This window comes from Ramlibacter sp. AN1133, assembly GCF_037890035.1.
Lineage (GTDB): Bacteria > Pseudomonadota > Gammaproteobacteria > Burkholderiales > Burkholderiaceae_C > Ramlibacter.
Genome location: NZ_JBBKTQ010000010.1, coordinates 1 through 52,504 on the forward strand (window position 1 = coordinate 1; position 52,504 = coordinate 52,504).

The 52,504-nt window shown below is 70.3% G+C and carries 63 protein-coding genes (1 of these 63 cut by a window edge); 31 read left to right on the forward strand and 32 right to left on the reverse strand.

Annotated elements, in window-relative coordinates:
• Positions 1–102: 102 nt before the first annotated feature.
• Positions 103–846, forward strand: a complete 744-nt coding sequence (locus tag WG923_RS15510; RefSeq protein WP_340351871.1) for a TlyA family RNA methyltransferase — start codon at positions 103–105, stop codon at positions 844–846.
• Positions 846–1,676, forward strand: coding sequence for a methylenetetrahydrofolate reductase [NAD(P)H] (metF, locus tag WG923_RS15515; protein WP_340351872.1), 831 nt, complete (start codon positions 846–848; stop codon positions 1,674–1,676). Before WG923_RS15510 ends, metF begins: the two co-directional genes overlap by 1 nt.
• A gap of 68 nt (positions 1,677–1,744) precedes the next feature.
• On the opposite strand, the gene WG923_RS15520 is transcribed toward metF, so the two are convergent.
• Entirely contained in the window at positions 1,745–2,965 is a 1,221-nt protein-coding gene (locus WG923_RS15520; RefSeq protein WP_340351873.1) for a cytochrome c, read from the reverse strand.
• A 174-nt stretch (positions 2,966–3,139) separates the two neighbouring features.
• Entirely contained in the window at positions 3,140–4,027 is an 888-nt protein-coding gene (locus tag WG923_RS15525; RefSeq protein WP_340351874.1) for a fructosamine kinase family protein, read from the reverse strand.
• A 112-nt stretch (positions 4,028–4,139) separates the two neighbouring features.
• Between WG923_RS15525 and WG923_RS15530 the strand changes: the two genes are divergently transcribed.
• Both WG923_RS15530 and WG923_RS15535 read left to right on the forward strand, forming a co-directional pair.
• Entirely contained in the window at positions 4,140–4,730 is a 591-nt protein-coding gene (locus WG923_RS15530; protein WP_340351875.1) for a CAP domain-containing protein, read from the forward strand.
• A gap of 51 nt (positions 4,731–4,781) precedes the next feature.
• Positions 4,782–5,300 carry a CAP domain-containing protein gene (locus tag WG923_RS15535; RefSeq protein WP_340351876.1) on the forward strand — a complete coding sequence of 173 codons (519 nt, stop codon included), beginning with the start codon at positions 4,782–4,784 and terminating at the stop codon, positions 5,298–5,300.
• A gap of 10 nt (positions 5,301–5,310) precedes the next feature.
• On the opposite strand, the gene WG923_RS15540 is transcribed toward WG923_RS15535, so the two are convergent.
• A complete protein-coding gene (locus WG923_RS15540) occupies positions 5,311–6,216 on the reverse strand; it encodes a 23S rRNA (adenine(2030)-N(6))-methyltransferase RlmJ (protein WP_340351877.1) in 906 nt (301 codons plus the stop codon).
• A gap of 256 nt (positions 6,217–6,472) precedes the next feature.
• On the opposite strand from WG923_RS15540, the gene rplM reads away from it, so the two are divergent.
• From rplM to erpA, 5 genes are all read left to right on the forward strand, one after another.
• Complete coding sequence (gene rplM, locus WG923_RS15545) at positions 6,473–6,904, forward strand: 50S ribosomal protein L13 (protein ID WP_340351878.1); 432 nt, start codon at positions 6,473–6,475, stop codon at positions 6,902–6,904.
• 2 nt (positions 6,905–6,906) lie between these two features.
• Positions 6,907–7,299 (forward strand): 30S ribosomal protein S9, encoded by a 393-nt coding sequence (rpsI, locus tag WG923_RS15550; RefSeq protein WP_340351879.1) that lies wholly within the window; start codon positions 6,907–6,909, stop codon positions 7,297–7,299.
• A gap of 196 nt (positions 7,300–7,495) precedes the next feature.
• A complete protein-coding gene (locus tag WG923_RS15555) occupies positions 7,496–8,203 on the forward strand; it encodes a DUF6776 family protein (protein ID WP_340351880.1) in 708 nt (235 codons plus the stop codon).
• Between the two features lie 28 nt (positions 8,204–8,231).
• A complete protein-coding gene (locus WG923_RS15560) occupies positions 8,232–8,642 on the forward strand; it encodes a bactofilin family protein (protein WP_340351881.1) in 411 nt (136 codons plus the stop codon).
• A 58-nt stretch (positions 8,643–8,700) separates the two neighbouring features.
• Positions 8,701–9,075 carry an iron-sulfur cluster insertion protein ErpA gene (erpA, locus tag WG923_RS15565; RefSeq protein ID WP_340351882.1) on the forward strand — a complete coding sequence of 125 codons (375 nt, stop codon included), beginning with the start codon at positions 8,701–8,703 and terminating at the stop codon, positions 9,073–9,075.
• A 37-nt stretch (positions 9,076–9,112) separates the two neighbouring features.
• Here erpA and WG923_RS15570 read toward each other — a convergent pair whose 3' ends face one another.
• Entirely contained in the window at positions 9,113–10,222 is a 1,110-nt protein-coding gene (locus WG923_RS15570; RefSeq protein WP_340351883.1) for an anhydro-N-acetylmuramic acid kinase, read from the reverse strand.
• 36 nt (positions 10,223–10,258) lie between these two features.
• Positions 10,259–11,599 carry a M23 family metallopeptidase gene (locus WG923_RS15575; protein ID WP_340351884.1) on the reverse strand — a complete coding sequence of 447 codons (1,341 nt, stop codon included), beginning with the start codon at positions 11,597–11,599 and terminating at the stop codon, positions 10,259–10,261.
• Between the two features lie 206 nt (positions 11,600–11,805).
• Between WG923_RS15575 and tyrS the strand changes: the two genes are divergently transcribed.
• From tyrS to vapC, 3 genes are read left to right on the forward strand one after another with little or no spacing between them, the layout of a single operon-like run.
• Positions 11,806–13,041 carry a tyrosine--tRNA ligase gene (gene tyrS / locus WG923_RS15580; RefSeq protein ID WP_340351885.1) on the forward strand — a complete coding sequence of 412 codons (1,236 nt, stop codon included), beginning with the start codon at positions 11,806–11,808 and terminating at the stop codon, positions 13,039–13,041.
• Between the two features lie 41 nt (positions 13,042–13,082).
• A complete protein-coding gene (locus WG923_RS15585; RefSeq protein ID WP_340351886.1) occupies positions 13,083–13,373 on the forward strand; it encodes a type II toxin-antitoxin system VapB family antitoxin in 291 nt (96 codons plus the stop codon).
• Positions 13,373–13,777, forward strand: a complete 405-nt coding sequence (gene vapC / locus WG923_RS15590; RefSeq protein WP_340351887.1) for a type II toxin-antitoxin system VapC family toxin — start codon at positions 13,373–13,375, stop codon at positions 13,775–13,777. Before WG923_RS15585 ends, vapC begins: the two co-directional genes overlap by 1 nt.
• Here vapC and WG923_RS15595 read toward each other — a convergent pair.
• The 4 genes from WG923_RS15595 to WG923_RS15610 form a co-directional block, all read right to left on the reverse strand.
• Positions 13,774–14,460: an ankyrin repeat domain-containing protein gene (locus tag WG923_RS15595; RefSeq protein WP_340351888.1), complete on the reverse strand. Its 687-nt coding sequence runs from the start codon at positions 14,458–14,460 to the stop codon at positions 13,774–13,776. The two genes, vapC and WG923_RS15595, sit on opposite strands and share 4 nt — an antisense overlap.
• Positions 14,457–14,948, reverse strand: a complete 492-nt coding sequence (locus WG923_RS15600; protein WP_340351889.1) for a GlcG/HbpS family heme-binding protein — start codon at positions 14,946–14,948, stop codon at positions 14,457–14,459. Before WG923_RS15600 ends, WG923_RS15595 begins: the two co-directional genes overlap by 4 nt.
• A gap of 106 nt (positions 14,949–15,054) precedes the next feature.
• A complete protein-coding gene (locus WG923_RS15605) occupies positions 15,055–15,687 on the reverse strand; it encodes a response regulator transcription factor (RefSeq protein WP_340351890.1) in 633 nt (210 codons plus the stop codon).
• Positions 15,684–17,138, reverse strand: coding sequence for a sensor histidine kinase (locus tag WG923_RS15610; protein WP_340351891.1), 1,455 nt, complete (start codon positions 17,136–17,138; stop codon positions 15,684–15,686). Before WG923_RS15610 ends, WG923_RS15605 begins: the two co-directional genes overlap by 4 nt.
• A 41-nt stretch (positions 17,139–17,179) precedes the next feature.
• Here WG923_RS15610 and WG923_RS15615 point away from each other — a divergent pair, with 41 nt between their 5' ends.
• From WG923_RS15615 to WG923_RS15625, 3 genes are read left to right on the forward strand one after another with little or no spacing between them, the layout of a single operon-like run.
• Positions 17,180–18,097 (forward strand): cation diffusion facilitator family transporter, encoded by a 918-nt coding sequence (locus tag WG923_RS15615; RefSeq protein WP_340351892.1) that lies wholly within the window; start codon positions 17,180–17,182, stop codon positions 18,095–18,097.
• The gene (gene dtd / locus WG923_RS15620) at positions 18,097–18,537 is read left to right on the forward strand and encodes a D-aminoacyl-tRNA deacylase (RefSeq protein ID WP_340351893.1); all 441 of its coding nucleotides are present in this window, start codon (positions 18,097–18,099) and stop codon (positions 18,535–18,537) included. The genes WG923_RS15615 and dtd overlap by 1 nt, the downstream gene beginning before the upstream one ends.
• Positions 18,538–18,587: 50 nt before the next feature.
• Positions 18,588–19,532 (forward strand): GAF domain-containing protein, encoded by a 945-nt coding sequence (locus WG923_RS15625; protein WP_340351894.1) that lies wholly within the window; start codon positions 18,588–18,590, stop codon positions 19,530–19,532.
• On the opposite strand, the gene ybeY is transcribed toward WG923_RS15625, so the two are convergent.
• Positions 19,526–19,969, reverse strand: coding sequence for an rRNA maturation RNase YbeY (gene ybeY / locus WG923_RS15630; protein WP_445322935.1), 444 nt, complete (start codon positions 19,967–19,969; stop codon positions 19,526–19,528). The two genes, WG923_RS15625 and ybeY, sit on opposite strands and share 7 nt — an antisense overlap.
• The gene (locus WG923_RS15635; RefSeq protein ID WP_340351895.1) at positions 19,966–20,907 is read right to left on the reverse strand and encodes a PhoH family protein; all 942 of its coding nucleotides are present in this window, start codon (positions 20,905–20,907) and stop codon (positions 19,966–19,968) included. Before WG923_RS15635 ends, ybeY begins: the two co-directional genes overlap by 4 nt.
• A gap of 27 nt (positions 20,908–20,934) precedes the next feature.
• Between WG923_RS15635 and ruvA the strand changes: the two genes are divergently transcribed.
• Both ruvA and ruvB read left to right on the forward strand, forming a co-directional pair.
• A complete protein-coding gene (gene ruvA / locus WG923_RS15640; RefSeq protein ID WP_340351896.1) occupies positions 20,935–21,510 on the forward strand; it encodes a Holliday junction branch migration protein RuvA in 576 nt (191 codons plus the stop codon).
• Positions 21,507–22,562 (forward strand): Holliday junction branch migration DNA helicase RuvB, encoded by a 1,056-nt coding sequence (ruvB, locus tag WG923_RS15645; RefSeq protein WP_340351897.1) that lies wholly within the window; start codon positions 21,507–21,509, stop codon positions 22,560–22,562. The genes ruvA and ruvB overlap by 4 nt, the downstream gene beginning before the upstream one ends.
• Here the strand turns inward: ruvB and WG923_RS15650 are convergent.
• From WG923_RS15650 to WG923_RS15695, 10 genes are all read right to left on the reverse strand, one after another.
• Complete coding sequence (locus WG923_RS15650) at positions 22,522–24,270, reverse strand: lysoplasmalogenase family protein (protein WP_340351898.1); 1,749 nt, start codon at positions 24,268–24,270, stop codon at positions 22,522–22,524. The two genes, ruvB and WG923_RS15650, sit on opposite strands and share 41 nt — an antisense overlap.
• A gap of 49 nt (positions 24,271–24,319) precedes the next feature.
• Positions 24,320–25,513: a DSD1 family PLP-dependent enzyme gene (locus WG923_RS15655; protein WP_340351899.1), complete on the reverse strand. Its 1,194-nt coding sequence runs from the start codon at positions 25,511–25,513 to the stop codon at positions 24,320–24,322.
• Entirely contained in the window at positions 25,482–26,126 is a 645-nt protein-coding gene (locus WG923_RS15660) for a histidine phosphatase family protein (RefSeq protein WP_340351900.1), read from the reverse strand. Before WG923_RS15660 ends, WG923_RS15655 begins: the two co-directional genes overlap by 32 nt.
• 71 nt (positions 26,127–26,197) lie before the next feature.
• The gene (locus WG923_RS15665) at positions 26,198–26,818 is read right to left on the reverse strand and encodes a DUF4136 domain-containing protein (protein ID WP_340351901.1); all 621 of its coding nucleotides are present in this window, start codon (positions 26,816–26,818) and stop codon (positions 26,198–26,200) included.
• A gap of 114 nt (positions 26,819–26,932) precedes the next feature.
• On the reverse strand, positions 26,933–27,850 hold the full coding sequence (gene ttcA / locus WG923_RS15670; protein ID WP_340351902.1) for a tRNA 2-thiocytidine(32) synthetase TtcA: 918 nt from the start codon (positions 27,848–27,850) through the stop codon (positions 26,933–26,935).
• A gap of 7 nt (positions 27,851–27,857) precedes the next feature.
• A complete protein-coding gene (locus tag WG923_RS15675; protein ID WP_340351903.1) occupies positions 27,858–29,222 on the reverse strand; it encodes an ATP-binding protein in 1,365 nt (454 codons plus the stop codon).
• The gene (locus WG923_RS15680; protein ID WP_340351904.1) at positions 29,216–29,887 is read right to left on the reverse strand and encodes a response regulator transcription factor; all 672 of its coding nucleotides are present in this window, start codon (positions 29,885–29,887) and stop codon (positions 29,216–29,218) included. The genes WG923_RS15675 and WG923_RS15680 overlap by 7 nt, the downstream gene beginning before the upstream one ends.
• An 8-nt stretch (positions 29,888–29,895) precedes the next feature.
• Entirely contained in the window at positions 29,896–30,597 is a 702-nt protein-coding gene (locus tag WG923_RS15685) for a cytochrome b/b6 domain-containing protein (protein ID WP_340351905.1), read from the reverse strand.
• The gene (locus WG923_RS15690; RefSeq protein ID WP_340351906.1) at positions 30,569–31,024 is read right to left on the reverse strand and encodes a diheme cytochrome c; all 456 of its coding nucleotides are present in this window, start codon (positions 31,022–31,024) and stop codon (positions 30,569–30,571) included. The genes WG923_RS15685 and WG923_RS15690 overlap by 29 nt, the downstream gene beginning before the upstream one ends.
• Before the next feature lie 7 nt (positions 31,025–31,031).
• Complete coding sequence (locus WG923_RS15695) at positions 31,032–31,436, reverse strand: DUF1924 domain-containing protein (protein ID WP_340351907.1); 405 nt, start codon at positions 31,434–31,436, stop codon at positions 31,032–31,034.
• A 177-nt stretch (positions 31,437–31,613) separates the two neighbouring features.
• Here WG923_RS15695 and WG923_RS15700 point away from each other — a divergent pair, with 177 nt between their 5' ends.
• Positions 31,614–32,363, forward strand: coding sequence for an MBL fold metallo-hydrolase (locus WG923_RS15700; RefSeq protein WP_340351908.1), 750 nt, complete (start codon positions 31,614–31,616; stop codon positions 32,361–32,363).
• Between the two features lie 8 nt (positions 32,364–32,371).
• Here WG923_RS15700 and WG923_RS15705 read toward each other — a convergent pair whose 3' ends face one another.
• The 6 genes from WG923_RS15705 to WG923_RS15730 form a co-directional block, all read right to left on the reverse strand.
• Positions 32,372–32,740, reverse strand: a complete 369-nt coding sequence (locus WG923_RS15705; RefSeq protein ID WP_340351909.1) for a dihydroneopterin aldolase — start codon at positions 32,738–32,740, stop codon at positions 32,372–32,374.
• The gene (locus tag WG923_RS15710; RefSeq protein WP_340351910.1) at positions 32,737–33,495 is read right to left on the reverse strand and encodes an SDR family oxidoreductase; all 759 of its coding nucleotides are present in this window, start codon (positions 33,493–33,495) and stop codon (positions 32,737–32,739) included. Before WG923_RS15710 ends, WG923_RS15705 begins: the two co-directional genes overlap by 4 nt.
• A gap of 75 nt (positions 33,496–33,570) precedes the next feature.
• Positions 33,571–34,575: a TerC family protein gene (locus tag WG923_RS15715; RefSeq protein WP_340351911.1), complete on the reverse strand. Its 1,005-nt coding sequence runs from the start codon at positions 34,573–34,575 to the stop codon at positions 33,571–33,573.
• 1 nt (position 34,576) lies between these two features.
• On the reverse strand, positions 34,577–34,750 hold the full coding sequence (locus WG923_RS15720; protein ID WP_340351912.1) for a hypothetical protein: 174 nt from the start codon (positions 34,748–34,750) through the stop codon (positions 34,577–34,579).
• Positions 34,747–35,118, reverse strand: a complete 372-nt coding sequence (locus tag WG923_RS15725; protein ID WP_340351913.1) for a hypothetical protein — start codon at positions 35,116–35,118, stop codon at positions 34,747–34,749. The genes WG923_RS15720 and WG923_RS15725 overlap by 4 nt, the downstream gene beginning before the upstream one ends.
• 15 nt (positions 35,119–35,133) lie before the next feature.
• Positions 35,134–35,535 (reverse strand): hypothetical protein, encoded by a 402-nt coding sequence (locus WG923_RS15730; RefSeq protein WP_340351914.1) that lies wholly within the window; start codon positions 35,533–35,535, stop codon positions 35,134–35,136.
• A 100-nt stretch (positions 35,536–35,635) separates the two neighbouring features.
• Here WG923_RS15730 and nhaR point away from each other — a divergent pair, with 100 nt between their 5' ends.
• From nhaR to WG923_RS15750, 4 genes are read left to right on the forward strand one after another with little or no spacing between them, the layout of a single operon-like run.
• Positions 35,636–36,559 carry a transcriptional activator NhaR gene (nhaR, locus tag WG923_RS15735; RefSeq protein ID WP_340351915.1) on the forward strand — a complete coding sequence of 308 codons (924 nt, stop codon included), beginning with the start codon at positions 35,636–35,638 and terminating at the stop codon, positions 36,557–36,559.
• A 46-nt stretch (positions 36,560–36,605) separates the two neighbouring features.
• Positions 36,606–37,703, forward strand: a complete 1,098-nt coding sequence (locus tag WG923_RS15740; RefSeq protein WP_445322936.1) for a class I SAM-dependent methyltransferase — start codon at positions 36,606–36,608, stop codon at positions 37,701–37,703.
• 23 nt (positions 37,704–37,726) lie between these two features.
• On the forward strand, positions 37,727–37,921 hold the full coding sequence (locus tag WG923_RS15745; RefSeq protein ID WP_340351916.1) for a DUF2905 domain-containing protein: 195 nt from the start codon (positions 37,727–37,729) through the stop codon (positions 37,919–37,921).
• A gap of 4 nt (positions 37,922–37,925) precedes the next feature.
• On the forward strand, positions 37,926–38,852 hold the full coding sequence (locus tag WG923_RS15750; RefSeq protein WP_340351917.1) for an ROK family protein: 927 nt from the start codon (positions 37,926–37,928) through the stop codon (positions 38,850–38,852).
• Here WG923_RS15750 and WG923_RS15755 read toward each other — a convergent pair.
• From WG923_RS15755 to WG923_RS15765, 3 genes are all read right to left on the reverse strand, one after another.
• Positions 38,825–40,069 (reverse strand): multifunctional CCA addition/repair protein, encoded by a 1,245-nt coding sequence (locus WG923_RS15755; protein WP_340351918.1) that lies wholly within the window; start codon positions 40,067–40,069, stop codon positions 38,825–38,827. The two genes, WG923_RS15750 and WG923_RS15755, sit on opposite strands and share 28 nt — an antisense overlap.
• A 25-nt stretch (positions 40,070–40,094) precedes the next feature.
• Positions 40,095–40,778, reverse strand: a complete 684-nt coding sequence (locus WG923_RS15760) for a glutathione S-transferase family protein (protein ID WP_340351919.1) — start codon at positions 40,776–40,778, stop codon at positions 40,095–40,097.
• A gap of 81 nt (positions 40,779–40,859) precedes the next feature.
• Positions 40,860–41,795: a LysR family transcriptional regulator gene (locus WG923_RS15765; protein ID WP_340351920.1), complete on the reverse strand. Its 936-nt coding sequence runs from the start codon at positions 41,793–41,795 to the stop codon at positions 40,860–40,862.
• 99 nt (positions 41,796–41,894) lie between these two features.
• Between WG923_RS15765 and WG923_RS15770 the strand changes: the two genes are divergently transcribed.
• From WG923_RS15770 to WG923_RS15785, 4 genes are all read left to right on the forward strand, one after another.
• Positions 41,895–42,581: an RraA family protein gene (locus WG923_RS15770; RefSeq protein WP_340351921.1), complete on the forward strand. Its 687-nt coding sequence runs from the start codon at positions 41,895–41,897 to the stop codon at positions 42,579–42,581.
• Positions 42,582–42,629: 48 nt separating this feature from the next.
• Positions 42,630–43,604 (forward strand): Bug family tripartite tricarboxylate transporter substrate binding protein, encoded by a 975-nt coding sequence (locus WG923_RS15775; protein ID WP_340351922.1) that lies wholly within the window; start codon positions 42,630–42,632, stop codon positions 43,602–43,604.
• A 43-nt stretch (positions 43,605–43,647) separates the two neighbouring features.
• Positions 43,648–44,658 carry an aldo/keto reductase gene (locus tag WG923_RS15780; RefSeq protein WP_340351923.1) on the forward strand — a complete coding sequence of 337 codons (1,011 nt, stop codon included), beginning with the start codon at positions 43,648–43,650 and terminating at the stop codon, positions 44,656–44,658.
• Positions 44,659–44,719: 61 nt separating this feature from the next.
• Positions 44,720–46,120, forward strand: coding sequence for an amidase (locus WG923_RS15785; RefSeq protein ID WP_340351924.1), 1,401 nt, complete (start codon positions 44,720–44,722; stop codon positions 46,118–46,120).
• Positions 46,121–46,238: 118 nt separating this feature from the next.
• On the opposite strand, the gene WG923_RS15790 is transcribed toward WG923_RS15785, so the two are convergent.
• Positions 46,239–48,245 (reverse strand): lytic transglycosylase domain-containing protein, encoded by a 2,007-nt coding sequence (locus tag WG923_RS15790; protein ID WP_340351925.1) that lies wholly within the window; start codon positions 48,243–48,245, stop codon positions 46,239–46,241.
• Positions 48,246–48,254: 9 nt separating this feature from the next.
• Here WG923_RS15790 and WG923_RS15795 point away from each other — a divergent pair, with 9 nt between their 5' ends.
• Entirely contained in the window at positions 48,255–48,854 is a 600-nt protein-coding gene (locus WG923_RS15795) for a 5-formyltetrahydrofolate cyclo-ligase (protein WP_340351926.1), read from the forward strand.
• Positions 48,855–48,986: 132 nt separating this feature from the next.
• On the opposite strand, the gene WG923_RS15800 is transcribed toward WG923_RS15795, so the two are convergent.
• Positions 48,987–49,970 (reverse strand): LysR substrate-binding domain-containing protein, encoded by a 984-nt coding sequence (locus tag WG923_RS15800; RefSeq protein ID WP_340351927.1) that lies wholly within the window; start codon positions 49,968–49,970, stop codon positions 48,987–48,989.
• Positions 49,971–50,108: 138 nt separating this feature from the next.
• Here WG923_RS15800 and WG923_RS15805 point away from each other — a divergent pair, with 138 nt between their 5' ends.
• The 4 genes from WG923_RS15805 to WG923_RS15820 all read left to right on the forward strand — a co-directional run.
• A complete protein-coding gene (locus WG923_RS15805; RefSeq protein WP_340351928.1) occupies positions 50,109–50,600 on the forward strand; it encodes a DUF2917 domain-containing protein in 492 nt (163 codons plus the stop codon).
• A 20-nt stretch (positions 50,601–50,620) separates the two neighbouring features.
• Entirely contained in the window at positions 50,621–51,184 is a 564-nt protein-coding gene (locus WG923_RS15810; RefSeq protein ID WP_340351929.1) for a gluconokinase, read from the forward strand.
• Positions 51,185–51,211: 27 nt separating this feature from the next.
• Positions 51,212–52,201, forward strand: coding sequence for an MBL fold metallo-hydrolase (locus WG923_RS15815; protein ID WP_340351930.1), 990 nt, complete (start codon positions 51,212–51,214; stop codon positions 52,199–52,201).
• A gap of 234 nt (positions 52,202–52,435) precedes the next feature.
• Positions 52,436–52,504 carry the beginning of a hypothetical protein gene (locus WG923_RS15820; RefSeq protein WP_340351931.1) on the forward strand. It continues 237 nt past the right edge of the window, so only the first 69 of its 306 coding nucleotides appear in the window; its start codon is at positions 52,436–52,438; its stop codon lies beyond the right edge, outside the window.

Consider the following 52,504-nt stretch of genomic DNA (forward strand, 5'->3'; position numbering starts at 1 on the left):
CCCGCGGGGGGGGGGGGGGGGGGGGGGGCCCCCCCCCCGCTCCGTCGCCGGAAAGTGCCCCCACCCTAACCCTCCCCCGGAGGGGGAGGGAATGAAAAGCCCATGCGTGCCGACCAGTTCCTCGTCGACCGCGGCCTCGCCGCCTCCCGCTCGCAGGCGCAGCGCCTCATCGCTGCCGGCGTGCGGTGGTTCGACGGTGCCCGCTGGATTCCCGTGGCCAAGAACGGCGACGAGATCCCGGAGGGCGCCCAGGTCGAACTGCTCGACACCGCCGAATCCCGCTACGTCTCGCGCGGCGGCCTCAAGCTCGAAGGCGCCCTGCGCACCGCGGGCCTGGACGTGACCGGCTGGACCTGCCTCGACGTCGGCCAGTCCACCGGCGGCTTCACCGACTGCCTGCTGCAGCACGGCGCCGCCGCGGTGACCGGCATCGACGTGGGCCACGGCCAGCTCCATCCCAAGCTGCGCCAGGACCCGCGCGTGGTGGCGATCGAGAAGGTCAACGCGCGCGACCTGCGCGACGAGCAGATCGGCGGCCACTACGACCTCGTGACCGGCGACCTGTCGTTCATCTCGCTGACGCTGGTGCTGCCCGCGCTGGCGCCGCTGGTCGAGCCCGGGGGGCACCTGCTGATGCTCGCCAAGCCGCAGTTCGAACTGCAGCCGGGGCAGGTCGGCAAGGGCGGCGTGGTGCGCGATGCATCCCTCTATCCGGTGGTCGAACGGCGCCTGCGCGAATGCTGCGCGGGCCTCGGCCTGACCGTGGTCGGCTGGTACGACAGCCCCATCGCGGGCGGCGACGGCAACCGCGAATTCTTCCTGCATGCCCAGACGAGGAGCGCCTGATGCTTCCGATCAGCCTCGAATTCTTCCCGCCCAAGACGCCCGAAGGCGCCGACAAGCTCCGCGCCGCACGCCAGGAGCTCTACACGCTGCAGCCCGAGTTCTGCTCGGTGACCTACGGCGCGGGCGGTTCCACCCACGCGGGCACCTTCACCACCGTCGGCGAGATCCTGGCCGAGGGCGTGGAGGCGGCCAGCCATTTCTCCTGCATCGGGGCCACGCGCGCCAAGGTGTGCGACCAGCTGGCGCAACTGAAGTCCATGGGCGTCAAGCGCCTGGTGGCGCTGCGCGGCGACCTGCCCAGCGGCTACGGCATGGGCGGCGAGTTCCACTATGCGAGCGACCTGGTGGAATACATCCGCACCGAATGCGGCAAGGACTTCCGCATCGAGGTGGCCTGCTATCCCGAGGTGCACCCGCAGGCGAAGACGCCGCAGTCGGACCTGCAGGCCTTCGCCACCAAGGTCAAGGCCGGCGCCGATTCGGCGATCACGCAGTACTTCTACAACAGCGACGCGTACTTCCGCTTCGTCGAGGAAGCGCGCAAGCTCGGTGTCGACGTGCCGGTGGTGCCGGGCATCATGCCGATCATCAATTCGAGCCAGCTCCTGCGCTTTTCCGACAGCTGCGGGGCCGAGGTGCCGCGCTGGATCCGCCTGCGGCTGCAAAGCTTCGGCGACGACGCGGCGTCGATCCGCGCCTTCGGCGTCGACGTGGTGGCGGACCTGTGCGAACGCCTGATCCGCGGCGGCGCCCCCGGACTGCACTTCTACACGATGAACCAGGCGGCGGCCACGCTGGCCGTGGCGCGCCAGATCGGCGCCCTGCGCTGAGCGGCACGCTCCACGCGCGGGCGCCGGGTCACGCCGGCCAGGCGCACGCGCCTGGCCGGCATGCGCGCTCACTGCGCGATGAAGGCCGCGATGTCGAGCCTGTTCTGCGGCGTCAGGCCTGACAGGCTGCGCATCGCGCCGACCCCGGAGATGGCCGCGTCGATCGCCGACGCCGTCCTGCCGTTCGCCACGTTCAGCTGATTGGCCTTGGGGTTGGCCCCGTGGCAGCCAGCGCAGCTCGCCGCATAGAGGGTCGCTCCGGTCGCGGCGTTACCCACCGGAGGCGGAGGCGGCGGAGGCGGCGGCGGCGGAGGCGGCGGCGGCGGAGGCGGAGGCGGAGGCGGCGGCGGGGGAGGCGGCGGCGGGGGAGGCGGAGGCGGCGGCGGCGGAGGCGGCGGCGGAGGCGGCGGCGGCGGGGGAGGCGGAGGCGGAGGCGGAGGCGGAGGCGCCGTGCCGCTCGCGGCGGCCGTCCATGGACCGGCGTCGTCGCCCGGTCCGGTGAACGTGCCGCTCATGCTGTTGTCCGCGGCGACGGTGCCCACCGCGCGCACGACCTGCCTCTTGCCCAGCCTGACCGTCAGCGCCACCGACCCGTCGGCGGCCAGGGTTCCTTCGACCTCGAAGCCGCGCTTCGCGTTGCTCTCGTCATCGTCCTCTTCCGGGTGCAGCGCGCCGCGCTCGGACAGGCCCGCGGCCGCGAGCCGGTCGCGGTACTCCGCGATCAGCGCCGCCATGTCGGCCTGCAGCTTCGCGTTGAGCGTGCGGAACTCCGTGCGGAAGGCACGCCGGGCCGCGGCGCGGGCCTCGGAATCGGCGCCCGCCACGTCCGTCCTGAGCTTCGCTGCCAGGGCCTCGACGGCGGTGCGGAACGCGCTGCGCAGCGCGTCGCTGCGGGTGCGGAATTCCGCCGCCAGGGCCGTGGCCGCATCGGCGTCCGTGCCCGCCGTTCCCGGCAGCAGGCGGCCTTCGAGCTGCGTCGTGCCGTCTTCGGCTTCCGATTTCAGCAGCAGCGTGCCCGAGACGGTCTGCCCTGCGTGCGTCCCGGACGTCACCGTGGCGCGAAAGGCGAACTGCATCGCGGCCCATTGCGCGATCGGCTGCTGTTGCGCACCCGAGGCATCCGAAGCCACGACGGTGAGCTTCGAGCCGGTCTCGAGCATCTGGATCGTTTCCGAGGGCGGCGCGGTGGCCACGGGGCTGTCGCTCGATCCGCCGCCGCAGCCGGCGAGCAGGAAGGCCGCCAGCGCGCAGGCGCTCAGGCGGGACCGTGACAGGAAGGGTTTGCACATGGTGTCTTCTCCAGAGTTGCGGAGCCACCATAGGTGCGCGCTGCGCGAACATTTCGCGTGTATCGGTAAGCTTACCCCGTTAACCCACGCGCAGCGATTTGCCCGCAGATTGCTACCGGAGGGCCTTGATGCGAATCAAGGACACCAGTGCGTGGACGGTGTTCGCAACGCGCGCTAGACGAGCGCGCGCGCCGTGCGCAGCGCCTGCTGCACATAGCTGCCGCCGAACAGCACCGCGTGGTTCAGGAGGTGATAGAGCTGGTAAAGCTGGGTGCGCTGCAGGTCCGGCCACGCGCCGCCCGCCTGCGCATACGCTTCGCGGAAGCCGCGCGGCGGGCTGCCGAACAGCTCCATCATCGCGAGCTCCGCCTGCGGGTCCGAACACGACACCGCCGGATCGAAGATCACCGGCGTGCCTTCGGCCAGCATGCCCCAGTTGCCTTGCCAGAGGTCGCCGTGGATCAGGGCGGGGCGCGGCGCGCTGCCATCCGCCAGCAGTTCCGGCAATGCCTCGATCACCGCGCCGATCGCGGAGCGCAGGTCCCCGGGCGCGTGGCGCAGTCGCTCGCGCATCGCGGCCAGGCGCGCGTGGCCGAAGAAGGCGATCCATCCCGCCGGTGTCGCCGGCTGCCGGGGTGCGTTGCGCTGCGGGGTCGCGCCGATGTAGTTGTCGCGCGTCCAGCCGAAGGCGGCCGGCTGCAGCGGCGCGGGATGCGCGTGCAGTGCCGCGAGCGCCTCGCCGAAGCGGAAGCCGAATTCCGCGTCCGGGCGCGCGAGCTGCAGCCACTCCAGCGCGAGGATCGCGCCGCCGCCCGGGCGTTCCAGTACCGCATGCACGGCGGGCACGCGGATCGTGCCGGTGGCGGCGAGCGCGCGCAGGCCGTCGGCTTCGGCGCGCAGCATGTCCGCCCCCGCCTCGGCCGCGCTCTTGAGGAACAGGAGCTCGCGTCCCTGGCGCGCTTCCCACGTGTCGCAGAACGCGCTGGCGCCGAGCGCCTGCAGCTGCCAGCGGCCACCGAGCAGCTGCGAGAGTTCGGGCAATGGTTCCTGCACCTGTTGCATGCGCGCGATTGTGGGTTGCGCCCGCGTGAACGCCCGGGTCGCGAATGTATCGATTGCGCGGCTTTGTGACACGCGGCGGCCCATGCTGCCGCGCTGCCGCTAAGCTGCCCTCGTGAAGCCGATTGCATTCCCCCTGTTCGTTGCGATGCTGCTGGCCGGCTGCGGCGAGCGCGTCATCCAGCCCCCGCCGCTGGCCGTGGCGCACGCACCCGACACCGCGGAACTCGGGGCCGGTCCCGCGGCCCGCGCCCTCGGTGCCGGGCCCGCCTGGCTCGCCTGCGGGCCGCGGGTCTCGATCGAGGAGGTGCTGCAAAGGATCAATGCGGCGCGCGCCGCGGGCCTGCGCTGCGGGCGGCACGCGATGGGGCCGGCCGCGCCGCTGAAGTGGGACCCCTCGCTGTATTCGGCGGCTGAAGGCCATTCGCTGGACATGGCCAGGCGCAACTACTTCGAGCACCGCACGCCCGAAGGCGCGGACGTGGCGAGCCGCGCGTCGGCCGTGCAGTACCGCTGGAAGACCGTGGGCGAGAACATCGCCGCCGGCGTGCGCAGCCTGCCGGAGGCCATGCAAAGCTGGCTCGAAAGCCCCGGCCACTGCGAGAACATCATGAACCCGCAGTTCCAGGACGTCGCGCTCGCCTGCGTGGCGCAACCCGGCACGGAGTGGGGCACCTATTGGACGATGGTGCTGGGGCGGAAATAGCCGGTTGCGATTCGACACCGCCGGCCAGCTCAGCCGTGGCAAGCTGGCGCGATGCTGTCGTCCCGTCCCGTGTTCCGTCCGTGGGTCGCTTGCGGCCTCCTGGCGCTCACCTTCGCTTGCGCCGCCGATGCGGCGTTCCACACCACCTGCAGCGTGCAGGCGCAGGAGGCGCTGCGGCGCATCAACGCCGCGCGTGCCCACGGGCAGCGCTGCGGCTGGCGCACCATGCCCGCGGCGCCGCCGCTGCGCTGGGACGGCACGCTGCAGACCGTGGCTTCGCGGCATTCGCGCGACATGGCCGTGCGCAACTACTTCGACCACAAGAGCCCCGAAGGGCGCACCGTCACCGAGCGCGTCAAGGCCAGCCCCTACAAGTTCCAGCTCGTGGGCGAGAACCTCGCGGGCGGGGATGCGAATGTGGCGAGTGCGATCCAGGGCTGGATCGACAGCCCGGGGCACTGCGTGAACATGATGGACCCGCGCTTCGCGGACGTGGGCGTCGCCTGCGTGGGCGACCGCCGCGGCCAGTGGGGTACGTACTGGACGATGGTGCTGGGGCGCCGGCGTTAGAGCCAGGCTCCTAGCCGGCCGATTCGACCAGCTGCATCTGCCCCTTGCCGCGGCCCAGCGCTTCCACGAGGGCCGGCAGCGCCTGCTGCAGGGCCGCCTTCAGCGTGTGCGGCGGGTTCACGAGGAACACGCCGCTGGCGGTGAGGCCCGGACGCGGCTCCGGCTCGCCGGGCGTGTGGGTCTTCGCGCGCTCGGGCGACAGGCCGATGTTCAGGACGGCGTGCAGCCAGGGCTTGCCGGCCTGGTTGGCGAGCGTCTTCAGCCGCCGCGGCAGCTCGTGCGCCTCCGGCCGCGGGATCACCGGGTACCAGATCATGTACGTGCCGGTGGCGAACTTGCGCAGGCTGTCCTGCAAGGTCGTGGCCACGCGCACGTAGTCGTGCTTCAGCTCGTAGCTGGGGTCGATCAGCACCAGGCCGCGGCGCGAGGGCGGCGGCAGCAGCGCGCGCAGGGCCTCGAAACCGTCGTCGCGCTTGAGGCCCACCTGGCGGCCGGCGTGCAGCTGTTCGACGTGCGCGGCCAGCGCCTTGCTGTCCGTGGGATGCAGCTCGAACAGCCACAGCTTGTCCTTGGCCTCCTGCCGCAGCAGCGCCTGTGCGACGAAGGGCGAGCCCGGATAGACCTTGGTCTTGCCGGAGGGGTTGAAGCTGGCGATCAGTTGCAGGTAATCGGCCACCAGCGGCGGCGGGTCGGCGGCGAGCGGGCTGGCGAGCAGCTTGACGATGCCGTCCTGCGCCTCGCCGGAGGTGCCGGCGAAGTCGCTGTCCAGGCGGTAGAGGCCCGCGCCGGCATGGGTGTCGACCACGGTGATGGGGGTCGGCTTGGCGGTGAGGTGCTTCAGGGTCGCGATCAGCACCATGTGCTTGAGGACGTCGGCGTGGTTGCCGGCATGGAAGCCGTGGCGGTAGCTGAACATGGGGGATGGATGGTAGCTGGGGTTCGGCCCTAAGGGCGCGCTCACCGCCAGCCTACAGGACAGCCGGCGCGCCTGGGGGCCGGTAGACGCCCCGCCGCCGGTTTCGTATAATGCCGGGTTCCGTAGCGCTTTATTGGTCCCGCGACGGAAACCACGAGGCACCTTGCCGTGCCGGATGTTCAGCCACCTAAGAGGTCCCCGCCAGAGGGACACCGACCGTGGAAAAGGACCGTTCAAACCAAACTCGAGAGTCTTTATGACCACCACTGTCAGCGCCAAGCCCGCTGACGTGAAGCACGAGTGGTTTGTGATTGACGCCACCGACAAGGTGCTCGGACGGGTAGCCAGCGAAGCTGCCCTCCGACTGCGCGGCAAGCACAAGGCCATCTACACGCCTCACGTCGACACCGGCGACTTCATCGTCGTCATCAACGCCTCCAAGCTCCGGGTCACCGGCGCCAAGGAGACGGACAAGATCTACTACCGCCACACCGGCTACCCGGGCGGCATCCGCCAGCAGACCTTCAAGGAAATGCAGGCCAAGCACCCCGGCCGCGCGCTCGAGAAGGCCGTCAAGGGCATGCTGCCCAAGGGCCCGCTGGGCTACGCCATGATCAAGAAGCTGAAGGTGTACGGCGGCGCCGAGCATCCGCACAGCGCCCAGCAACCGAAGCCCCTGGAGATCTGAAGATGATCGGTGAATGGAACAACGGCACCGGCCGGCGCAAATCCAGCGTCGCCCGCGTGTTCCTCAAGAAGGGCTCCGGCAAGATCACGGTCAACGGCAAGGACATCCAGGAGTTCTTCGGCCGCGAGACCTCGATCATGATCGCCAAGCAGCCGCTGGTGCTCACCGGCAATGTCGAAGCCTTCGACATCCAGTGCAACGTGCACGGCGGCGGTGAATCCGGCCAGGCCGGCGCCGTGCGCCACGGCATCACCCGCGCCCTGATCGACTACGACGCGGCCCTGAAGCCCCAGCTGTCGCAAGCCGGCTTCGTCACGCGCGACGCCCGCGAGGTCGAGCGCAAGAAGGTCGGCCTGCACTCCGCCCGCCGCCGCAAGCAGTTCTCGAAGCGCTGATCCGCTTCCGGTTTCCTGCAAGTGCAAAAGCCCGGTTCGCCGGGCTTTTGCTTTTTGCCCGCGCCGCCCCGTTGTCCCGCCGAGACACGGCGCCGCGACCGGGTCAACGAACCCAAGGACAAGCTGTCGTCCGACACAAAGCCGCACATGTGGAGACTTGCTGCGGCCCCCGGCTTTGGGCAGCATCCTCATCCATATGCGATTCAAGCTGCTTCGCCGTAGGCTGACGATCAGCGCACCCCGCATGAAGGTGCGCAGCGCGATGCCCTGGCCCCTGCGTTGTGCGGGCGCCGCCATCGTGCTGGGTTTCTGCGGGGCCATCGGCCTGTGGGCCTTCGAGCTGGGCAAGGACATCGCCGGCGTCGACCGCGAGGCCAAGGAGGAACTCGTGCGGCTGCGCGAGGAGGTCACGGGCCTGCGCCGCGAACGCGAACGCGTCCAGTCGATCATCAACACCTCCGGCAGCGCGATCCTGGTGGAACGCGCCGCGCAGGAACGCCTGTCCGCCCAGATCCGCACGCTGGAAGCGCAGAACCGGACGCTGCGCGAGGACCTGGGCTTCTTCGAGAAGCTGATGCCCACCACCGGCTCCGAGGCGGTGGCCATCCGCGGCCTGCAGGCCGAGGTGCTTTCCGGCACGCAGCTCAAGTGGCAGGTGCTGGTGATCCAGCCCGTCAAGAACGCGCCCGAATTCCGCGGCAAGCTGGAGCTGAGCCTCTCCGGCACCCTCGACGGCAAGCCCTGGCTGATGGCCTTGCCGAACGGGCCGCAACCGCTGCAGTTCCGCCAGTACAGGCGGCTCGAGGGGATGGTGGACCTGCCGCCCCAGGCCGTCGTGAAGAATGTCTCGGCCCGGGTGGTGGAAGGGTCAGTGAGCCGGGCCGTCCAGAATGTCTCTCTTTAAGTCGTTAAGTTCGTTGAGGAGCCTCCAAATGTTCGGTAAGAAAGCCCAACCGCCCATCAAGAGCCTGATCGCCCAAGGCACGCACATCGATGGCAACATGAAGTTCAACGAAGGCCTGCGCGTCGACGGCGAGGTCTACGGCGACATCACGGCGACCTCGGACGAGGGCAGCCTGCTGGTGATCTCCGAGGCCGCGGTCGTCCAGGGCGGCATCGTCGCCGACCACGTGATCATCAACGGCACCGTCCGCGGCCCCGTGCACGCGCGCGAACTGCTGGAACTGCAGCCCCGCGCCAAGATCGAGGGCGACGTCTCGTATGTCGCCCTTGAGATGCACCAGGGCGCCACCATTTGCGGCTCGTTGAAGCCGCTGATGGCGGGCGAGGGGTCCTCCGAGGACGAAAAGCCCTTACTGAAGCTGGCGACAAAGAATGCCTGATGGACGGCCGCGCTAAGCCCGGCTTACCATCGGGGTTGTTACCGTCGAAAGAAAGCCCATGAGCGCAGTCGCCGAACAAGTCACGCACGAAATGCCCGCCCCGCTGATCTTCACGGACAGCGCCGCGAACAAGGTCGCCGACCTGATCGCCGAGGAGGGCAACCCCGATCTCAAGCTGCGCGTGTTCGTGCAGGGCGGCGGCTGCTCGGGCTTCCAGTACGGCTTCACCTTCGACGAGATCGCCAACGACGACGATACGGTGATGGTGAAGAACGGCGTCTCCCTGTTGATCGACGCGATGAGCTACCAGTACCTGGTGGGCGCCGAGATCGACTACAAGGAAGACCTCCAGGGCGCGCAGTTCGTCATCAAGAACCCCAACGCCCAGAGCACCTGCGGCTGCGGCTCCAGCTTCTCGCCGGCCGATCATTGACGCCGGGGTTCACGCGCGGCGCTGGTTCACCACCAGCCTACGCGGGATAGATCCCACCCAGCACGCGGGCGCCTCTGGCGCCCGTCGTGCTTTCCAGGTCCAGTTTTTCGCCGCGCACGCACTTCATGGCGAGCCACGCGAAGGCGGCGGCTTCCACCTGCAAGGGCGGCAGCCCTTCTTCCGCGCTGGAGACCACCTGCGCCTGCGGCAGCAAGGCCGGCAGGCGCCGCATCAGGTGGCCGTTGAGGGCCCCGCCGCCGCAGACGATCAGGCGCTGCAGGCCCTGGGCATGCCGCTCGATGTCCCCGGCGCACGCCCGCGCGGTCAGCTCGGTGAGCGTCGCCTGCACGTCCTGCGGCGCCGCGCCGGCGAAATTCCGCAGGTGCGCATCCAGCCAGGGCCGGTTGAACAGGTCGCGCCCGGTGCTCTTGGGCGGCGACTGCGCGAAATAGGGTTCGGCCAGCAGGGCCGCCAGCAGGTCGGTGAGCACGCGCCCACTTGCGGCCCAGCGCCCTTCGTCGTCGTAGGGCTGGCCGGTGTGCTGCAGGCACCAGGCGTCCATCAGGGCGTTGCCCGGGCCGCAGTCGAAGCCCTGCATGCTGCCGTCGGCGCGCAGCAGCGTCACGTTGGAGATTCCGCCGATGTTCAGCACGCCCACCGTTTCGCCGGGACGGGCGAACACCGCCTGGTGGAACGCCGGGGCGAGGGGTGCACCCTGGCCGCCGGCGGCGACGTCGCGGCTGCGGAAATCGGCCACCACGCGGATGCGCGTGAGCTCCGCCAGCAGCGCGGGCTGCGCGAGCTGGATGGTGTAGCCGGTGCCGTCGAACATCCCGGGGCGATGGCGCACGGTCTGGCCGTGGGCGCCGATCGCCTCGATGTCGTGCGGTCGCAGGCGCGCCTGCGCCAGCAACTTGGCCACGACCTCGGCGTAGACGCGCATCAGCGCATTGCCCGCGAGCCAGGCCCGGTGCAGTTCGTCGGGCCCGGAGGCATTGAGCGCCATGAGCTCCGCCCGCAGCGCATCGTCGAAGCTGCCGGTCGCGTGCTGCAGCACCTGGATGCCGCCGGAGGAGAAATCCGCGATGACGCCGTCCACCCCGTCCATCGAGGTGCCGGACATCAGGCCGATAAAGAAGTCCGCCATGGGCCGCATCCTAACGGCCCGCGGCGGCGAGGGTCATCAGCGGGCCGAAGCGACCATGTTGGCCGAGGCCGCCACGGCCAGCTGCGTGCGCATGGAATTCGCCACCCGCTCGAACTGCGGGCGCGCCTGCGCCGTCAGCTCCACGGGGGCGACATTGCGCCGTGCCACTTCCAGCGGGTCGCGCTGCTGGCCGTTTTCCTTGAATTCGAAGTGCAGGTGCGGGCCGGTGGCCCAGCCGGTAGAACCGACCGCGCCAATGCGCTGGCCGCGCTGCACGGTCTGGCCGCGCTGCACGTCGATGCGGCTCAGGTGCGCATACAGCGTGGTGTTGCCCTTGCCGTGGTCGACCTCGATCACGTTGCCGTAGCCGTTCTGCACGCCGGCGAACTGCACCTGGCCGTCACCGATGGTGCGCACCGGGGCGCCGGTGGGCGCGCCGTAGTCCACGCCGGTGTGGGCGCGCCAGGTGTGCTGGATCGGGTGGAAGCGCATCGAGAAGCCGCTGGTGATGCGGGTGACTTCCATCGGCGAGGCGAGGAAGGTGCGCTCCAGGCTGCGGCCGTGGAAATCGAAGTAGCCGCCACGCTGCCCGGGCTGCTGGAACCACAGGGCTTCGAGCTGGCGCCCGGCGTTGACGAACTGCGCCGAGACCACGCGGCCGGTGCGCATCGGCTCGCCGTCGGCTTCGAGCGTTTCGTAGACCACGGCGAAGCGGTCGCCCGCGCGCAGGCGGTGGAAGTCGACGTCGCCGGAGAACATGTCCACGAGCTGGGTCGTGACGGCATCCGGGATGCCGGCCTCGTCCACCGCCTGGAACAGGGTGTTGCGGATGCTGCCGCTGCCCACGCGCAGCGAGGCGACGAGCGGCGCCGTCTCGATGCGGCTGGCGAAGCTGCCAGAAGGCTGGCGTTCGACCACCAGGCGCTTGAAGCTGGTTTCGTCGGCGGCCCAGCGCACGCTCAGGCGCAGCAGGTTGCGGCCGTCGTCGGCCTCCACGGCGACCAGCCGGCCGGGGGCGCCCAGCACCTGGGGCCGCGCGATCGGGTCCTGGCGCAGGAAGGCGGCCGCCACGGCGTCGTTGACGCCCAGGCGGGCCAGCAGCGATTCGGCGGTGTCCGAGGAGCGCACGGCCTCGTTCGTGTAGAGGCTGAAGCGGTGCGCGTCCAGCGCCTCCGCCTGCTGTTCCAGCGGCAGGGGCTGCACGGTCTCGAGGATCTCGCGCACCGGCAGCAGCGACGGATCGGGGCCCAGCGAGGCCACGGCGAAGGCGCCACCTCCCGCGGTGAGGAGCAGGGCGGCTACGAGCGCCGTGACCTGGCGGGGGTGGTGCTCCAGCGCGTGGCCTGCACGTGCGATGAGCCGCTCCCCGGCGGTCAACCAAGATTGCTTCAACGTATTCGTCCCGTTTCTTTGTCCCGGGGGTGCAGGATGCGTCCTACAGCGGCTCCGGGTGATTCCCTGCACCATCGCGCGGTGCGCGCCGATGGCGGGGAGGAGGAAAACCTGCCGCAACTAGAATCGGCAGACACAAAACGAGCCGCAGTATACCGACCTCAGCGGCCCCGTCCTCTGTAAAACCCCTTATGAATCAAGAAGCTGTTACACAAAAATTCCCGGTCTCGGCAACGGTCCGGGAGGCACTGGCGGTCACGCTGCGGGGGGCGGAGGAATTGATCCCGCAGGATGACTGGGTCCGGAAACTGGCCCGCTCCGAGGCCACCGGGGTGCCGCTGCGGATCAAGCTGGGTCTGGACCCGACCGCGCCCGACATCCACGTCGGCCACACGGTCGTCCTCAACAAGCTGCGCCAGTTGCAAGATCTGGGCCACACAGTGATTTTCCTCATCGGGGACTTCACCTCGATGATCGGCGACCCGTCCGGCCGCAACACCACCCGCCCGCCGCTGTCGGCGGAGCAGATCAAGGTGAACGCCGAAACCTACAAGGCGCAGGCGTACAAGATCCTGGATCCGGCGAAGACCGAGCTTCGCTACAACAGCGAATGGAGCGACCCGCTGGGCGCCCGCGGCATGATCCAGCTGGCGGCCAGGTACACGGTGGCCCGCATGATGGAGCGCAACGACTTCCACGAGCGCTTCAAGGCCAATACGCCGATCTCGATCCACGAGTTCCTCTACCCGCTGATGCAGGGCTACGACTCGGTGGCGCTGAAAAGCGACCTCGAGCTCGGAGGCACCGACCAGAAGTTCAACCTGCTCATGGGCCGGCACCTGCAGGGCGAATACGGGCAGGAGCCGCAGTGCATCCTGACCATGCCCCTGCTCGAAGGCCTGGACGGCGTCGAAAAGATGTCCAAGAGCAAGAACAACTACATCGGCATCACCGAGGACGCCAACACCATGTTCGCCAAGGTGCTGTCAATTTCCGACACCCTGATGTGGCGCTGGTACACACTTTTGTCATTCCGCAGCGAGGCCCAGATCGCGGCGCTCAGGCGCGAAGTGGAGGGCGGGCGCAATCCGCGCGACGCCAAGGTGATGCTGGCCAAGGAGATCACGGCGCGCTTCCACGACGCCGCGGCGGCGGAGGCGGCGGAACAGGACTTCGTGAATCGCAGCAAGGGCGGGGTGCCGGACGAGATTCCCGAGGTGACGCTGTCCGGAGCACCGCTCGGCATCGCACAAATCCTCAAGCAAGCCGGCCTGGCGCCGTCCACGTCGGAAGCGAACCGGCTGATCGACGGCGGCGGGGTGCGCGTGGACCAGTCGCCGGTGGGCGACAAGGGGCTGAAGCTGGGGGCGGGGACGTATGTCGTGCAGGTGGGCAAGCGGAAGTTCGCGCGGGTGACGGTCGGATAAGCGGCGTTGACACCCTGTACACGCCGTATATATTTTACGGCGTGCTGACCAACATCGACATCGACGAGGAACTCATCGCGCAGGCCATGCAGGTGTCGGGCGCGCGCACCAAGCGTGAAGCGGTCGATCGCGCCTTGCGCGAGATGGTTGCGCGCGCGAAGAGGCCGCGCTTCCGCGATTTCTACGGCATCGGTGGCATCGACCCGGACTACGACCCCAAGGCTTCGTCGCCGGAGGAATTCGGCAAGTACCGGGTGGAGCAGCCCCGGGCCACCTACCGGTCCGTCACGGCAGCGCCGCAGCCGCCCTTGCGCAAGAAAGGCAAGGAGTGATGCTGCTGGTCGACTCGTCCGTCTGGATCGACGTCGTCCGCGGCGCCATCACGCAGGGCGCCGGCTTCCTGGAGCAACGGGACGACGAGGAACTCGCCGTGACCGGGGTGGTATTCCAGGAAGTGCTCCAGGGCGTCAATGACGATCGCATCTACGATCGCGTGCGCGACATGTTCCTCGCCATGCTGTTGCTGGAGCCGCGCGAACTCTCCACCTACGAGATCGCTGCGCAGTTGTACCGGCGCGCCCGGGCGGCAGGCTTCACCATTCGCAAGCCCACCGATTGCCTGATCGCGGCGCTTGCACTGGAACACGGGGCCCTCCTGGTGCATAACGACCGCGACTTCTTCTTCCTGTCGCAGGTAGAGCCTTCCCTGCTGATCTTCCCCGGCCGGCCTCACTAGCGCCCGCCGGCCGCCTCCAGCATCTTCACCATCTCCGCATACCCGCGCGCCTTCGCCAGCTGCAGCGGCGTGCGGCCCTCGCGGTCCGCGAGCTGCAGGTTGGCGCCGGCATCGATCAGCGCGCGCAGCGTGTCCTGGTGGCGGCGTCCGCCGTCGCCCAGCACGATGGATTCGATCGTGGCCGTCCAGTGCAGGTTGTTCACGTGGTCCAGCGGCGCGCCGGCGGCAATGAGCTGGCGCACGACGCCCGCGTGTCCCAGGTGCGCCGCCGCGATCAGCGCCGTGCCGTCATAGCGGCTGGTCACCTGCTTCGCGCTGGCGCCCAGCGACAGCAGCAGCCTGAGCGTCTCCTCGTCGTTCGCCACCGAGGCGATCGTCACCGCGTCGTAGCGGTCGTGCTCCAGCAGGTTCAGGTCGGCGCCGGCCTTGGCCAGTGCCTGGATCGCACCGCGCTGCTTCGCGAAGGTCGCCACGTGCAGCGGCGTGCGGCCGTGCCCGTCGCGTGCGTTGAGGTCGCTGCGCGCGCCCGCCAGCGTGGCCACGCGCGCCGCGTCGCCCGCATGGGCCGCCGCATGCAGGCCCTGGTAGCGGGCCGCCTCGGCGGCGCCGGGGCCGACCTGCGCCTGGGCGCCCGCGGCGACCGCCGCGAAGGCAGCCACGATCAGGAGTCGGTGCAGCTTCACTGCAGTTGCCCCTTCACCTTGTCGATCGCCGCATTGGCGCACTGCTCGTCGAGGTGGCCACCCGGCGCACCGCCGACGCCCACGGCCCCGATCGTGTCGTTGCCCACCTTGATCGGCACGCCGCCACCCAGCAGCAGGAAGCCGGGCAGGTACACCAGGTTGGCGCCGGCCGGGTTGGACTGCGCGCCCAGCATCATGGCCTGCGTGGCGTTCTTGGCGGAGGCCGAGGTCCAGGCCTTGCGCTCGCTGGAGGCCAGCGTGTGCGGGCCGGCATTGTCGGCGCGCAGCACGGCGCGCACGGTGCCGGCGCGGTCCACCACGGTGGCGGCCACCGCGTAGCCGTTGGCGGCGCAGGCGTTCACCGCTTCCAGCGCGATCTGGTTGGCCAGCTGCAGCGAGATGTTGCGTTCGGTGCGCACGGCCTGCGCGGAGGCGGCCGTGGCGGCGAGGGCGAGCGAAGCGGCGAGGGCGGAAGCGATGAGGCGCATGGGGTTCTCCTGTTCGGTTGCGGCCGGGGGGCAGGCCGTGGGGAGAACTCTATGCGTCGGGCGCCGTCCGCGTCATTCGGATGGCTACGCGAGCACCTCCGTAGATCTACGGAGGCCCGCCGTCCTCCGCGATCAGCGCGGCATAGCGACGCACGAGCTGGGCCAGCGACTCGGCCTGCAGCTTGGCGAACAGGTTGGCGCGGTGCGTCTCCACCGTGCGCGGCGACAGTGCCAGCGCGCGGCCGATCTCCTTGTTGGTCAGCCCTTCCACGATCAGGCCCGCCACTTCGCGCTCGCGCTCGGACAGCTGCGCGTAGCGTTCGCGCGCCGCGCGGTCGGCCGACAGCCGCTCGCGCGAGCGCACGTGCTGGCGCACCGCCTGCTGCAGCGCCTCCAGCAGCGCCTCGTCGTCCACCGGCTTCTCCAGGAATTCCGCCGCGCCGCCCTTGAACGCGCGCCGGCACATGTCCACCGTGCCGTGGCCGGTGAGCATGATCACGGGCTGGTCGACGCCCTGCGCCGCCAGAGTTTCCAGCACGGCGAGGCCGCTCATGCCCGGCATGCGCACGTCCAGCACGATGGCGCCGATATCCTGGCGCGGGAATTCGCGCAGGAAGACCTGCGGGTCGGACCAGCCCTGCACGCGCAGGCCCACGGTGGAAATGAGCAGCGAGAGGCTGGAACGCACCGCATCGTCGTCGTCGACGAGGTGGATCAAGGGCGACAGCGGTGCGTTCATGGGGTGGCGAGCGGCAGCCGCAAGGTGAACGCGGCGCCGCGCGGGCTGCGCGCCTGCACGCCCAGGCGCCCGCCCATGCCGGCCGCGAGGCTCTCGCACAGGCTCAGGCCGAGGCCCAGGCCGTGCTCTCGCGTGGTGAAGAAGGGCTCGAAGATCCGCGGCAGCACGTCGGGCGCGATGCCCGGGCCGCTATCGTCGACGGTGAGCGCGCCCTGGCCGGACTCCTGTTCGACGCGCACCGAGAGCCTGCGCTCCCCGGGCGGAACCTGCTCCAGCGCCTGCAGCGCATTGGTCAGCAGGTTGTGGATGATCTGTTCCAGCGCCACCGGCTCGGCGCGCACCGCGACTTCCTGCTCGCCGGTCTCCAGCCGCGGCGACACCTGCCGCCGCGCGAACTCCGGCTCCAGCAGGTACAGCGCATTGCGCACCGCCTGCGCCAGCACCACTGGCTGCAGCGCCGCGGCCGCGGCCGGACGCTCGACGCCGCGGCGCAGGCGCCCCAGCACGTCGGCGGCGCGGCGCGCCTGTTCCTCGGCCTGCCGCATGGCGCCGCGCGCGGTCTCCAGTTCCGGCGGATCGTCCTGCAGCAGGCGGCGCGCGGCCTGCGTGCTGGCCAGCACCGCCGCCAGCGGCTGGTTCAATTCGTGCGCCATGCCGGCGGCCAGTTCGCCCAGCGTGTTCAGGCGCGCGACCTGCCCGAGGCGCAGCAGTTCCTCCGCGCGCCTGCGCTCCGCGCGTTGCGTCCGCAACCAGTGCCAGGCCGCGACCGCCGCCGCCATGGCGAGCGCCCACAGGGCGATCCAGCGCCAGGGCAGGTCGGCCCAGCCGACGATGCGGCGGGCCACCAGGTCGAAGGGCTGGCTCTCGGCGGCAAGGTGCTTGCGGAACGACAGCGTCCAGAGCCCCGCGCCCTCGTCGCCCGGCTGCAGCAGGAACTGCTGGCCGCCGTATTCGAGCGTCACGCGCACCGGGCTGGTCGGCGGGTTCATCGGCCATTCGTTCCACGGCACGACCTTGCCCAGGTCGAACTCGGTGGCGAAGCTGGCGGGCGCGGCGGCCAGCACCACGCGATAGCGGCCACGGGCGAAATCCACGTCCGCCAGCGCGGGCCGGCCCGTCACGCGCGAGCGCGATTCCGCCGCGGCCAGCACCGCATCGCCCCAGTCCGCGTCGCGTTCGCGCCGGTGCACGGAGAGGATCTGGGGGTAGAGCGCGGGCAGGCGCTGCTCCGCGGCCTCGGCGCCGGCGGGCGGCTGCAGCAGGGCCACGGTGGCGAGCACGGCCTCGTGCTGCACCACGCGCTGGCTCAGCAAACGGTGCGCGATGCGCGCATCGGTCTCGAACAGGTCCTGCAGGCGCGCGAGTTCCAGGCGTGCGAGCGCCGCGCCACCGAGCGCGGTGAGCAGGACCCACAGGGCGAGGGCGGCGCGATGGCGGCCGGGCAGGCGCATGCGGCGGATTCTGGCATGCGGGCGTTCGGCACAATCGAGGCATGTCCCTTGCCACTGCCGCCGGCCGCATCCCGCCCCAGGTGCTGCTGCGATGGTCCATTGCCGTCGCCGTGGCCACCATCGCGCTGAAGACCCTGGCCTGGTGGCTCACGGATTCCGTGGGCCTGCTCTCCGATGCGATGGAATCGCTGGTCAACCTGGCCAGCGCCGTCTTCGCGCTGCTGATGGTGAAGATCGCCCAGCGCCCGGCCGACGCCGACCACCCCTATGGCCACCACAAGGCGGAATACTTCTCCGCCGGCTTCGAGGGCCTGATGATCATGGTGGCGGCCGCCGGCATCCTCTGGACCGCGGTGCTGCGCCTGCTGCATCCGCAGCCGCTGGAGCAGCTCGGGATCGGCCTGGGCCTGTCGGTGCTGAGTTCGGCCCTGAACGGCGCGCTCGCCTGGGCGATGCTGCAGTCCTCGCGCCGGCACCGCTCGATGGCGCTGGAGGGCGATGCCCGCCACCTGTTCACCGATGTCTGGACCTCGGCCGGCGTGGTCGTCGGCCTGGCGCTGGTCACCGTCACCGACTGGCTGTGGCTGGACCCGGTGCTGGCCATCGGCGTCGCGCTGAACATCCTGCGCGAGGGCGTGCACCTGGTGTGGCGCTCCGCGCAGGGCCTGATGGACCAGTCGCTGGAAGCGGAGGTGATCGACGAGATCGACAAGACCCTGTCGCAGTTCAAGCACCGCACGATCCGCTTCGACCACGTGTCCACGCGGCGCTCCGGCAGCCGCCGCTTCGTGGACCTGCATATGCACATGCCCGCCGACTGGACGCTGGGGCGCGCAGCGGCCGTCCGCGGCTCGGTGGAACAGGCGCTCATGAGCGCGGTGCCGGGCTTGCGCTGCACGATCCAGCTGCTGCCCATGGACGTGGAAGCCCACTCGCAGGACGAGGCGGACCTGATCTGATGCTGGCCCTGGTGCAACGCGTGCGCGAAGCGAAGGTGGTGGTGGCCGGCCGCACGATCGGCGCGATCGGCCCTGGCCTGCTCGCGCTGGTGTGCGCCGAGCGGGGCGACGGCCAGGCGCAGGCCGACAAGCTGCTGGCGAAGCTGCTGAAGCTGCGCATCTTCGGCGACGAGGCCGGCAAGATGAACCGCAGCGTGCAGGACGTGGGCGGCGGGCTGCTGGTGGTCAGCCAGTTCACGCTGGCGGCGGACACGAGCGGCGGCAACCGGCCGAGCTTCACGAATGCGGCGGCGCCGGACGAAGGGCGCAGGCTTTACGAATATTTCGTACAGCAGGCGCGCGCGGCGCATCCCGTGGTGCAGACCGGCGAGTTCGCGGCGGACATGCAGGTGCACCTGGTGAACGACGGTCCGGTCACCATCCCGCTGAAAGTGAGCTGAGCAGCGGGGATGTCCTCCCCGGCCGCGTGCCCTCGGCCCATAATCGCCGGATGTCCGATCGTGATGGCCTGGACCGCGCCCGCTCCAGCATTCTCCTGGCAGGGCAGAACCATGCCCTGCAACTGGCGCTTGGCGGCGCGCCCCTGGCCCAGGTGCTCGAAGTGCTGGTGCAGACCGCGGAGACGCAGTCCGACGGCAGCTTCCTCGCCTCCATCCTGCTCCTCGACGAGGACGGCAAGCACCTGCGGCACGGCGCCGCGCCTTCGCTGCCCGCCGCCTACAACGCGGCCATCGACGGCATCGCGATCGGTCCCTCGGTCGGCTCCTGCGGCACAGCGGCGCATTTCGGCCATTCCATCTACGTCACGGACATCGCGCGCGATGCGCTGTGGGCCGACTTCCGCGACCTGGCCCTGCAGCACGGCCTGCGCGCCTGCTGGTCCACGCCGTTCCACTCGAAGGACGGCTCGGTGCTCGGCACCCTGGCGCTGTACTACCGCGAGCCGCGCGGGCCGAGCGAGAACGACCGCGAAACCGTCAAGCTCATTGGCAGCATCGCCGCGCTGGTTGTCGAGAACGCCCGGCTGTATGCGCGCCTGCAGGACCTGAACCACCGCGCGCGCCTCGCGGCCGATGCCGGCGGGCTGGGCTTCTTCACCTGGGAGGTCGAGTCCGACACGGTGACGTGGCAGAACGACCGCCCGTACGAGATCTTCGGCATCGATCCCTCCGAAGGGCCCATCAACGCCCGCCGCTTCGTCGCGGAATTCCTGCACCCCGACGACCAGCCCGCGTTCGCGCAGGCGGTCGCCAGCGCCATCGAGGGAGGCACCGCCTTCCACTTCGAAGGCCGCATCCGCCGGCCGCCGGACGGGGAACTGCGCTGGGTCGAATTCACGGGCCGGCTCGACACGGAGGCCCGCGCCAAGGGCCACGCCCGCGTGGTCGGCATCACCGCGGACGTGACGTCGCGGCGCCAGGCCGGCGCTCAGTAGGGATCGGGATAGCCGAGGGCGCCGAGCAGCAGGATCTCCAGCGCCTCCATCTCCAGTGCCTGGCGTTCGCCCAGTTCGTGGTCGTAGCCCTGCGCGTGCAGCGCCCCGTGCACCAGCAGGTGCGCGTAGTGCGCTTCCAGCGTCTTGCCCTGTTCCGTCGCCTCGCGCTCCACCACCGGAGCGCACAGCACCAGGTCCGCCGCGACCACCGGCTCGCGCGTGTAATCGAAGGTCAGCACGTTGGTCGCGTAGTCCTTGCCGCGGTACTGCCGGTTGAGCGCCTGGCCCTCCTCGGTGCCCACGATGCGCACCGCGATCTCCGCCGGGCCCTGCATCGCCAGGCCCACCCAGCGCCGCGCGCGCGCTGGCGTCACCGCGCGCCGATGTTCGGCCGCATTCGGAAAGGCCCCGAACTGCAGCGAAAGCTCCAGCGTCACTTGTCGGCCTTGCGCGATGCGTCGTAGGCGTCCACGATGCGTGCCACCAGCGGATGCCGCACCACGTCGGCGCTGGTGAAGCGCGTGTGGGCGATGCCCTTGACGCGTCGGAGGACCCGCTCCGCATCGATCAGCCCCGACAGGTTGCCCTTGGGCAGGTCGATCTGGCTGATGTCGCCCGTGACCACCGCCTTGCTGCCGAAGCCGATGCGCGTGAGGAACATCTTCATCTGCTCGGGGGTCGTGTTCTGCGCCTCGTCGAGGATCACGAAGGCGTTGTTCAGGGTGCGCCCGCGCATGAAGGCCAGCGGCGCGATCTCCAGCGCGTTGCGCTCGAAGGCCTTGGTCACGCGGTCGAAGCCCATGAGGTCGTACAGCGCGTCGTACAGCGGCCGCAGGTAGGGATCCACCTTCTGCGTCAGGTCGCCGGGCAGGAAGCCGAGCTTCTCGCCCGCTTCCACCGCGGGGCGCGTGAGCACGATGCGCTGCACGGTGTTGCGTTCCAGCGCGTCGACCGCGCAGGCCACCGCCAGGTAGGTCTTGCCGGTGCCGGCCGGGCCGATGCCGAAGGTGATGTCGTGGGTGCCGATGTTGTCCAGGTACACGCTCTGGTTCGGCGTGCGCGCCTTGAGGTCGGAGCGGCGCGTGTGCAGCACGAGGGAGCCGTCCTCCGCCTCCTCCATCGCCACGTCGCCGGCCAGCATCAGCTGCAGCTTTTCCTTCGAGATGCTGCGGGCCGACATCTCGTACATGGCCTGCAGCACGTTCAGCGCGCGCTCCGCCTTCGCTTTCGGGCCTTCGACGCGGAAATGCTCGCCGCGGTGCGAGATGGCGACCTGCAGTGCTTCCTCGATGGTCCTCAGGTGTTCGTCCATGGGCCCGCACAGGTGCAGGAGGCGGGTGTTGTTCAGGGGGCTGAAGGCGTGGCGGAGAATCAACGTGATAATCCCGGGAGAGGGATCGCAATGATAGGCAAATTGACGGGGACGCTGAGCGAGAAGAACCCGCCCCAGGTGCTGGTGGACTGCCACGGGGTCGGCTACGAAGTCGATGTGCCCATGAGCACCTTCTACAACCTGCCAGGGCTGGGGGAGAAGGTCTCGCTGCTGACGCACTTCATCGTGCGCGAGGACGCGCAGATCCTGTTCGGCTTTGGCTCCGCCGGCGAGCGCGAGGCCTTCCGCCAGCTCATCAAGATTTCGGGCGTGGGCCCGCGCACGGCGCTGGCCCTCCTGAGCGGCATGAGCGTGGGCGACATCGCCCAGGCCGTCACGCAGCAGGACGCGAGCCGGCTGGTCAAGATCCCCGGCATCGGCAAGAAGACGGCGGAGCGCCTGCTGCTGGAACTCAAAGGCAAGATCGGCGCCGACCTCGGTCCCGTCGGCGCCGCGCCGGTCGACGACAACCAGGGCGACATCCTGCAGGCGCTGGTGGCCCTGGGCTACAGCGACAAGGAAGCGCAGGCGGCGCTGAAGTCGCTGCCCAAGGACGCCAGCGTGAGCGACGGCATCAAGCAGGCGCTGAAGGCCCTGGCCCGATGACGATCCAGACGGACGATTTCGTCCCGCCGCCCAAGCGCGTGGTGTCGGCCGCGCCGGTGTCGCCGGCGGAGGAGGCGCTGGAGCGCGCGCTGCGCCCCAAGGGCCTCGCCGAATACGTCGGCCAGGCCAAGACGCGCGAGCAGCTGGAGATCTTCATCGGCGCGGCGCGCAAGCGCGGCGAGGCATTGGACCACGTACTGCTGTTCGGCCCGCCGGGCCTGGGCAAGACGACGCTGTCGCACATCATCGCCCACGAACTGGGCGTGAACCTGCGCCAGACCTCCGGGCCGGTGCTGGAAAAACCCAAGGACCTCGCGGCGCTGCTCACCAACCTGGAGCGCAACGACGTCCTGTTCATCGACGAGATCCATCGCCTCTCGCCGGTGGTGGAGGAAATCCTCTATCCCGCGCTGGAGGACTACCAGATCGACATCATGATCGGCGAGGGCCCCGCCGCGCGTTCGATCAAGCTGGACCTGCAGCCCTTCACGCTGGTGGGCGCGACCACGCGCGCGGGCATGCTGACCAATCCGCTGCGCGACCGCTTCGGCATCGTGGCGCGGCTGGAGTTCTACACGCCCGAGGAACTGACGCTGATCGTGAACCGCAGCGCCCGGTTGCTCACGGCGCCGATCGATCCGGAAGGCGCCACCGAGATCGCACGCCGTTCGCGCGGCACGCCCCGCATCGCCAACCGGCTGCTGCGCCGGGTGCGCGACTACGCCGACGTGAAGGGCACCGGCCACATCACGCGCGACATGGCGCACAAGGCGTTGGCGATGCTCGATGTCGACCCGCTCGGCTTCGACCTGATGGACCGCAAGCTGCTGGAGGCGGTGATCCACCGCTTCGACGGCGGCCCGGTGGGCCTGGACAACGTCGCGGCCTCGATCGGCGAGGAGCGCGACACCATCGAGGACGTGATCGAGCCCTACCTGATCCAGCAGGGCTACCTGCAGCGCACGCCGCGCGGGCGCGTGGCGACGATGGCGGCGTACCGGCACCTGGGCGTCACGCCGCCGCGGCCGGACGGGAGCCTGTTCGACGCGTGAGCGCGGCCGCCCCGCCGGCCGGCTGCGCGTTGTGCACGATCAGCACCTGCGCCGCGTAATAGGTCGCCAGGATCCACAGCGGCGCCAGCGGGACCGGCTGCGCGAACTTGTTGATCGCCAGGATCGCGTCGCTTGCCATGAACAGGACCGCGCCCACCGCGACACCGATCGCAGCTCCGTCGCGCAGCACCGCCGCCCGGCCGATCGCCTGCGCCGCCATGAGCGCGATCGCGACCGCATAGGCGGCCACCGCCACCTTCAGCACCGGCCCCAGGTGCGGGAACAGCACTGCGTACATCGCCGCGGCCACCGCCAGCGTGGCCGCCAGCGCGCGTGCGCTCGGGAACCACGGCACGCCCTGCCGGAACAGCAGCAGGTAGCACAGGTGCGCGGCCAGGAAGCTCGCCAGCCCCGGGATGAAGAAGCCGTCGAACATCAGGAACACGTCGCCGGCCAGGCACAGGGCCAGCGCGGCGACCAGCACGCCGGCGAAGCGCCCCTGCCGACGCCTTGCGACCCACGCGATCGCCAGCAGCATGGCCAGCGGCTTGAACACGCGGTGCGCATCGATCCAGCCTTCGGCCGCCGTCGCGGTCGCCAGCGCCGCGGCTTCGACCAGCAGCACCTCGAGGACGGAGATGCGCCCCTGCATCACGGCGCCCACGGCCCACAGGGCTGCCGTCACCGCCGCCAGCCACATCCCGGCGCGCGCGAGCGGCATCTGGTCCGCGTTCCACAGGAACAGCGCGACGCCCCAGAGAATCACCGCGAACTGCACGCCGGCGAACCACGCGACGCCCTTGCCCATGGGCGGATGGAAGCGCGCCACGCGCTCCAGCGCGAAGGCAGGCCGCGGAAACCGCTCGGCCACGTCGGCCGGCCGCCACCCCGGCGGCTTGAACCACACGCGCAGCTTGTCGGCCCACGAGCGCGCGTGCCAGCTGTCGTGGGCGAGCGCCCAGTACACCTCCAGGTTGGACCACAGCGGGTCCCAGCTTTGCAGCGGCGCGCGCGTGCCGTACACGCAGCGCTCGCCTTCCTCGCGGAAGGTGCCGAACAGGCGGTCCCACACGATCAGGATGCCGCCGTAGTTGCGATCGAGGTAGCCGTCGTTCACGGCATGGTGCACGCGGTGGTTCGAGGGCGAGCAGAACCAGCGGTCGAACCAGCCGAGCCGGCCCACGTGTTCCGTGTGCACCCAGAACTGGTACAGCAGGTCCACCAGCGCCACCACCGCGAACACCAGCGGCGGCACGCCGGCCAGCGCCAGCGGGATGTAGAACATCCAGTTCAGGAAGGCATAGGTGCTGGGTTGCCGCAGGGCCGTCGACAGGTTGTATTCCTGGCTCTGGTGGTGCACCACGTGGGCGGCCCAGAACAGCCCGACCCGGTGACCCGTGCGGTGCTGCCAGTAGTAGCAGAAGTCGTAGAACAGGAGCGCGAGCAGCCAGCCCGCGGGCGAGAGCCAGAACGCATCGTCGCGCCACAGGGCGATATGTCCGGCCAGCGCGGTGTAGATGCCGATGCGGAACACGGCCAGCAGCGCGCCGGTGGCCTCGCTCAGCATCCCCAGCGAGATGCTGTTGATCGCGTCGTTCAGGCGATAGGTGTCGCGGCCGCGCGCGCGGCCCCACGCGTATTCCACCGCGATCGCCAGGAAGAACACCGGCGTGGCCAGCACGATCACCTGGCTCGGGCTCAGTTGCATGGGCTTCCTCGATCCTCTGCGCGCGCAGGTTCCGGCCGACCGGCGGGCCTCAGGTCAGCGCGCCGCGGGCGTCGATGCGGATGATCTTGTCCACGCGCCCGCGCTCCAGGCCGCCCACCACGCCGATCAGGTAGCTGTGCAGGTTGACGGTGGGATCGCAATGCCCCGGGATCAGCCAGATCGTCTCGTCCAGCCGCGGCACGCGCTCGTTGCCGCGCGCGGGCTTGAGCAGGCCGTGCTCGTCGCCGCCATTGAGGTAGTCGAGCTCGCCCGTGGGCTCGAGCGCGAGCACCTTCGGCAGGCCGGAGTCGATGGCGTGGCTCTTGTGGCCCGCATCGCAGACGGCGTGCAGCAGGCTGGAGCTCATCACCTGGGACTTCACGAACAGCGCGTGCTCGAACTGCGGCTGCGCCGGATCGCGCTCGTTGGCGGCGTAGTCCGCGTCCATGAACAGGAAGGAGCCGGCCTGCAGCTCGCCGAAGACGCCGCTGGCCGCCTCGCACACCATGCTGCCGGTGCCCGCGCCGGTGACCAGTTCCACCGGGATGCCCTCGCGCTCGATCAGCTTGCGCGTGAACTGCACGTCCTGCACCACCTGGGCGATCGCGTCACGCCGCGCCTGCGGCGAGCGCAGGTGCTGGGCCCGGCCGTGGTAGGCCTGCAGGCCGGCGAAGCGCAGCGCGGCGTGCCGGCGGATCTCCAGCGCGAGGTCGAGGGCCAGGCGGCCGGGCGGCACGCCGCAGCGGCCCTGCCCGACGTCGATTTCCACGAACACGTCGATGATCGCCGGCGGGCCGTTCTGGCGGCGGTCGTTCATCGCATTGGCCAGGCGGCGCACGCCCTCGATGTTGTCGACCGCGATCGCCAGCTGCCCGTGGTCCGTGGCCAGCGCGTGGGCGAGGTCGGCGACGCGGGCCAGCTTGGCGGGCGCGACCACTTCGTTGCTGATGTAGATGTTGTTGACGCCGCCGGCGGCCATCGCCTCGGCCTCGGACGTCTTCTGCACGCACACGCCGATCGCCCCGGCCTGCATCTGCAGCCGCGCGAGCGCCGAGCTCTTGTGCATCTTGGCGTGCGGGCGCCAGCGGATGTCGTGCTTGCGGGCGAACTCCGCCATGCGGCTCAGGTTGCGCTGCATGGCATCGAGGTCGGCCACCAGCGCCGGCGTGTCGATCGCGGCGGCGGGCTGGCCCACCAGCCGCTTGAGTTCTTCAGAAAGAGGTGTTTTCGTCGAAAGCGGCATGTTCCAGGTGCTGCGTGTCCGACCAGCCGACGAGCGTGAAGCCCTCGGGGGTCCACAGCAGCCGGTTGATGGCTCCGTTGGGGAGCTGCCAGGTACGCGGCGAGTTCACGGCCTGGCCGGTGGCGATGCGGTAGAGCGTGTCCAGCACGCCGCCGTGCGCCACGACCGCGATCAGCTCGCCGGTGTGGCGGGAGGCGAGGTCGTGCACGGTCCGGCTGACGCGCTCGCGCAGCTGCAGCAGCGACTCGCCGCCTTCCGGTGGCTCCCACTCGGGGATGCGCTTGCGCCAGTTCTGGGCGTGCTCGGGCCAGGTCTGCTGGATCTCGTCGAAGGTGCGGCCCTCGAACATGCCGAAGCGTCGCTCGCGCAGGCCCGGATGGGCGATGACCGGGATGCCCGCGGCCTCGCCGATGGCGCGGGCCGTCTCGTGCGCGCGACCCAGGTCGCTCGAGTAGATGGCGCTGAGCTGCTCGCCGGCGAGGGCGTGGCCCACGCGGCGGGCTTGCCATCGCCCGGTGTCGTTCAGCTGGATGTCGAGCTGGCCCTGGATGCGTGCATCGACGTTCCAGGCCGTCTCGCCATGCCGCACGGCGATGATGCGCGTGGCTTCCATACCGTGGCATTGTAGGGAGGCCTTTTCCGCAGCGCGGAAAATACTTTACCGACGCGTTGGGCGGGGGCCGATCAGCTTGCGGCGCGCCCCACCTGGATGTCGACCCGGCGCGGGCCTTGCGGCGGGTTCGGGAACCCCTGCATCGCCGCCTCGAACATCGCCGGCAGCACCGCGCGGTTGTCGAACCAGGGCCCGTCGTTGACCGCGTGGGTCTCGTAGACGACCCGGTTGGTCGCCAGTTCTCGCACGATCACCGTCACTTCGCGGTGGAACCAGTAGGAATCGGTGCGCGGCCACGGCCCGCCCAGCCCCAGGCCGAAGTGCCGGCCACCGAAGCCCACTCCCCAGCCGCCGCCCCAGCCCCAGGGACCCCAGTACGGATCCGCGTACGGCGACAGCGTGCGTTCGGTGCGGGCGCCCACCTGCACGCTGTAGCGCGGAGCGGCGTCATCGCGCCGGAATCCCGCCTTGTACAGCGCGGGATCGGCCAGGGCCTCCAGCGCCTGCTGCGTGGGGTCCACCTGCTGCGACAGGGAGCGCTCGAAGCGGTAGGTGGGCTGCGCCGGGATGCCACCCAGCTGGGAGAAGGACTGGACCTGGTTGTCCAGCAGGTAGGTGGATGCGCAGGCGGACAGCAGCAGCACGCTGGCCGCCAGCAAGCCGGAACGCAGGAATCTCGTGATCGTGGACATGGCACCTCCCGACGCCGGGGCGCTTCCTGCGCCCCGTATCTCTTGCCGAATGGTAGGGCGTTGGCGGCGCCTGTTGGGCGCGTTTACATGCAGGACGCCACCGCGCCCGGGCGCTCAGAGCTTGATGACCTGCAGTTCCGGCAGCGCCGCGGCCACGGGAAGCTCCTCGTGGTCGAAGGCCTTGTCGCCATCCTCGCTGGGGACGCCCGTCGCCGCCAGGTGGCGGAAATCGTGGAGATGGACGTCGGCCAGGTGGGACGGCACGACGTTCTGCAGCGCGTGCAGCATGTTGTCCAGGCGCCCCGGGAAGCGCCTGTCCCACTCGCGCAGCATGTCGCCCACCTGCCGGCGCTGCAGGTTCTCCTGGCTGCCGCACAGGGTGCAGGGAATGATCGGGAACTGGCGCACCTCGGCCCAGCGCACCAGGTCCTTCTCGTTCACGTAGGCCAGCGGGCGGATCACCACGTTGCGGCCGTCGTCGCTTTGCAGCTTGGGCGGCATGCCCTTGAGCTTGCCGCCGAAGAACATGTTGAGGAACAGCGTCTGCAGCATGTCGTCGCGATGGTGGCCCAGCGCGATCTTGGTGGCGCCCAGTTCGCCCGCCACCCGGTACAGGATGCCGCGGCGCAGCCGGCTGCACAGGCTGCACATCGTCTTGCCCTCGGGGATCTTGTCCTTGACGATGGAGTAGGTGTCCTGTTCCTCGATGCGGAAGGGCACGCCGAGGGCTTTGAGGTAGTCGGGCAGGATGTGTTCGGGGAAGCCGGGCTGCTTCTGGTCGAGGTTGACCGCGACGATCTCGAAGGAGATCGGCGCGCGGCGCTGCAGCTTCAGCAGGATGTCCAGCAGCGCGTAGCTGTCCTTGCCGCCCGACAGGCAGACCATCACCTTGTCGCCGGGGACGATCATGTTGTAGTCGCCGATGGCCTGGCCGACCAGGCGGCACAGCCGCTTTTCGAGCTTGTGGTTCTCGCGCTCGATCTTCGCGGCGGGGGCGGGGGAGGGGTCGGTGTCGATCCAGACGGCGCTCATGGTGGGGCTATTTTCGCATTGCGGCATCGGAGGCGGCGGGAAAGGACACCTCGACGCACAACCCCCCCAGCCGCGGCGAATTGCGCGCCTGCAAGGTCGCGCCGTGCGCCGCCGCGATGCGCTGCACGATCGACCACCCCAGGCCGCTGCCGGGCGCCTCGTTGCCCGTCGCGCGGAAGAAGCGCTGGCCCAGCCGCTCCAGGTCCTCCTCGGCCATGCCGCGGCCGCCGTCCTCCACCAGCAGCAGCACCCGGTCCTCGTCGCGCCGCACCCGCACTTCGATGCGCGCGCCGTGCGGGCTGTAGCGGATCGCGTTGTCGACGAGGTTGCGGCACAGGGCGGTGAGCAGCGTCTCGTCGCCCTCCACCATCGCATCCGGCCCGGTCGTGAAGCTCACGTTCTGCTGCTTGGAGATGCCCGTCACGGCCAGTTCGGCCACCGCCGCCTGCGCGACCGCCGAGAGGTCGACGGGATCGCGCTTGCTCGGCGCGTCCGCTTCCAGCCGCGACAGCATCAGCAATTGCTCCACCACGCGCGAGGCCCGGTCGCAACCGGCCAGGGTGAACTCCAGCGCGCGCCTGCGCTGCGGCTCCGCGCTGGCGCCCAGCGCCACCTGCGCCTGCGCGCGGATGGCGGCAATCGGCGTGCGCAGTTCGTGCGCCGCGTCGCCGGTGAAGCGGCGTTCGCGCTCCAGCAGCAGCGCGATCCGTTCGAACAGGCCGTTGAGCGCATCGAGCAGCGGCTGCATCTCGTCGGGCGCGCCCGCGGCCTGCACCGGCCGCAGGTCCTCGCCCGGGCGGCGCGCGAGCGCCGCGCCGAGCGCGCGCAGCGGCTGCACGCCGCGCGAGACCGCCCACCAGCCCGCCAGCAGCAGCAGGGGCACGGCTACCAGCATGGGCCACAGGGTGCTGCGCAGCACCGCGTACAGGATCGCTTCACGGGAGGCGATCTGTTCGGCCACGAAGACCTGCACGTCGTTCGCCGCGCCGCGCGTGGCGAAGACGCGCCAGGGCTGGTCGCCGATGTCCACCGTGTAGAAGCCTCGCACCGGCGCGCTGCCGTCGCCCACCAGGGGCTCGTCGGGCGCGAACGGCGAACGCAGCGCCAGCTTGCCTTCGTGGAACACCTGGAAGGTCACGCGCGGGCCGTAGCGGTGCAGGGTGGGCGCGTCCACGCGCTCGTCGTGCTCGAACTCGCGCACCTGCTGCGCCACCAGCAGCGCCGCGGCCTGCGCCAGGTGGCCATCGAGCAGCTCGTCGAGCTCGTGGCGCGCGTCGTACCAGGTGGCGGCGGCCGCGGCGAGCCAGACGGCCAGCGCCGTCCCCAGCACCATCAGCAGCAGGCGTCCGCGCAGGGACGAGGGCCTCAGCACGCGGGCGCCTCGCGCAGCAGCGTGTAGCCGACGCCGCGCACCGTGTGGATCAGCGAGTTGCCCAGCTTGCGGCGCAGGTGGTGGATGTGCACCTCCACCGCGTTGCTCTCCACTTCCCTGCCCCAGCTATAGAGATGCTGTTCGAGCTGCTCGCGCGTGAGCACGCGGCCCGCGTTGAGCATCAGGGCATGCAGCAGGTCGAACTCGCGGGTGGGCAACTGCAGCAGCTGGCCGCCCTTGCGCACCGTGCGCGCGGCCGGGTCCAGCTCCACGTCCTGTGCGCTCAGCACTTCCTGTGGCTGCCCGTGGGCGCGGCGCACCAGGGCCCTCAGCCGGGCGGCCAGTTCGTGCAGGTCGACGGGCTTGAGCACGTAGTCGTCGGCGCCGGCATCGAGGCCGCGGATGCGGTCGGGGATGGCGTCCCGCGCGGTGAGCACCAGCACCGGGATCCGGATGCCCTGCGCGCGGGCGGCGGCGAGGACTTCGAGGCCGTCCTTGCGCGGCAGCCCCAGGTCCAGCACCGCGGCCGCATGGACGCCGGCGCGCAGCTCGCGTTCCGCCGCGTCGCCGCTGCGCACCCAGTCCACCTGGAAGCCGAGCTGGCGCAGGCCGGTTTGCAGGCCGTCTCCCAGCAGCGGATCGTCTTCGGCGAGCAGGATGCGCATGCGCGTTGTCAGTGGTCTTCGTCGTGGTGGTGCTGGCGCGCCACCGCGGCTGCCTGTTCGGGCGGCGGCGCCGACTGCCACTGCAGCCACCAGAACCCCAGCACGCCCATCAGCAGCACCGCGGCCACGCTGCGCCAGGGCCTGCGGATCCCCTCGGCCGGCGGCACCGGCTTCCTGCCGTGGATCATCGCGGCCACGAGGTTCTCCCGGTGCAGCACGCTGCTGATGACCACGGCGGCGACGTGCAGGACCACCAGCCCCAGCATCGTGCTGGCCAGGATTTCATGCACTTCCTCCATCCAGTGCCCCGCGATCTCGTTGTAGTTCGCCCAGCCGGTGAGGGCCGTCAGCGCGGCCAGCGTGATCAGCGCGAGGATCGCGAGCCCGCCGGCGGGGTTGTGGCCGGTGTGGCGTTGGGGGCGGCGGTCCGCCAGCGAGACGAGGTAATCGATCGCCTTCCACGGACTGCGCACGAAGTCGCTGAAACGCGCGTGACGCGTGCCGATGACGCCCCACACGATGCGGAAGGCGACCAGGCCGGCCATCGTGTAGCCGGCGGTCACGTGCACCAGCTGCCAGCGCTCGCTCTCCGACGTGAGCCAGGCGACGGCGAAGCTGGCCACCATCAGCCAGTGGAAGATGCGCACCGGCGCGTCCCACACCAGCGTGCGGGGACTGCGATCAGCGGGGGATGCGGATGCTGTGTTCATTGAAATCTCCTTGTTCGGCGCGCGGGTGGCACGCCGCGCAATTCGAGGGGCTCTTGATGGAGGCGCGCTTGAAGGCCGCAGGATCGACCTCGCGGTGCTTGCGCTCGAACCATGCGGAGCGGGTGATGCGGTCCTCGGGCGGCGTTGCGCCCACGCGCTTGAAGGTCTCCGTGTTGGCATCGACCCAGGCGGTGATCTCCTTCAGCGTGGCGGGATCGACCGAAGCGTCCGTGCCGAAATGCCGCGGCAGGTTCTGCAGCAGGCGGCGCCAGGAGGCATTGGGCAGCGCGCCCAGCGGGTAGGCGATGTGGCACGCGGAGCATTCCTGCACGTATTTCGGCAGCGCCGGCGCGGAGCGGTAGCCGTCGGCCCGCGCGAAAGGGGCGGCCGCGAGGAGCAGGGCGAGGAGGGGAAAGGCGATGCGCATGGTGGCCTCACTTCTTCAGCGTCAGCAGCCAGGCGAGCACGTCGGCCTTCTCGCCGGCGCTGCATTCACGGCCCACCACGTCGTTGCAGTTGCGGCGGAACCATTTCTCGGTCTTGGCGGGGTCGGTGAAGCGGTCCGCGTTGAAGGCGGGGGCGAGGGCGCCGATCGCCTTGCCGGTCGCGGCGTGCTTGCCGGTGTTCGTCGGCGGCGTGCCGTGGCACGAGGAGCAGCTCCATTCGCGGCCGTGGCGGGACGTGAAGAACTGCTCGCCGCGGGCGGCGGCCGGCGCGGTGCCTGCCTGGGCCGCGTAGCCGGCGGCCAGCTCCTTCGGGGTGGCGGCGTGCGCGCCGGCCATGGCGGCCGCGAGCAGCAGCGGGCAGAGGATGGGCGGGATGCGTGTCTTGGTCTTCATCGGCAACTCCTGATGGCACCGATGATTGGGGGGCGCGCTTAGGGTTTTCTTAACGGGGCCGTTCCGCGGCCCGGCCCTGCAGATGATCCTAGGCAAGCCGGTGCCGGCGAACTTGCGCGCCATCAAGCTTGGGGTGCACGGGGAAGGTCCATCATCGATGGCAAGGAGGAAGCCACGATGATCTTCAGGCAATGGCTGGAGCCGGTATCGAGCACGTACACCTATCTCCTTGGTTGCACCGAGACGGGGCAGTGCGTGCTGGTCGACCCGGTGGTCAACGTGATCGACCGCGACCTGCAACAGTTGCACGAGCTGGGGCTGAAGCTCGCTTGCACGCTCGACACGCACATCCACGCCGACCACATCACCGCGGCGCTGGAACTGAAGAAGCGCACGGGCAGCCGCATCGCGGCCCCCGCGTTCGACCGGCTGCCCTGCACCGACCTCGGCATCGAGGAGGGCGTGCCGCTGCAGGTGGGATCGATCCGGCTGCAGGGCCTGCACACGCCGGGCCATACCGACGGCCACTTCGCCTATCTCGCAGGGGAGCGGCTGTTCAGCGGCGACGCGCTGCTGATCGATGGCTGCGGCCGCACCGATTTCCAGAACGGCAATCCGCAAGACCTGTACCGCAGCGTGACGCGCAAGCTGTTCACGCTGCCGGACGAGACGCTGGTGTATCCGGGGCACGACTACGCGGGGCGCCACGTGTCCTCGATCGCGCAGGAGAAGGCGCGCAATCCGCGCCTGGGCGGGGGCAAGACCCTCGAGGAGTTCACCCGCATCATGGCCGCGCTGGAGCTGCCGTACCCGAAGTTCATCGAGCACGCGGTGCCGGGCAACCGCCATTGCGGGGTGTGCCCGTCGGACCTGCCGCAGGAGCTGCAGCGGTATTGCGGGCGCATGGCCGACAGCCCGCAGGGCTGAGGCCGGGGCTACCAGAGCCCCGTCTCGACGCGGATCGCGACTTCGCAGTCGTCGAAGATGCGCAGCTTCACGATCCGCACCCGCACGCCCAGCACGCCGGGCAGCTGCATCAGGCGGTGCGCGAGCTTGCCGATCAGCGTCTCCAGCAGGTTCACGTGCACCGCGGTGCATTCCTCGATGATGATGCGCCGCACCTTGCGGTAATCGAGCACGTGCGTGATGTCGTCGTCGCTGGGCAGCAGCGGCTGCGTGCCGAGGTTCAGCTGGGCGTCGACCAGGATCGGCTGCGGCGCCTCCTTCTCGTGGTCGAGGATGCCGAGGTTGGCGTCGAAGCGCAGGCCTTCGAGCGTGAGGATTTGCGTGCCGGCCTTGCTCATTTCATCAGCGAGAAATCGCGGTCGAACTTCATGAGGTGCTGCCCGCCGTCCACCAGCAGGGTGGTGCCGGTGACCGCGGGGTTCTCCAGCGCGAAGCGCACGGCATGCGCCACGTCCTCCGGCGTGGAGGAGCGGCCGATCGGCGAGAGCTTGTGCAGCTGCTCGAATCGTTCCTGCGACAGCATGTGGCTGGTGAGCGTGAGCCCCGGCGCCACGCCCACCACCCGCAGCTGCGGCGCGAGCGCCTGCGCGAGCAGGGTGGTGGCCGCCTGCAGCGCCGCCTTCGAGAGCGTGTAGCTGAAGAAGTCCGGGTTGAGGTTCCAGAGCTTCTGGTCCAGGAGGTTGACGACCACGCCGGTGCCGGCGCGTTCCCTCGCATGCGCGGCCAGGCGTTGGGCCAGGACGATCGGCGCGGCGGCGTTGGTGGCCAGGTGGGTGGCCAGCGCCGCGTAGCCGAAGCTTTCGGCGCTGTCATGCTGGAACTGCGAGGCGTTGTTCACCACCGCGTCCACGCTGCCGAAGCAGGCCAGCACGCTGGCGAACAGCTCGCGCGTCTGCGTCTCGTTTTCCAGGTCGGCTCGGAAGGCCTCGGCGGGCGCGTGCTGCCGGCACGCCTCCACGGTCTGCAGCGCGCCGTGCTCCGAATCGCGGAAGTGCACCGCGACGCGCCAGCCTTGCGCGGCGAGATCCAGCGCGATGGCGCGGCCCAGCCGGCGGCCCGCGCCGGTCACGAGGACGGTGCGGCCGGCGGTCATTCGTCGAGCGGAGGGCAGTGAACCTGCATCGCGCCCAGTGTAGCGAGTAGGCCGCCGCCCTGGTGCTGCCCGGAATCAGACCGGACCATGCCGCGGCCCCGCCAGGGCGGGCGCGGACCTGCGCGCGCGGGTCTTCCACAGCGACACCAGGACACCGCCGCCGATCAGGAGCGCCGTGACGCCCAGGCTCACGGGTGCGGGGATCTTGCCGACGATGTTCACGAGGAAGATCTTGCCGCCGATGAACACGAGCACGAGGGCGAGGGCGTACTTCAGGTATACGAAGCGGTGGATCATGGCGGCCAGTGCGAAGTACAGGGCCCGCAGCCCGAGGATCGCGAAGATGTTGCTGGTGTAGACGATGAAGGGGTCGTCGGTGATGGCCAGGATGGCGGGAACGGAATCCACGGCGAACACCAGGTCCACGAATTCCACCATGCACAAGGCCAGGAACAGCGGCGTGGCCCAGGCGACCGGCTTGCCGGTCACCGGGTGCGGCTCGCGCACGAAGAAGGCGTTGCCCCGCACCTGTGGCGTGACGCGCAGGACCTTGCGCAACCACTTCAGCAGGAAATTGTTCGCGAGGTCGGGCTCGTGCCCCGCCATCCAGAGCATCTTGACGCCGGTGAGCACCAGGAAGGCGCCGAAGACGTAGAGTACCCAGGAGAACTGGCTGACCAGGGCCGCGCCGAGGCCGATCATGATGGCGCGCAGCACGAGAACGCCCAGGATGCCCCAGAAGAGCACGCGATGCTGGTACTCCCGCGGGATGGCGAAGAACGCGAAGATCATCGCGATCACGAACACGTTGTCCATCGAAAGCGACTTCTCGATCACGTAGCCCGTGAAGTACTCGATGCCGCGCTCCGCGCCCAGCTGCCACCACAGCCAGGCGCCGAACAGCGCGGCGACGCCGATGTAGCCCGTGGAAAGCCACAGGCTTTCCCTGGCGCCGATCTCCCGGTCCTCCGTGTGCAGCACCCCCAGGTCCAGCGCCAGCAGCGTCACGACGACGGCGATGAAGGTGAGCCACAGCCACACCGCCTGGCCGAGGAAGTCGGCCTGCAGGATGGCGCTCATGTCAGCTCCCGCCCATGGACATCAGGAGGAGCGCGAGACCGCCGAGCGCCGCGCCGCCGCCCATCGTGAGCCGCACGTCCCGCTTCTCGTTTCCGAGCCGCAGGCCGAGCAGGGCGGCCACCGCGCACGCGGCACCCAGCAGCAAGGCGACCAGCGCGAAATCCGGTTCCGTCATTTCCCGCTCCCCGTGGACGGCCGCGACGGCAGCGGCAGGAGTTCACGCCGCGGCAGGGGCAGCGCCGGCCGCGTGGGGAACTGGCGTGCCATCCACCGGGTGGCGGCCCTCCACGCCCGTTGCACCGCGCGGCGCAGGGCGGCGCCGAGGCGGCGCTGCCGCTCCTCGACGAGTTCCACGTGGCCGTCGGCCATGTGGACTTCCACCATGCAGTTGCGTGCGGCGTGCTTCTTCTGTGCCTGGATGGAGACGGAGACCACGATGCAGGCGATCCGGTGCGCGACGTCGCGAAACGCCGTCCGCACCGTGGCGGCGAGCTCGCGCACCTGCGCGCCGGAGAGACCCGAAGAGCGGATGTCGACTTTCATGGAGGCCTGCCTTTCTCAGGAGGTTGCGGGCATCGGGAGATGCCACTGGGAACGCGCCAGGGCCAGGACGGCATCCTCGCCGTCGGTGAGGTGGTCGTCGGATTCGGCGATGGAGCGGCAGATGTCCAGCACCTCGCGGCGCAGCCCGGGATCGGTCACGTCGTCGAGGACGCAGCGCACCACCAGGGGATGCAGGCCGCCGGCGTGCTCCCACGCGGGGGTGCCGAACTCGAACAGGTCGCGCGCGAGGTCCTCCAGCAGGAGCTGCATGTCGAGGGGATCGAGGCCCAGGCGCTCGTAGACGCCCGTGCGCAGGAGCGAGTTCATCTCGCGGCGCGAGATGCTGCCGTCGGCGAGCAGGGTCAGGGCGACCACGCGGGCCGCGGCGTGGGGGGAGTTGACGGGGTAGCGGCGCATGCAAGGACTCCTTGGTCGGGATGGCCACACTCTACGAAGCGCGCGGCTTCTTGAATAATCGAAAAAACGCGCCGATCATTCGAAAAAAGGGAACGGTCGCATGAACTACAAGCACCTGCTCTACTTCTGGACGGTGGTCCGCGCGGGCGGCGTCCTGCGCGCCAGCGAGCAGCTGCACCTGTCGCCGCAGACCCTGAGCGGGCAGATCAACCAGCTGGAGGAGCGCCTGGGGCGCCCCCTGCTGCGCAAGGTCGGGCGCGGTGTCGAGCCCACCGAGGCCGGCAGGATGGTGATGCAGTACGCCGACGAGATCTTCACGCTCGGGCGCGAAATGGAGGATGCCTTGCGCGGCGCGCGGGAGGCGCCCCGGGCGCCGCTGCTCAAGGTCGGCTTCGTCGATTCGGTGCCCAAGGCCATCGGCTATCGCCTGCTGGAGCCCGCCTTGCGGCTGGACCCGGCACCGCGTCTCCAGTGCCCGGAAGGCAAGCTCGCCAGCCTGATGGCAGAGCTGGCGCTGCGGCGCGTGGACCTCGTGATTTCGGATGTGCCGCTTCCGGGGCACATCGGCGTGAAGGCCTTCACCCACCTGCTGGGACGCAGCGGGATCGCGTTCTTCGCCTCGGCGAAGCTGCTGCGCTCGCAGGGGCTCACCCTGCGCCAGGCGCGCTCCAGGTTCCCCGGCTGCCTGGCGGGCCTGCCGATGCTGCTGCCCGCGGCCGAATCGGCGCTGCGCCCGCGCGTCGACGCGTGGCTGCGCCGGCACGGCCTGCCTCCCCAGGTCGCCGCGGAGTTCCAGGACACCGCCCTCATGAAGGCCTTCGGCCGCGAAGGCCTGGGGGTGTTCCCGGCCCCGGCCGTCCTCGCCGCGGAGATCGCAAGGCAGTTCCAGGTCCAGCGGCTGGGTTCACCGGACGACCTGATGGAGGAGTTCTACGCCATCTCGGTGGAGCGGAGGATCACCCACCCGGGAGTGGCCGCGATCACGGAGGCGGCGCGCAGCGAACTGTTCGCGGATCGCCACTGAAGCGCGGTGGCCGCCCGCCGCCGCCGCGCTCGCCGACAATGGGGGCGTGAAACAACAACACGGATCGGGCGTGACCGGCGCGCTGTTCAAGCTCGCGGCCGAACAGCTTGCGCGCGCCGGCGGCTGGCTGCCCTTCGACCGCTACATGGCGCTGGCGCTCTATGCGCCCGGGCTGGGCTACTACGCCAACACCTCGCGCAAGTTCGGCGCGCTGCCGGCCTCGGGCAGCGACTTCGTCACCGCGCCGGAGATGAGCCCGCTGTTCGGCCGCACGCTGGCCGTGCAGCTGGCGGAAGCGCTGGAGCAGACCGGCACCGATGAACTCTGGGAGTTCGGCGCCGGCTCCGGCGCGCTCGCCCGCGAGCTGCTGGCCTGCCTGGGCAAGCGCGTGCGGCGCTACACCATCGTGGAGCTGTCCGCCAGCCTGCGCGAGCGGCAACGCGAGGCGTTGCAGCCCTGGCCCGACCGCGTGCAGTGGGCCAGCGAGCTGCCGGAGACGATGCGCGGCGTCGTCGTCGGCAACGAGGTGCTCGATGCGATGCCGGTGAAGCTGCTCGCCCGCAAGGGCGGAACGTGGCATGAACGCGGCGTGCGTCTCGAGGACGGCCGCCTGGCCTGGGAAGACCGCGCCACCGGGCTGCGGCCGCCGGTGGAGCCCGAAGGCACGCAGGACTACCTGACCGAGATCCATCCGCAGGCCGAGGCCTTCGTCCGCACGCTGGCCGAACGGCTGGTGGCCGGCGCGGCCTTCTTCATCGACTACGGATTCCCCGAAGCCGAGTACTACCACCCGCAGCGCCACATGGGCACGCTGATGTGCCACCGCGGCCACATGGCCGATCCCGACCCGCTGGAAACGCCGGGCGAGAAGGACATCACCGCGCACGTCAATTTCACCGGCATCGCGGTGGCGGCGCAGGAGGCCGGCATGCTCACGCTGGGCTACGCCACGCAGGGCCGCTTCCTGCTGAACGCGGGCATCACGAAGCTGCTGGAGCAGGCCTCGCAGAAGGAGCGCATCGCCGCCCAGCCGCTCGTCGCCGAGCACGAGATGGGCGAGCTGTTCAAGGTGATCGGCCTGCATCGCGGCCCGTTCTGGGACGCCGTCGGCTTCCGCCAGGGCGACCGCACCCACACGCTCTGAATGCGGGCAAACTAGGACCAACAATGATTCGCTGGATCATCGTCGTCTTCCTCGCGCTGCTCCTGATCAGCTGGCTCTCCCCGGGGCTGCAGAAGCTCGGCTTCGGCCGGCTGCCCGGCGACCTGCGCTTCAAGGTGTTCGGGCGCGAGGTGTTCATCCCGCTGACGTCCACCATCCTCCTGAGCATGGTGGCGGCCGTCATCGCCAAGTACGTGTGAAGCCATGAAAGCCTGTGTCGACATCGGCGGCACCAAGATCGCGGTCAGCCTCAACACCGGGGCCGGCCTGGACCTGGTCGGCAAGCGCGCCGAACCCACCGCCAAGACGGGCAGCAACGACGCCCTCGCGCAGCAGGTGATCCGCATGGTGGACGACGCGTGCCGCGAGGTCGGCGTCGATCCTTCGCGCGTGCAGCGCGTGGGCGTCTCCTCCGCCGGCCCCTTCGTGCTGAATGGCGGCCTGGTCGAACTGGCCAGCCCCAACATCTGCGGCGGCATCGCCGGGCCGGCGCGCGGACTGCCCAACGACTGGATGACCGCCACGCTGGAGGCTCCGCTGCGCCGCCGCTTCACCGAAGGCGTGCGGGTCGAGAACGATGCCGTCTCCGCGCTGGAAGCAGAACGTCGCTGGGGCGCGCTGCAGGGTTACGAGCACTGCGCGTACGTGACCTGGAGCACCGGCGTGGGCATGGGCCTGTGCGTCGACGGCCGCGTGCTGCGCGGCAAGAACGGCAACGCCGGCCACGGCGGCCACATGTTCGTGAGCGACAACGACGACGCCCTGTGCGGCTGCGGCAACGTGGGCGACCTGGAGGCCCTCGTCGCGGGCAATGCCGTGGCGCGGCGCTTCGGCGCCGACGCGGCCACGCTGATGCAGCGGGCCCGCAGCGGCGACGCCCAGGCCGTCGCCAAGGTCGACGAGCTGTGCCGCATCATGGGCCGGGCGCTGTACAACATCACGGTGATCCTCGACCTGCAGCGCATCAGCCTGGGCGGCAGCGTCTTCCTCCACAACCAGGAAGTCCTGCTGCCGCGGCTGCGCTCGCAGATCGCGGGGAAGCTGCCGGCCCTCACCAACGGCTGCGAGCTGGTGCCGGCCGGCCTGGGCGAACGCGTGGGCGACTACGCGGCGCTGGCGCTGCTGGTCTGAAGCACCCGCGCCACGGCGTGCGTGCGCGCCGCCTGGATGCGCTGCCCGATCTGCTCGCCCAGCAAGCCCTGGTCGCGCGCCTGCGCGGCGACGATCGCCGTATCCACGGCGCGCGCCGCGTTCAGGGCCGACAGCAGCCGCTCGCGCTGCGGATAAGGTTGTTCCTCCATCCCCAGCCGGCCGCGCGCATCGCATTCGCAGGCGAGCAGCACCTGCTCGAAGCGCTGCGGCTTGCGGAAGGCGTCGCAGCGTTCCAGCAGCCGCACGACGGCGGCCGCGCCGTATTCGTGGCTGCGATGGATGTTGCCGTGCTCGCGCGCGACCACGTCGGCCAGCTCGCGGCTTTCGTTGGGCACGCGCAGGCGGTCGCATAGTTCCTTCAGCAGGTCGGCGCTGCGCTGCTCGTGGCCCAGGTGCCTGGGCAGCACCTCGGGCGGCGTGGTGCCCTTGCCGAGGTCGTGCGTGAGGCAGGCGAAGCGCACGGCCAGCGGTGCCTTCACGCGCGCGGCCATGTCCAGCACCATCATGTTGTGCACGCCGGTGTCCACCTCCGGGTGGTAGTCCGCGCGCTGCGGCACGCCCCACAGCCGTTCCACCTCGGGCAGCACGCGCTCCAGCGCCCCGCAGGCGCGCAGGATCTCGAACATGCGCGAGGGGTGGTTCTCCATCAGGCCGCGCGCCAGTTCCTGCCACACGCGCTCGGGCACCAGGTGGTCCGCCTCGCCTTCGGCCACCATGGCGCGCATCAGCTCCAGCGTCTCGGGGGCGAGCGCGAAATCGTGGAAGCGGGCGGCGAAGCGCGCCACCCGCAGGATGCGCACGGGGTCCTCGCGGAAGGCCGCGGTCACGTGCCGCAGCACGCGCGCCTGCAGGTCGCGCTGGCCGCCGAAGGGGTCGATCAGCGAGCCGTCCGGCGCCTGCGCGATGGCGTTGATGGTGAGGTCGCGCCGCGCGAGGTCCTGTTCCAGCGTGACGTTGGGCGCCGCATGGAAGGCGAAGCCGTGGTAGCCGCGCCCGGTCTTGCGCTCCGTGCGCGCGAGCGCGTGCTCCTCGCGCGTGTCGGGGTGCAGGAAGACCGGGAAGTCCTTGCCCACCGGCAGGTAGCCGGCGGCGATCATGTCCTCGGGCGTGGCGCCGACCACCACCCAGTCGGTGTCGTTCACCGGCAGACCGAGCAGGGCATCGCGCACCGCGCCGCCCACGCGGAAGGTTCGCATGGGGGCAGTTTAAGCCCCCCTCGCCTCAGCGGGACTGGCGGTACGGCTCGTCGAAGGGCACGAAATCCTGCTCCTGCAGCGCGTCGGCGATCCAGGCCTTCACCGCGGGCAGGGCATGCACGCGCTCGATGTACGCCTCGACCTCCGCCGGCACCGGCAGGGCGTAGGTGCGGATGCGCGTGCACACCGGCGCGTAGAAGGCGTCGGCGATGCCGAACTCGCCGAACAGCATCGGTCCCTTGTGCTCGGCGAGCAGACCGGTCCACATCTGCACGATGCGCTCGACGTCGCTGCGCACGGCGGCCTGCTCCTGCCAGATCTGCTGGCCGACGTCGGCCAGCGAGGCTTCGATGTTCATGCCGCAATGCGAGCGCAGCGCGCCGAAGCCGGAGTGCATCTCGGCGACCACGCTGCGGGCGCGCGCCCGCGCGCGCTGCTCGCGCGGCCACAGCGCGCGCTCGGGAAACTTCTCGGCCAGGTATTCCGCGATCGCGAGCGAGTCCCACACCGCGAAGCCGTCGTCCACCAGCACCGGCACCCGCCCGGCGGGGTTCACCTTCAGCACCGTTTGCTTGAACTGCGAGTCGCCGTCGAAGGCGTCGAAGCGCACCTTGCGTTCCTCGAAGGGCAGCCCCGCCTGCTTCATCAGCACCCAGGGGCGCATGGACCAGGACGAGTAGTTCTTGTTGCCGATGTAGAGGGTCAGCATCGCGGGCTCCTTGCAGCTATGGGGGCGATGCTAGCCGGACTGCGGCCCGGCATTGATGCCATCGTCGCGGCGGATTGATGCTCAGGCGGCCTGCGGCAGCGGCAGCGGCTCCGGCTCCCGGACGAAGAAGCGCTCCGCCTGCAGCACCGCCCTGGCGATCTCGACGACGGCCGGCGTGCCGCGGCCGGCCTCGCTCTGCACGTAGGAGGCGTAGTAGGCCACCTGCGGGATGGCGGGGCGGGCCGGCAGCAGGCGCAACTCGCCGCTGGCGAGCGGCTCGCGCACCACCGGCATCGGCAGCACGGAGATGGCGTGGCCGGTGCGCACCAGCCGCAGCATCAGCTGCAGCGAGTTCGAGAAGTTCACGCCGTCGAATTCGAAGCCGCCGCTTTGCAGCCACTTCTGCACCAGCGCGTTCAGCGTGGACGGCGGCGGGTTGGTCACGATCGGCAGCGCCGTCGCGTGGGCGGGCGTGAAGTCGCCCTCCGGCACGGGCAGCTCGCGCGCGGCGACCCACTGGAAGTCCACCCAGCCGAGCAGTTCGTCGACCACGTGCGACGCAGCGCCCGCGTTGGTGTGCAGCGCGATGTCGATCTCGCGCTTGCGCAGCTTCTCCTTGAGGACCGTGCCGACGTCGATCGTCAGCTCCACGACCAGCTTGGGGTGGCGGCGCTTCAGGCGACTGAGGATTTCCGGCAGCGCCACCATGGCGGTCGATTCGTCCGAGCCGAGCCGAAGCACCCCTTCCACCGGCGGGCCTTCGCGCCCGAGCCGCTCGAAGTCGTGGGCGGCGGCCAGCAGGCGCTCGGCGTGCGAGACGGCGTTGCGGCCCTCGGGGGTGAGCTGCACCCGCTGGTTGCGGCGCGAGAACAGCTCGACGTGCAAGGCGGCCTCCAGCTCCTTCACGCGCGAGGACACGGCAGGCTGGCTGAAATTCAGGTGGTCCGCGGCCGCGTGGATGCTGCCGAGCTTGGCAGTCCAGTAAAACGCCTCGATTTGCCTCAGGGTTATCCGCAAGATGCAGAAATCTTATCAAGTCGCGTCCAAATAACTCGTTTTCCTTTCAGGCGGTCGGTGGCTACATTGGCCGCCGGATCATCCTCTTCCAGCGCCGCGATGTACGTCCTCAACCCCCTTCCGCCCCGGATCGACCCCGAGCTCCTCGACCTGCTGATCCAGGCCGAGCCCGCCGTCATCGGCCACTTCCGCTACACGGGCTTCATGACCCCGGCGATCCGCGCGCACTTCCAGGACCGCCGCATCGCGGGCACGGCCGTCACCGTGCGCGTGCCCGGCATGGACGGCGCGATGGTCCATTACGCGGTGGGCCAGGCCCGCCCCGGCGACATCCTGGTGATCGACCGCTGCGGCGACGAGGCCATCGCCACCATCGGCGGCGCCGTCGCGTATGCGGCGCGCGCCGCGGGCGTGGCCGGCATCATCGTCGACGGCCTCGTGACCGATCTCGGCGAGCTGCGGGCCTATGGCGTGCCGGTGTGGTCGCGCGGCACCTCCGCGGTGACGGTCAAGACGCTCGGCCTCGGGGGCGAGTTCTGCGTGCCGGTGAGCTGCGGTGGCGTGGGCGTCAGCCCCGGCGACGCCGTGCTGGCCGACGAGAACGGCATCCTGGTGCTGCCCGCCGCGGACATCCGCGAGTCCGCCACCCGGGCGCTGCAGATGATGAAGGACGAGAAGCGCACGCTGGCGCGCATCGACGCCGGCGAGAAGTATCCGGACATCATGGGTTCCACCCAGGTGATCCTGCAAGCCATCGAACAACAGAAGCAGCGCGCCAGGCCTTGAGCGCGCGCCCTTCCTCCCTGACCTGAAACCGCCCTGGAGCAACGAACCATGACCCTAGCCCTCCTGCACCGCAGCCTGCTCGCCATGGCCCTCCTGGCCGCCGGCACCGTGTCCGCCCAGACCTGGCCCAGCGGCCCCATCAAGCTGATCGTCCCCTTCCCGGCGGGCGGCAGCGTGGACATGGTGGCCCGTGCCGTGGGCAAGCACCTCGGCGATGCGCTGCACCAGCCGGTGGTGGTGGACAACCGCGCCGGCGCCTCCGGCAACATCGGCGCCGAGACCGCGGCCAAGTCGCCGGCCGACGGCCAGACCTTCTTCGTCACCAGCTCCGGCGTGCTGGCGGCGAACCAGTTCCTGTACAAGCGCACCGGCTTCGACACGCAGAAGGACTTCGCGCCGGTGATCCAGCTGGTGATCCAGCCGCACATCCTGCTGGTGCATCCGTCGGTGCAGGCCAAGAACCTGCAGGAACTCGTCGCAGTGGCCAAGGCGCAGCCGGGCAAGGTCACGGTGGGCAACGCCGGCGTGGGCACCGGCCAGGACATCGCGGCCCGCCAGTTCTCGTCGATGACGGGCGTCAACGTGCTGCACGTGCCATACAAGGGCGGCGCGCCCGCGCTGAACGACCTGCTGGGCGGCCAGATCCAGGCGATGTTCGAGACCTCGCCGACCGCGCTGCCCTACGCCCGCGACAGCAAGCAGCAGTTGCGCGCGATCGCGATCACCAGCGCCAAGCGCTCGCCGCTGCTGCCCAACGTGCCCACGGTCGCCGAGGCCGGCATTCCGGGCTTCGAATCGGTCACCTGGATCGGCATGGTGGCGCCGGCCGGCACGCCCAAGGCCGTCATCGACCGCGTGAACGCCGAATTGAACAAGGCGCTGAAGGGCGACATGGGCAAGCAGTTCGCCGAGATCGCACTGGATCCGGCCGGCGGCACGCCGCAGGCCATGGCCGATGCCATCCGCAGGGACTCCGCCGAGTACGGCCGCATCCTCAAGGCCGCCGGCGTCGAGCCGCAATAAGCAGCATCGCCCGGCCCCGCACGCGGGCCGGGCTCCTTCCCTCATGCAATACACACGACTCGGCGCCACCGGGCTGGTGGTGTCGCGCCTGTGCCTGGGCACGCTGACCTTCGGCTCGCCCCGCTGGCGCCCGTGGATCCTCGACGAAGCGGGTTCGCGCCCGGTGTTCCGCCGGGCGGTGGACCTCGGGGTCAACTTCTTCGACACCGCCGACACGTATTCGGGCGGCGAATCGGAAGTGGTGACCGGACGCCTGCTGGCCGAGATGTTCCCCGGCGCGCGGCGCGAGGAAGCGGTGGTCGCCACCAAGGTGTTCAACCCCGTGGACCTGGCCTTCGAGGGCGTGGACCACGCCTCCTTCCGCCCCCGCCCCAATGCCGACGGCCTGGGCCGCAAGCGCATCTTCCACGCCGTCGACGCGTCGCTCCAGCGGCTGGGCGTGGACTACATCGACCTGTACCAGGTCCACCGCTTCGATCCGCACACGCCGCTGGAGGAAACGCTGGAAGCGCTGCACGACGTGGTCAAGGCCGGCAAGGTGCGCTACCTGGGGGCGAGCAGCATGTGGGCGTGGCAGTTCGCCAAGGCGCAGCAGGTTGCGAAGGAGCACGGCTTCACGCGCTTTGCGAGCATGCAGAACCACTACAACCTCGTGTACCGCGAGGAGGAGCGGGAGATGATCCCGCTGTGCCGGGACTCCGGCGTGGCGCTGCTGCCGTGGAGCCCGCTGGCGCGCGGCTTCCTTGCCAGCAGCGACGGTCCGGCCACCGCGCGGGCCGAAGCCGACGAGACCACGCGCAGGTTCTACGGCCGTCCGTCCGACCTGCAGGTGCGCGAGCGCCTGCGCACGTTGGCCGCGGCCAAGGGCGTGAGCCCGGCGACGCTGGCCTATGCGTGGCTGCTGCACAAGGGCGTGACCTCGCCGATCGCGGGCGCCAGCAAGGCGTACCAGGTGGAAGAGGCCGTGGCCGCGCTCGACGTGCAGCTCTCACCCGGGGAAGCGCGCGAACTCGAAGCGCCCTACGAAGCCCGCGCCGTCCTCGGCCACAGCTGACACCTTTCCCCTCGTCCCCACCCCGTTCACGCCCGACCCCGGCTCTGACATGATGGCAGCCATGACGCCGCAAGACCTGACCTTCGCCCCCGTCCACCAGCTCGCGCGCGGGCTGCAGCAGCGGCTGCTGTCCCCGATCGAGCTCGTCGAAGCCTTCCTCGAGCGCATCGAGGCGCAGGAGTCCAAGCTGCATGCCTACACCGAGGTGTTCGCGCAGGACGCGCGGCTGGCCGCCGAGGCCGCCGATGCCGCGATGCGCGCCGGCCACGCCGTCGGCCCGCTGCACGGCATCCCCATCGCGCTGAAGGACCTGATCGAGCTGGAAGGCCGCGTGGTCACCGGCGGCTGCGAAGTGTGGAAGGAACGCAAGGCCACGCGCACCGCCACGCTGGCGCGCAAGCTGATCGCACAGGGGATGATCGTCCTGGGCAAGACGCACACGGTGGAATTCGCCATGGGCGGCTGGGGCACCAACAGCCGCCGCGGCACGCCGTGGAATCCGTGGGACCCGGAACGCCCGCGCACGCCCGGGGGCTCCAGCAGCGGCTCCGGCGTGGCCGTGGCCGCGGGGCTGGCGCCCTGGGCGGTCGGCACCGACACGGGAGGGTCCGTGCGGCTGCCGTCCTCCTGGTGCGGCATCACGGGGCTGAAGACCACGATCGGCCGCGTCAGCACCTACGGCGTGCTGCCCCTGAGCCCGACGCTGGACACGCCCGGGCCGATGGCCCGCTGCGTGGAGGACGCGGCGCTGCTCTACGCCGTGATGCAGGGGCCGGACCCGCTGGATCCGCTCACGCGCGGACTGCCTTACACCGACCCGCTGCCCGCGCTCAAGCGCGGCATCCGCGGGCTGCGCCTGGCGCGGATGCCCGACGCGGAGCGCCAGCATGCGTCCGCCGAAGTGCTGGCCGCGTACGACCAGTCGCTCGCCGAGCTGGAGAAGCTCGGCGCCGAGATCGTGCCGGTGCAGTTGCCCTTCCTGTTTGCCGACGTCGCCGCGCACAACCTGCGCATCATGGCCGCCGAGAGCTACACGCTCTATCACGACCTGGTCGACGACGAAGCCGCGCCGCTGGACCCGCACGTGCGGCCGCGCATCGCCGCCGGCCGCAACGTGAGCGCGCGCGAGTACATCGAGGCGCTGCGCATGCGCGACACGATGAAGCAGCAGTTCGCCGCGGCCATGGAAGGCATCGATGCGCTGCTGACGCCGACCACGATGACCACGGCGATCCCGGTCGACGAGGTGGACCAGGGCAAGGCGCCGGCGCACTACACGCGCTTCGGCAACTACCTGGACCTCACCGCGCTGGCGCTGCCGAACGGGCAGGACGCGCGCGGGCTGCCGACCTCGTTGCAGGTCGTGTGCCGTGCGAACGACGAGGCGACGGCGCTGCGCATCGGGTGGGCGCTGCAGCAGGCGACGGATTGGCACCTGCGGCGGCCGCCGCTGGCGGCGTGAGCGCTGGGGTTCCCGCGCTGACGCGGGTCACCCCAGCCTACGAGAACCGCGCAGCCGTCCCGTAGGCTGGCGGTGAGGCCGAAGGCCGAACCCCAGCAATTCCCGCCCGTCCACCCGCCTAAGGCAGGTCGCGGTTCGCCTCCGGCTGCGCCGCATCGCGCGGGCCGATCGTGCCCAGCCGCGCCTTCAGCGACTGCGGCTGGCCGGTGAGCAGCGCGGCATAGGAAGTGGCGTTCGAGACGACCTTCTTGACGTAGTCGCGCGTTTCCTGGAAGGGCACCGTCTCGGCCCAGGCCGCGCCTTCCAGCACGGGGCCGTTGCGCCAGTTGCGCGGACGGCTCGGGCCGGCGTTGTAGGCCGCCGCCGCCATGGGCATGGAGCCGCCGAAGTCGTCCAGCACCAGCTTCAGGTAGCCGGTGCCGATCGCGATGTTGGTATCGCGGTCGTGCAGCTGATCGGCGCTGAAGCCGCGCATGCCCAGCTTGTTGGCCGTCCAGCGGGCCGTGGCGGGCATCACCTGCATCAGGCCCGAGGCCCCGACGCCGGAGCGCGCATCGGTGACGAAGCGGCTTTCCTGCCGGATCAGGCCGTAGACGTAGGCGGGATCGAGGTTGATCTCCTTGCTGCGCTTGACCACCGCCTCGCGGAACGGGGTGGGGTAGCGCTGGTCGACGTCGAATTCGCCCTTGGTGCGCTCGCTGGTGTTGATGCAGCGGTCCCAGACCTCGCGGTCGCAGGCGTATTGCGCCGCGGCCAGCAGCTCGCGGTCGCCCAGGCCGCCCGCCTTGTGCAGGTTGGTGGTGTAGTTCCACTCGCGGGTGCCTTCGGAGCGCAGGCCGATGCCGATCGCGTAGAGCGCGCGGTTCAGGCCGGGGTCGTTGCGGGCGGCCTTCCTCTCCTCGTCCGTGAGGGGCGCCGGCCGGGCCGGCAGCACCACCTTCTGCCCCAGGTCTTCCAGGGCGAGCTGTTCGTAGAAGCCCTTGGGCGAGGCGATGCCTTCCAGCAGCTTCTGCGCCTCGGCGCGGTGGTTCTCGCCCCGGGCGGTGGCCAGCAGGGCGCGGGCGCGCCAGTACGTCCAGGCGGCGTCGGCCTTGCCCGCATCCGACATGGCGTCCACGGCTTCCAGGATGTTCTTCCAGTCGATGCCCTTGGGCGCGCGCAGGGCGGCGCGCACCTTCCACTGCAGCAGTTCGTCGCTCAGGTGGCTGTCGCGCTCGACGCGGGCGTAATAGGCGTTGGCGTTCGGGTCCAGCCGGAAGGCGGCCTGGTGGCCGATCACGCCCCAGACCCAGTCGCGCTCCTCGGGGTTCATCTGCGGGCCCCACTTGCTTTCGAGCTGCGCGGCGGCGTGGTCGATGTCGCCGGTGGCCAGCTTGATGAGGGCCAGCCCCACCAGTTCGCGCCGGGTGCGCGAAATCGCGGTGACCTTGCTCAGGAGGAACTTCGACGGCGCGGCGTTGACCTCCGCCAGCATCTTCTGGACGTCCTTGGTGGTGGCGATCTCCACGGCGTCGGACACGGCCCGCTGGCGGTTGGCCTCCATCGCCTGGCGGGCCTTGCGCCAGGCGTCCGCCTTGGTCAGCTTGCGGCCGCCGTGGCCGGTTTCGATCAGGTGCCCCGCCGCGGTGGTGCAGCCGTCGTCCGCCTCGCGCTGGCCGAGCCAGAGCTTGCGCACCTCCTCGGCCACGGCCGGCGGCGTCCTGTCGCCTTCGCGCAGGGCTTCGGTGAGCAGGGCGTAGCAGCGCACCTCGCGGTCGTCGCGCATGCGGTACTTGGGGAATTCCTGCGCGAACAGGTCCCACTGGCGGCGCTGGCCCAGCAGCAGCAGCCAGTCGTTGCGCAGGCGGTCTTCCTGATAGGTGCCGGCGATGCGGGCCAGCGCCTGCTGGATTTCGGCCGGGCTGGCGGTATCGAGGCGGCTGCGCAGCTCCCAGTAGACCGCCCAGGGCTCCAGCACGTGGCCCTGGGCCTGGGGCAGCAACTGGGCCAATCTGGCCTTGTTGCCCTGGGCAAAGGCCCGCTGCATGTCCAGCAGGACCTCGTCGCGGAGCTGATTCTGGGACTGCGCTTGCACGCAGCCAGCGAGGACCACGGCAAGGGATGCCAGAATCGTTCTCAACTTCATCGGGAAATTATGGACAGGTCGGAACAAAAGAGGGCTCTGCGGCAGCAACTGATCGAGCAACGCCTGAACATGCCGGATCGACTACACCGCGCGGAACTTCTCCAGCGCGTGATGCGGATCTGGCTCGTGGGCCGGCCCGACTCCATCATCGGCGCCTATTGGCCGATCAAGGGCGAATTCGACCCGCTTCCGGCACTGCACCGATGGAAGGAGGACGGCGAACTGCTGGACGAACCGCAAATGCGGCGGATCGGGCTTCCCGTCATGGACAAAGCCACTAGGACCCTGAAATTCCACGCGTGGTTCCCCGGCTGCCCGATGGAAGAAGATGCGTTCGGAATCCCGAAACCCAAGGACACGGAGATCGTGCAGCCCACTTTGCTGTTCGTGCCGTGCGTCGGCTACGGGGTGGGCGGCTACCGGCTGGGCTACGGCGGCGGCTTCTACGACCGCACGCTGGCCCAGCTGCAACCCCGCCCGTTCACCGTGGGCCTGGGCTTCGCCGCCGGCTTCCTGCCGGACCTGGACCCGGAACCCCACGACGTGGCGCTGGACGCCATGCTGAACGAGCTGGGGGTGGTGTGGCCGATTTCTCTGGGAGGCGAGTGAAAAGCGGACCGCCGGACGCAGAGGACGCGAAGGGTACGCAGAGGACGCAAAAGAGACAAAGAGAACTCTAGATGGTTTTCTTTTGCGTCCTCTGCGTACCCTTTGCGCTCTCTGCGTCCGGTAGTCCGGTTTTCAGTCCATCTGATCGATCGTGTCCGGATCCGGCACCTCCCCGATCGTCTGGCGAGTGATGCGGCTCTGGACCATCAGCCATTCGCAGAAGGCCTTGATTTCCGGCCGCTGCGCGCTGCGCGGGCCCACGATCAGCCAATAGGCCATCGGCGACTCCATGCGCATCTTCGGCAAGGGCTCCACCAGGTCGCCATTGGCCAGGCTTTCGGCGACGAGCGGCAGGCGGGCCAGCACCACGCCCTGGCCGGCCAGGGCGGCCTGCACCATCTGGTAGGCATAGTTGAAATAGAGCCAGCGCTGCGGCTGCAGCTTCTGCAGCCCGTGCTCGTCGAACCAGCGGCGCCACGTCAGCCACTCCAGGTGCGAATGGTGCGCGTCGCCGGCCTCGATCAGCGCGAACTGCGCCACGTCCGCGGGTTTGAGCAGCGGCGGGCCGGCCTTGAGCAGCCAGGGGCTGACCACCGGCGTGAGCTGCTCGCCGAACAGGCGGATCGCCTCCGGCGGCATGGCGGTCTTCGGGCCGTAGCGCAGCGCCAGGTCGATGTCGGCCAGTTCCAGGTCCACCTTGCCGTCGCTGGCGTCGATGCGGATGTCCATCCCGGGGTGGTCGCGCTGGAACTGCTCCAGCCGCGGGATCATCCACATCGACGCGAAGGAGGCGAAGGTCGTGATCGAGACCGCACGGCGGCCCGCGCTCTGGCGGATCTGCCGCACGGCGCCGTCGATGCGCGGCAGCGACTGCGACACGGCGATCAGCAGCTGCGTGCCCGCTGTCGTGAGTTCCACGGCCCGCGTGTGGCGCAGGAACAGGCTCACCCCCACCTCCTCCTCCAGCGACTGGATCTGGCGGCTGACGGCGGACTGCGTGAGCGCCATCTCCTCGGCGGCGGCGCGGAAGTTCAGGTGGCGGGCCACGGCCTCGAAGGCGCGCAGGTGGCCGGCGGAGATCGGGCGGGTGCGCAGGTGGGTCTGCGAATGCTGCATGGGGGTGACGGGCGATTGATGCGGGAATCGAATCAAAAGCGTAGCCGGATTTCATTGGACCGCCAAGCGGGCGTGAAAGATCATTCGATTCCGAAATCGCCATCGCTGCCCCCCAGGCGGCGACCACCGGAGCCGACCATGAACGACCGCACCGCCACGCTCTCCGCCACGCCAGCCCACCCGCTGCCGGGCACCTGGAAACTGGCGCGTGGCCGCGCGCTGACCCTGCGGCCGCGCACCGACGGCATCCTGCGCGTCGCGCACGGCCGCCTGTGGGCGACCAAGGACGGCCCGCACGGCGGCACGCCCTTCGACGCCGGCGACCACATGCTCGAAGCCGGCCGCTCGATGTACGTGCGCGCCGGCGAGCGGGTGGTGATCGAGGCCTGGATGCCCGCCGGCGACTCGCATTTCGCCTGGGATCCGGTGTTCGAGACGGCCACCGTGGCGGCGCCCCGGCGGCGCGTCAACTTCTCGGCCGTGCGCCAGCCGCTGGCGGACCTGCGTCATGCCTGCGCGCTGCTGGCGCGCGCGCTGGCCGGCCTGGGCACCGGGCTGGCGCAGGTCGCGTGGCAGGCGTTGCGCGGACGCGGTGCCGGACGCCTGCCGCGGCGCGGCGCGACCGTCTGAGCCCCCGCCGGGCGGCGGCGATGTCTATCATCGCCGCCATGCCCGACGCGCTGTCTCCTGCCGCCCCCTTGCCCCTGCACCTCGTCGTGATGGGGGTCGCCGGCTGCGGCAAGTCGGTGGTCGCCGAGCAATTGTCCGAGCGCCTGGTGCTGCCGCTGCTCGACGGGGACGACTTCCATCCCGCCAGCGACATCGACAAGATGCGTGCCGGCGAGCGCCTCACCGCGCAGGACCGCGGCGCCTGGCTGCAGCGGCTGGCGCAGGAACTGCAGGTGCGCCCGCGCGGCGCGGTGCTGTCCTGCGCGTCCCTGCGCGCGGCCGACCGCGAGCTGCTGCGCGCCGGCGTGTCCCGGCTGCACTTCCTGCACCTGGCGCTCACGCCGCACCAGGCCCTGGAACGCGTGGCCGCGCGCACCGACCACTTCTATCCGCCCAGCCTGGTGGCGGGCGACTTCGAGGCGCTGGAGGACCCGGCGGGCGAACCGCTCGTGCACGTGGCCGACGCGACCCAGCATGTCGACCGCGTCGTCGAGGCCGCGCTGCGCTGGCTGCAGTCGCCGGCGCTCGCATTCACCCCTGCGTGACGCCGCGCGGCCCCTAGAATCCGCGCCATGACCAAGGCATTCGCGAGCCAGGCCGACCTGGCGGACCGCAAGATCACCTTCGAGCAGCTGTCGCCGCACTGCTGGGCGTACACCGCGGAAGGCGACCCGAACTCGGGCGTGATCATCGGCGACAAGTTCATCATGGTCAGCGACGCCACCGCCACCCCGGCGATGGCGCGCGACCTGATCGCGCGCATCCGCGCCGTGAGCGACAAGCCGATCAAGTACGTGCTGCTCACGCACTACCACGCGGTGCGCGTGCTGGGCGCGAGCGCCTATTTCGCCGAGGGCGCCAGCGAGATCATCGCCAGCCAGGGCACCTTCGAGCTGATCGTCGAGCGCGGCAAGGAAGACATGCAGTCCGAGATGGACCGCTTCCCGCGCCTGTTCCGCAACGCCGAGTCGGTGCCGGGCCTGACCTGGCCCACCCTGGTGATCGGCGGCGGCGACCCCACGCGCGGCGAGCCGCCGGGCCGGCTCACCGTGGACCTGGGCGGCGTGAAGGTGCAGATCTGGTCGCCGGGCTGGGGCCACACGCGCGGCGACACGATCGCCTGGATCGAATCGGAGAAGGTGCTGTTTTCCGGCGACCTGGTGGAATACAACGCCGGCGTCTACACCGGCGACGCGCACCTGCAGGAGTGGCCGGCCACGCTGGAGGCGCTGCGCGCACTCGGCGCCGAGGCGCTGGTGCCGGGGCGCGGCGATGCGCTCAAGGGCGCCGAGGGCGTGAACCGCGGCCTCGACTACACGAAGCAATGGGTGGAGACCCTCTACCGCTGCGCGAAGGAAGCGGCCGCCGCCAACATGGACCTGAAGGCCGCGATGGCGCACACGCGCAAGGCGATGGATCCGGTGTTCGGCAAGGTGTTCATCTACGAGCACTGCCTGCCGTTCGACGTGAGCCGGGCGTACGACGAGGCGCGGGGGGTGAAGAATCCGCGGATCTGGACGGCGGAGCGGGACAAGGAGATGTGGGCGTCGCTGCAGGGGTGAGATCGCTGGGCTTCGCGCGCTTCGGGGCTCAGCACCAGCCTACCAATGCATGGCGCGGTCTTCGTAGGCTGGCGCTGAGCCGCGCCAGCGCGCGAAAGCCCAGCGCTGCCTGCCGAGCCACGTAGTCCGCCGACTACACCACCGCCCCCCGCGCACCGACACCTCCCCTGCGCGTGCCTTCCTAAGCTGGACAGCCGGCAAGCATCCATGCCGTGTCCAAGAGGAGCACCGTCCATGTCCAACGACAAGTCCGCCCCGCGCACCCTGCAGCAGCAACCCCAACGCGACAGCGATCCGCAGCAG

Excerpts from the sequence above, each read along its gene's own strand:
- WG923_RS15700 (WP_340351908.1), top strand. The coding sequence starts at position 31,614 with ATGATCTTCAGGCAATGGCTGGAGCCGGTATCGAGCACGTACACCTAT.
- WG923_RS15535 (WP_340351876.1), top strand. The coding sequence starts at position 4,782 with ATGCTGTCGTCCCGTCCCGTGTTCCGTCCGTGGGTCGCTTGCGGCCTC.
- WG923_RS15555 (WP_340351880.1), top strand. The coding sequence starts at position 7,496 with ATGCGATTCAAGCTGCTTCGCCGTAGGCTGACGATCAGCGCACCCCGC.
- WG923_RS15680 (WP_340351904.1), bottom strand. The coding sequence starts at position 29,887 with ATGCGCATCCTGCTCGCCGAAGACGATCCGCTGCTGGGAGACGGCCTG.
- WG923_RS15760 (WP_340351919.1), bottom strand. The coding sequence starts at position 40,778 with ATGCTGACCCTCTACATCGGCAACAAGAACTACTCGTCCTGGTCCATG.
- WG923_RS15720 (WP_340351912.1), bottom strand. The coding sequence starts at position 34,750 with ATGACGGAACCGGATTTCGCGCTGGTCGCCTTGCTGCTGGGTGCCGCG.
- WG923_RS15660 (WP_340351900.1), bottom strand. The coding sequence starts at position 26,126 with ATGGAAGCCACGCGCATCATCGCCGTGCGGCATGGCGAGACGGCCTGG.
- WG923_RS15625 (WP_340351894.1), top strand. The coding sequence starts at position 18,588 with ATGTCCGATCGTGATGGCCTGGACCGCGCCCGCTCCAGCATTCTCCTG.
- WG923_RS15655 (WP_340351899.1), bottom strand. The coding sequence starts at position 25,513 with ATGCCGCTTTCGACGAAAACACCTCTTTCTGAAGAACTCAAGCGGCTG.
- nhaR (WP_340351915.1), top strand. The coding sequence starts at position 35,636 with ATGAACTACAAGCACCTGCTCTACTTCTGGACGGTGGTCCGCGCGGGC.
- WG923_RS15750 (WP_340351917.1), top strand. The coding sequence starts at position 37,926 with ATGAAAGCCTGTGTCGACATCGGCGGCACCAAGATCGCGGTCAGCCTC.
- WG923_RS15755 (WP_340351918.1), bottom strand. The coding sequence starts at position 40,069 with ATGCGAACCTTCCGCGTGGGCGGCGCGGTGCGCGATGCCCTGCTCGGT.
- WG923_RS15695 (WP_340351907.1), bottom strand. The coding sequence starts at position 31,436 with ATGAAGACCAAGACACGCATCCCGCCCATCCTCTGCCCGCTGCTGCTC.
- WG923_RS15805 (WP_340351928.1), top strand. The coding sequence starts at position 50,109 with ATGAACGACCGCACCGCCACGCTCTCCGCCACGCCAGCCCACCCGCTG.
- WG923_RS15510 (WP_340351871.1), top strand. The coding sequence starts at position 103 with ATGCGTGCCGACCAGTTCCTCGTCGACCGCGGCCTCGCCGCCTCCCGC.
- WG923_RS15615 (WP_340351892.1), top strand. The coding sequence starts at position 17,180 with ATGTCCCTTGCCACTGCCGCCGGCCGCATCCCGCCCCAGGTGCTGCTG.
- WG923_RS15770 (WP_340351921.1), top strand. The coding sequence starts at position 41,895 with ATGTACGTCCTCAACCCCCTTCCGCCCCGGATCGACCCCGAGCTCCTC.
- WG923_RS15785 (WP_340351924.1), top strand. The coding sequence starts at position 44,720 with ATGACGCCGCAAGACCTGACCTTCGCCCCCGTCCACCAGCTCGCGCGC.
- dtd (WP_340351893.1), top strand. The coding sequence starts at position 18,097 with ATGCTGGCCCTGGTGCAACGCGTGCGCGAAGCGAAGGTGGTGGTGGCC.
- ruvB (WP_340351897.1), top strand. The coding sequence starts at position 21,507 with ATGACGATCCAGACGGACGATTTCGTCCCGCCGCCCAAGCGCGTGGTG.
- WG923_RS15780 (WP_340351923.1), top strand. The coding sequence starts at position 43,648 with ATGCAATACACACGACTCGGCGCCACCGGGCTGGTGGTGTCGCGCCTG.
- vapC (WP_340351887.1), top strand. The coding sequence starts at position 13,373 with ATGCTGCTGGTCGACTCGTCCGTCTGGATCGACGTCGTCCGCGGCGCC.
- tyrS (WP_340351885.1), top strand. The coding sequence starts at position 11,806 with ATGAATCAAGAAGCTGTTACACAAAAATTCCCGGTCTCGGCAACGGTC.
- WG923_RS15795 (WP_340351926.1), top strand. The coding sequence starts at position 48,255 with ATGGACAGGTCGGAACAAAAGAGGGCTCTGCGGCAGCAACTGATCGAG.
- WG923_RS15690 (WP_340351906.1), bottom strand. The coding sequence starts at position 31,024 with ATGCGCATCGCCTTTCCCCTCCTCGCCCTGCTCCTCGCGGCCGCCCCT.
- WG923_RS15610 (WP_340351891.1), bottom strand. The coding sequence starts at position 17,138 with ATGCGCCTGCCCGGCCGCCATCGCGCCGCCCTCGCCCTGTGGGTCCTG.
- WG923_RS15560 (WP_340351881.1), top strand. The coding sequence starts at position 8,232 with ATGTTCGGTAAGAAAGCCCAACCGCCCATCAAGAGCCTGATCGCCCAA.
- ttcA (WP_340351902.1), bottom strand. The coding sequence starts at position 27,850 with ATGAGCGCCGTCTGGATCGACACCGACCCCTCCCCCGCCCCCGCCGCG.
- WG923_RS15725 (WP_340351913.1), bottom strand. The coding sequence starts at position 35,118 with ATGAAAGTCGACATCCGCTCTTCGGGTCTCTCCGGCGCGCAGGTGCGC.
- WG923_RS15665 (WP_340351901.1), bottom strand. The coding sequence starts at position 26,818 with ATGTCCACGATCACGAGATTCCTGCGTTCCGGCTTGCTGGCGGCCAGC.
- WG923_RS15605 (WP_340351890.1), bottom strand. The coding sequence starts at position 15,687 with ATGAACGCACCGCTGTCGCCCTTGATCCACCTCGTCGACGACGACGAT.
- rpsI (WP_340351879.1), top strand. The coding sequence starts at position 6,907 with ATGATCGGTGAATGGAACAACGGCACCGGCCGGCGCAAATCCAGCGTC.
- WG923_RS15815 (WP_340351930.1), top strand. The coding sequence starts at position 51,212 with ATGACCAAGGCATTCGCGAGCCAGGCCGACCTGGCGGACCGCAAGATC.
- WG923_RS15685 (WP_340351905.1), bottom strand. The coding sequence starts at position 30,597 with ATGAACACAGCATCCGCATCCCCCGCTGATCGCAGTCCCCGCACGCTG.
- WG923_RS15570 (WP_340351883.1), bottom strand. The coding sequence starts at position 10,222 with ATGGCGGACTTCTTTATCGGCCTGATGTCCGGCACCTCGATGGACGGG.
- WG923_RS15710 (WP_340351910.1), bottom strand. The coding sequence starts at position 33,495 with ATGACCGCCGGCCGCACCGTCCTCGTGACCGGCGCGGGCCGCCGGCTG.
- WG923_RS15745 (WP_340351916.1), top strand. The coding sequence starts at position 37,727 with ATGATTCGCTGGATCATCGTCGTCTTCCTCGCGCTGCTCCTGATCAGC.
- WG923_RS15705 (WP_340351909.1), bottom strand. The coding sequence starts at position 32,740 with ATGAGCAAGGCCGGCACGCAAATCCTCACGCTCGAAGGCCTGCGCTTC.
- WG923_RS15800 (WP_340351927.1), bottom strand. The coding sequence starts at position 49,970 with ATGCAGCATTCGCAGACCCACCTGCGCACCCGCCCGATCTCCGCCGGC.
- WG923_RS15730 (WP_340351914.1), bottom strand. The coding sequence starts at position 35,535 with ATGCGCCGCTACCCCGTCAACTCCCCCCACGCCGCGGCCCGCGTGGTC.
- WG923_RS15790 (WP_340351925.1), bottom strand. The coding sequence starts at position 48,245 with ATGAAGTTGAGAACGATTCTGGCATCCCTTGCCGTGGTCCTCGCTGGC.
- WG923_RS15520 (WP_340351873.1), bottom strand. The coding sequence starts at position 2,965 with ATGTGCAAACCCTTCCTGTCACGGTCCCGCCTGAGCGCCTGCGCGCTG.
- WG923_RS15810 (WP_340351929.1), top strand. The coding sequence starts at position 50,621 with ATGTCTATCATCGCCGCCATGCCCGACGCGCTGTCTCCTGCCGCCCCC.
- WG923_RS15600 (WP_340351889.1), bottom strand. The coding sequence starts at position 14,948 with ATGCGCCTCATCGCTTCCGCCCTCGCCGCTTCGCTCGCCCTCGCCGCC.
- WG923_RS15525 (WP_340351874.1), bottom strand. The coding sequence starts at position 4,027 with ATGCAACAGGTGCAGGAACCATTGCCCGAACTCTCGCAGCTGCTCGGT.
- WG923_RS15540 (WP_340351877.1), bottom strand. The coding sequence starts at position 6,216 with ATGTTCAGCTACCGCCACGGCTTCCATGCCGGCAACCACGCCGACGTC.
- WG923_RS15715 (WP_340351911.1), bottom strand. The coding sequence starts at position 34,575 with ATGAGCGCCATCCTGCAGGCCGACTTCCTCGGCCAGGCGGTGTGGCTG.
- rplM (WP_340351878.1), top strand. The coding sequence starts at position 6,473 with ATGACCACCACTGTCAGCGCCAAGCCCGCTGACGTGAAGCACGAGTGG.
- WG923_RS15775 (WP_340351922.1), top strand. The coding sequence starts at position 42,630 with ATGACCCTAGCCCTCCTGCACCGCAGCCTGCTCGCCATGGCCCTCCTG.
- erpA (WP_340351882.1), top strand. The coding sequence starts at position 8,701 with ATGAGCGCAGTCGCCGAACAAGTCACGCACGAAATGCCCGCCCCGCTG.
- ruvA (WP_340351896.1), top strand. The coding sequence starts at position 20,935 with ATGATAGGCAAATTGACGGGGACGCTGAGCGAGAAGAACCCGCCCCAG.
- metF (WP_340351872.1), top strand. The coding sequence starts at position 846 with ATGCTTCCGATCAGCCTCGAATTCTTCCCGCCCAAGACGCCCGAAGGC.
- WG923_RS15650 (WP_340351898.1), bottom strand. The coding sequence starts at position 24,270 with ATGCAACTGAGCCCGAGCCAGGTGATCGTGCTGGCCACGCCGGTGTTC.